50 protein-coding genes and 1 pseudogene (1 of these 51 cut by a window edge) are annotated in these 57,118 nt (G+C 69.9%); 33 read left to right on the top strand and 18 right to left on the bottom strand.

Annotation, left to right across the window (positions count from 1 at the left end):
* A protein-coding gene (locus ABZ412_RS24120) for a pyridoxamine 5'-phosphate oxidase family protein (RefSeq protein WP_357284193.1) crosses the window boundary here: on the top strand, positions 1–298 show its 3' portion. The gene continues 101 nt to the left of window position 1, outside the view; only the last 298 of its 399 coding nucleotides appear in the window; its start codon lies beyond the left edge, outside the window; it ends in the stop codon at positions 296–298.
* Between the two features lie 16 nt (positions 299–314).
* On the opposite strand, the gene ABZ412_RS24115 is transcribed toward ABZ412_RS24120, so the two are convergent.
* The 4 genes from ABZ412_RS24115 to ABZ412_RS24100 form a co-directional block, all read right to left on the bottom strand.
* Entirely contained in the window at positions 315–626 is a 312-nt protein-coding gene (locus tag ABZ412_RS24115; protein WP_357283851.1) for an amphi-Trp domain-containing protein, read from the bottom strand.
* 32 nt (positions 627–658) lie between these two features.
* Positions 659–3,343 (bottom strand): magnesium-translocating P-type ATPase, encoded by a 2,685-nt coding sequence (gene mgtA, locus ABZ412_RS24110; RefSeq protein ID WP_357283849.1) that lies wholly within the window; start codon positions 3,341–3,343, stop codon positions 659–661.
* A 415-nt stretch (positions 3,344–3,758) separates the two neighbouring features.
* Positions 3,759–4,406, bottom strand: coding sequence for a response regulator transcription factor (locus tag ABZ412_RS24105; RefSeq protein WP_357283847.1), 648 nt, complete (start codon positions 4,404–4,406; stop codon positions 3,759–3,761).
* Positions 4,407–4,479: 73 nt separating this feature from the next.
* Positions 4,480–5,478 carry an NAD(P)H nitroreductase gene (locus ABZ412_RS24100; RefSeq protein WP_357283845.1) on the bottom strand — a complete coding sequence of 333 codons (999 nt, stop codon included), beginning with the start codon at positions 5,476–5,478 and terminating at the stop codon, positions 4,480–4,482.
* Positions 5,479–5,584: 106 nt separating this feature from the next.
* On the opposite strand from ABZ412_RS24100, the gene otsB reads away from it, so the two are divergent.
* Positions 5,585–9,586 carry a trehalose-phosphatase gene (otsB, locus tag ABZ412_RS24095; protein WP_357283842.1) on the top strand — a complete coding sequence of 1,334 codons (4,002 nt, stop codon included), beginning with the start codon at positions 5,585–5,587 and terminating at the stop codon, positions 9,584–9,586.
* Here otsB and ABZ412_RS24090 read toward each other — a convergent pair.
* Positions 9,571–9,777: a hypothetical protein gene (locus ABZ412_RS24090; protein ID WP_357283839.1), complete on the bottom strand. Its 207-nt coding sequence runs from the start codon at positions 9,775–9,777 to the stop codon at positions 9,571–9,573. The two genes, otsB and ABZ412_RS24090, sit on opposite strands and share 16 nt — an antisense overlap.
* Positions 9,778–10,006: 229 nt before the next feature.
* Between ABZ412_RS24090 and ABZ412_RS24085 the strand changes: the two genes are divergently transcribed.
* From ABZ412_RS24085 to ABZ412_RS24045, 9 genes are all read left to right on the top strand, one after another.
* Positions 10,007–10,942, top strand: coding sequence for a universal stress protein (locus ABZ412_RS24085; protein ID WP_357283836.1), 936 nt, complete (start codon positions 10,007–10,009; stop codon positions 10,940–10,942).
* Complete coding sequence (locus tag ABZ412_RS24080; RefSeq protein WP_357283833.1) at positions 10,939–13,308, top strand: phosphoketolase family protein; 2,370 nt, start codon at positions 10,939–10,941, stop codon at positions 13,306–13,308. The genes ABZ412_RS24085 and ABZ412_RS24080 overlap by 4 nt, the downstream gene beginning before the upstream one ends.
* A gap of 109 nt (positions 13,309–13,417) precedes the next feature.
* Positions 13,418–13,900: a DUF2231 domain-containing protein gene (locus ABZ412_RS24075; RefSeq protein ID WP_357283830.1), complete on the top strand. Its 483-nt coding sequence runs from the start codon at positions 13,418–13,420 to the stop codon at positions 13,898–13,900.
* 96 nt (positions 13,901–13,996) lie between these two features.
* The gene (locus tag ABZ412_RS24070; protein WP_357283828.1) at positions 13,997–14,755 is read left to right on the top strand and encodes a sigma 54 modulation/S30EA ribosomal C-terminal domain-containing protein; all 759 of its coding nucleotides are present in this window, start codon (positions 13,997–13,999) and stop codon (positions 14,753–14,755) included.
* Between the two features lie 5 nt (positions 14,756–14,760).
* Complete coding sequence (locus ABZ412_RS24065; protein ID WP_357283825.1) at positions 14,761–15,195, top strand: hypothetical protein; 435 nt, start codon at positions 14,761–14,763, stop codon at positions 15,193–15,195.
* Positions 15,196–15,364: 169 nt separating this feature from the next.
* Positions 15,365–17,068: a sulfate permease gene (gene sulP, locus ABZ412_RS24060; protein WP_357283821.1), complete on the top strand. Its 1,704-nt coding sequence runs from the start codon at positions 15,365–15,367 to the stop codon at positions 17,066–17,068.
* Between the two features lie 79 nt (positions 17,069–17,147).
* Positions 17,148–17,738 carry a hypothetical protein gene (locus ABZ412_RS24055; RefSeq protein WP_357283817.1) on the top strand — a complete coding sequence of 197 codons (591 nt, stop codon included), beginning with the start codon at positions 17,148–17,150 and terminating at the stop codon, positions 17,736–17,738.
* Between the two features lie 32 nt (positions 17,739–17,770).
* The gene (locus ABZ412_RS24050) at positions 17,771–18,658 is read left to right on the top strand and encodes a universal stress protein (protein WP_357283815.1); all 888 of its coding nucleotides are present in this window, start codon (positions 17,771–17,773) and stop codon (positions 18,656–18,658) included.
* A 19-nt stretch (positions 18,659–18,677) separates the two neighbouring features.
* Positions 18,678–20,036: a wax ester/triacylglycerol synthase family O-acyltransferase gene (locus ABZ412_RS24045; RefSeq protein ID WP_357283812.1), complete on the top strand. Its 1,359-nt coding sequence runs from the start codon at positions 18,678–18,680 to the stop codon at positions 20,034–20,036.
* A gap of 301 nt (positions 20,037–20,337) precedes the next feature.
* Here ABZ412_RS24045 and ABZ412_RS24040 read toward each other — a convergent pair.
* The 3 genes and pseudogenes from ABZ412_RS24040 to ABZ412_RS24030 all read right to left on the bottom strand — a co-directional run.
* Positions 20,338–20,886: pseudogene (locus ABZ412_RS24040) on the bottom strand (zinc-binding dehydrogenase); the annotation flags it as partial.
* 98 nt (positions 20,887–20,984) lie between these two features.
* Positions 20,985–21,983 carry a hypothetical protein gene (locus ABZ412_RS24035; protein WP_357283810.1) on the bottom strand — a complete coding sequence of 333 codons (999 nt, stop codon included), beginning with the start codon at positions 21,981–21,983 and terminating at the stop codon, positions 20,985–20,987.
* The gene (locus ABZ412_RS24030; RefSeq protein ID WP_357283808.1) at positions 21,980–22,690 is read right to left on the bottom strand and encodes an SRPBCC family protein; all 711 of its coding nucleotides are present in this window, start codon (positions 22,688–22,690) and stop codon (positions 21,980–21,982) included. The genes ABZ412_RS24035 and ABZ412_RS24030 overlap by 4 nt, the downstream gene beginning before the upstream one ends.
* 180 nt (positions 22,691–22,870) lie before the next feature.
* Between ABZ412_RS24030 and ABZ412_RS24025 the strand changes: the two genes are divergently transcribed.
* The 3 genes from ABZ412_RS24025 to ABZ412_RS24015 are packed head-to-tail and all read left to right on the top strand — an operon-like array spanning position 22,871 to position 24,841.
* A complete protein-coding gene (locus ABZ412_RS24025; protein WP_357283806.1) occupies positions 22,871–23,632 on the top strand; it encodes an SDR family oxidoreductase in 762 nt (253 codons plus the stop codon).
* Between the two features lie 28 nt (positions 23,633–23,660).
* Positions 23,661–23,921 (top strand): SHOCT domain-containing protein, encoded by a 261-nt coding sequence (locus tag ABZ412_RS24020; protein WP_357284190.1) that lies wholly within the window; start codon positions 23,661–23,663, stop codon positions 23,919–23,921.
* On the top strand, positions 23,918–24,841 hold the full coding sequence (locus ABZ412_RS24015) for a universal stress protein (protein ID WP_357283805.1): 924 nt from the start codon (positions 23,918–23,920) through the stop codon (positions 24,839–24,841). The genes ABZ412_RS24020 and ABZ412_RS24015 overlap by 4 nt, the downstream gene beginning before the upstream one ends.
* A 171-nt stretch (positions 24,842–25,012) precedes the next feature.
* On the opposite strand, the gene ABZ412_RS24010 is transcribed toward ABZ412_RS24015, so the two are convergent.
* Both ABZ412_RS24010 and ABZ412_RS24005 read right to left on the bottom strand, forming a co-directional pair.
* A complete protein-coding gene (locus ABZ412_RS24010) occupies positions 25,013–26,014 on the bottom strand; it encodes a hypothetical protein (RefSeq protein WP_357283804.1) in 1,002 nt (333 codons plus the stop codon).
* 182 nt (positions 26,015–26,196) lie between these two features.
* Complete coding sequence (locus tag ABZ412_RS24005) at positions 26,197–26,526, bottom strand: hypothetical protein (protein WP_357283802.1); 330 nt, start codon at positions 26,524–26,526, stop codon at positions 26,197–26,199.
* A 273-nt stretch (positions 26,527–26,799) separates the two neighbouring features.
* On the opposite strand from ABZ412_RS24005, the gene ABZ412_RS24000 reads away from it, so the two are divergent.
* Positions 26,800–28,227 (top strand): wax ester/triacylglycerol synthase domain-containing protein, encoded by a 1,428-nt coding sequence (locus ABZ412_RS24000; protein ID WP_357283800.1) that lies wholly within the window; start codon positions 26,800–26,802, stop codon positions 28,225–28,227.
* 61 nt (positions 28,228–28,288) lie between these two features.
* On the opposite strand, the gene ABZ412_RS23995 is transcribed toward ABZ412_RS24000, so the two are convergent.
* Positions 28,289–30,307 (bottom strand): erythromycin esterase family protein, encoded by a 2,019-nt coding sequence (locus ABZ412_RS23995; protein ID WP_357283798.1) that lies wholly within the window; start codon positions 30,305–30,307, stop codon positions 28,289–28,291.
* Positions 30,308–30,555: 248 nt separating this feature from the next.
* Between ABZ412_RS23995 and ABZ412_RS23990 the strand changes: the two genes are divergently transcribed.
* The 7 genes from ABZ412_RS23990 to ABZ412_RS23960 all read left to right on the top strand — a co-directional run bounded on the left by ABZ412_RS23990 (position 30,556) and on the right by ABZ412_RS23960 (position 36,352).
* Positions 30,556–31,227, top strand: a complete 672-nt coding sequence (locus ABZ412_RS23990) for a DUF4389 domain-containing protein (protein ID WP_357283796.1) — start codon at positions 30,556–30,558, stop codon at positions 31,225–31,227.
* Positions 31,228–31,407: 180 nt separating this feature from the next.
* Positions 31,408–31,827, top strand: a complete 420-nt coding sequence (locus tag ABZ412_RS23985; protein ID WP_357283794.1) for an Hsp20/alpha crystallin family protein — start codon at positions 31,408–31,410, stop codon at positions 31,825–31,827.
* Between the two features lie 228 nt (positions 31,828–32,055).
* Entirely contained in the window at positions 32,056–33,087 is a 1,032-nt protein-coding gene (locus ABZ412_RS23980; RefSeq protein WP_357283792.1) for a hypothetical protein, read from the top strand.
* Positions 33,088–33,196: 109 nt separating this feature from the next.
* Entirely contained in the window at positions 33,197–34,045 is an 849-nt protein-coding gene (locus ABZ412_RS23975) for a slipin family protein (RefSeq protein ID WP_357283790.1), read from the top strand.
* 9 nt (positions 34,046–34,054) lie between these two features.
* The gene (locus ABZ412_RS23970) at positions 34,055–34,915 is read left to right on the top strand and encodes an alpha/beta fold hydrolase (protein ID WP_357283788.1); all 861 of its coding nucleotides are present in this window, start codon (positions 34,055–34,057) and stop codon (positions 34,913–34,915) included.
* Positions 34,916–35,004: 89 nt separating this feature from the next.
* Positions 35,005–35,274 (top strand): DUF1918 domain-containing protein, encoded by a 270-nt coding sequence (locus tag ABZ412_RS23965; RefSeq protein ID WP_357283786.1) that lies wholly within the window; start codon positions 35,005–35,007, stop codon positions 35,272–35,274.
* Between the two features lie 133 nt (positions 35,275–35,407).
* Positions 35,408–36,352 carry a ribose-phosphate pyrophosphokinase gene (locus tag ABZ412_RS23960; protein WP_357283784.1) on the top strand — a complete coding sequence of 315 codons (945 nt, stop codon included), beginning with the start codon at positions 35,408–35,410 and terminating at the stop codon, positions 36,350–36,352.
* Positions 36,353–36,505: 153 nt separating this feature from the next.
* Here ABZ412_RS23960 and ABZ412_RS23955 read toward each other — a convergent pair whose 3' ends face one another.
* Both ABZ412_RS23955 and ABZ412_RS23950 read right to left on the bottom strand, forming a co-directional pair.
* Entirely contained in the window at positions 36,506–37,657 is a 1,152-nt protein-coding gene (locus ABZ412_RS23955) for a site-2 protease family protein (protein ID WP_357283782.1), read from the bottom strand.
* A 23-nt stretch (positions 37,658–37,680) separates the two neighbouring features.
* Positions 37,681–38,328, bottom strand: coding sequence for a DUF2267 domain-containing protein (locus ABZ412_RS23950; protein WP_357283780.1), 648 nt, complete (start codon positions 38,326–38,328; stop codon positions 37,681–37,683).
* 182 nt (positions 38,329–38,510) lie between these two features.
* On the opposite strand from ABZ412_RS23950, the gene acsA reads away from it, so the two are divergent.
* Genes acsA through ABZ412_RS23925 form a run of 5 tightly spaced genes read left to right on the top strand, consistent with a single transcriptional unit; the run spans position 38,511 to position 43,971 of the window.
* The gene (gene acsA, locus ABZ412_RS23945) at positions 38,511–40,328 is read left to right on the top strand and encodes an acetate--CoA ligase (RefSeq protein ID WP_357283778.1); all 1,818 of its coding nucleotides are present in this window, start codon (positions 38,511–38,513) and stop codon (positions 40,326–40,328) included.
* Positions 40,325–41,308 (top strand): pyruvate dehydrogenase (acetyl-transferring) E1 component subunit alpha, encoded by a 984-nt coding sequence (gene pdhA, locus ABZ412_RS23940; RefSeq protein ID WP_357283776.1) that lies wholly within the window; start codon positions 40,325–40,327, stop codon positions 41,306–41,308. The genes acsA and pdhA overlap by 4 nt, the downstream gene beginning before the upstream one ends.
* A complete protein-coding gene (locus ABZ412_RS23935) occupies positions 41,305–42,273 on the top strand; it encodes an alpha-ketoacid dehydrogenase subunit beta (protein WP_357283774.1) in 969 nt (322 codons plus the stop codon). Before pdhA ends, ABZ412_RS23935 begins: the two co-directional genes overlap by 4 nt.
* 1 nt (position 42,274) lies before the next feature.
* Positions 42,275–43,714: a 2-oxo acid dehydrogenase subunit E2 gene (locus ABZ412_RS23930; RefSeq protein WP_357283772.1), complete on the top strand. Its 1,440-nt coding sequence runs from the start codon at positions 42,275–42,277 to the stop codon at positions 43,712–43,714.
* A 5-nt stretch (positions 43,715–43,719) separates the two neighbouring features.
* The gene (locus tag ABZ412_RS23925; protein ID WP_357283770.1) at positions 43,720–43,971 is read left to right on the top strand and encodes a hypothetical protein; all 252 of its coding nucleotides are present in this window, start codon (positions 43,720–43,722) and stop codon (positions 43,969–43,971) included.
* A 29-nt stretch (positions 43,972–44,000) separates the two neighbouring features.
* Here ABZ412_RS23925 and ABZ412_RS23920 read toward each other — a convergent pair whose 3' ends face one another.
* From ABZ412_RS23920 to ABZ412_RS23910, 3 genes are read right to left on the bottom strand one after another with little or no spacing between them, the layout of a single operon-like run.
* Entirely contained in the window at positions 44,001–46,787 is a 2,787-nt protein-coding gene (locus tag ABZ412_RS23920) for a cation-transporting P-type ATPase (RefSeq protein WP_357283768.1), read from the bottom strand.
* Positions 46,784–48,307: an AAA family ATPase gene (locus ABZ412_RS23915; RefSeq protein WP_357283766.1), complete on the bottom strand. Its 1,524-nt coding sequence runs from the start codon at positions 48,305–48,307 to the stop codon at positions 46,784–46,786. The genes ABZ412_RS23920 and ABZ412_RS23915 overlap by 4 nt, the downstream gene beginning before the upstream one ends.
* Positions 48,304–49,215: a universal stress protein gene (locus ABZ412_RS23910; protein WP_357283763.1), complete on the bottom strand. Its 912-nt coding sequence runs from the start codon at positions 49,213–49,215 to the stop codon at positions 48,304–48,306. The genes ABZ412_RS23915 and ABZ412_RS23910 overlap by 4 nt, the downstream gene beginning before the upstream one ends.
* A gap of 167 nt (positions 49,216–49,382) precedes the next feature.
* Between ABZ412_RS23910 and ABZ412_RS23905 the strand changes: the two genes are divergently transcribed.
* The 5 genes from ABZ412_RS23905 (at position 49,383) to ABZ412_RS23885 (ending at position 53,846) form a co-directional block, all read left to right on the top strand.
* Positions 49,383–50,345, top strand: a complete 963-nt coding sequence (locus ABZ412_RS23905; protein WP_357283761.1) for a 1-phosphofructokinase family hexose kinase — start codon at positions 49,383–49,385, stop codon at positions 50,343–50,345.
* A gap of 34 nt (positions 50,346–50,379) precedes the next feature.
* Positions 50,380–51,012 (top strand): flavodoxin domain-containing protein, encoded by a 633-nt coding sequence (locus tag ABZ412_RS23900; RefSeq protein ID WP_357283759.1) that lies wholly within the window; start codon positions 50,380–50,382, stop codon positions 51,010–51,012.
* 118 nt (positions 51,013–51,130) lie between these two features.
* A complete protein-coding gene (locus tag ABZ412_RS23895; RefSeq protein ID WP_357283757.1) occupies positions 51,131–52,045 on the top strand; it encodes a universal stress protein in 915 nt (304 codons plus the stop codon).
* Entirely contained in the window at positions 52,042–53,052 is a 1,011-nt protein-coding gene (locus ABZ412_RS23890) for an ABC transporter ATP-binding protein (RefSeq protein WP_357283755.1), read from the top strand. Before ABZ412_RS23895 ends, ABZ412_RS23890 begins: the two co-directional genes overlap by 4 nt.
* The gene (locus ABZ412_RS23885) at positions 53,052–53,846 is read left to right on the top strand and encodes an ABC transporter permease subunit (protein ID WP_357283753.1); all 795 of its coding nucleotides are present in this window, start codon (positions 53,052–53,054) and stop codon (positions 53,844–53,846) included. The genes ABZ412_RS23890 and ABZ412_RS23885 overlap by 1 nt, the downstream gene beginning before the upstream one ends.
* Positions 53,847–53,877: 31 nt before the next feature.
* On the opposite strand, the gene ABZ412_RS23880 is transcribed toward ABZ412_RS23885, so the two are convergent.
* Positions 53,878–54,879, bottom strand: a complete 1,002-nt coding sequence (locus tag ABZ412_RS23880) for a potassium channel protein (protein ID WP_357283751.1) — start codon at positions 54,877–54,879, stop codon at positions 53,878–53,880.
* 29 nt (positions 54,880–54,908) lie between these two features.
* Complete coding sequence (locus tag ABZ412_RS23875) at positions 54,909–55,910, bottom strand: zinc-binding alcohol dehydrogenase family protein (RefSeq protein WP_357284188.1); 1,002 nt, start codon at positions 55,908–55,910, stop codon at positions 54,909–54,911.
* 421 nt (positions 55,911–56,331) lie between these two features.
* On the opposite strand from ABZ412_RS23875, the gene ABZ412_RS23870 reads away from it, so the two are divergent.
* Positions 56,332–57,118, top strand: a 787-nt coding sequence (locus tag ABZ412_RS23870) for a preprotein translocase subunit SecY (RefSeq protein WP_357283749.1), incomplete at its 3' end; no start/stop codon positions are given.

The raw sequence follows: 57,118 nt of genomic DNA, 5'->3' as shown, positions 1-57,118 counted from the left end.
GGTCGACGACGGCGAGATCGTCATCGTGCGGACCCGGCTCACGTCGCGGCTCACCTCGACGGTGCGCGCGGACGAAAACGTCGTCGTGGCTTACGAAGCCGATGAGATCGATCCCGTCGAACAGCTGGGATGGTCGGTTGTGGTGACGGGTATCGCCCGACCGGTGACCGATCCCGAGCGCGTCGCCCGCTACGAGGCGATGCTGCAGCCGTGGGTGGACGGGGTGATGGATTCCCTCGTCGCCATCGAGCCGACCCTGGTGACCGGGGTGCGGCTCGTGGTGAAGAAGGCGGGATAGCCGCGTCGCCGACGGCTCAGGCATAGGGGTCGTCGATCTCCCAATCCGCGTCCTCATCGTCCTCCTGCTCGTCCTCGGTGTCCACGTCGCTCTCGGTGCCGGTGAAGCGCAACCGGGCAACGACTTTCGTTCGACCGTCGTGGTCGGAACGCGTGATCTCGACTTCGCCGCGCAGTTTGTCCGGGAGTATGAGGGTGCCGGTGGTACCCCCGCTGCCGTAGGTGATGGCGCCCCTGGCGTCGAGTTCGTCGGCGAGCTCCCGCAATTGGTCGGCGAGTTCGACGCGGTCGAGGGTGCGCTGCTCTTCGTAGATCTTGCGGTGTGTCATGCATGAAGCACACCGCACCCGGTCACGGGGCTCTAGGGGCCAAATGCCTGTACCGGTTGTGCGGAAGTCCCCGGTGCGGCGGGGGTTCCGAGGGCGAAACGCGCTGCGCGACGCCGCAATCGGTGATCGGTGCGGCGGTCGCGGGCGGCGGGTACGGGTGGGGGCGTCCGGAAGAACCACCGTTTCGCGGCCTCGGCCAGCGCGAGGTACGCCACGATCATGGCGAGGAGTGCGGCGAAGAAGCCGGCGGGCAGCGGCGTGAAGCCGAGCGCTGACGCCAGCGGGGTCACGGGCAGCAGCGCGCCGATCCCGACCGAGGCCAGAGCCGCGGTCAGCAGGACGACGCTGGGATGGCTGCGGAAGAACGGCGTTCTGCGGGTGCGGATCACGAACAGCACCAAGGTCTGGGTGGCCAGCGATTCGACGAACCACCCGGTGTGGAACAGGGTTTCGCCGGCGTGGAAGACCCACAGCATGACGCCGAAAGTGGCGAAGTCGAAGATCGAGCTGATCGGACCGAACACCAGCATGAATCGCCGGATCAACGCGATATCCCAGCGCGACGGGCGGGCCAGTTGCTCCTCGTCGACAGTGTCGGTGGGGATGGCGAGCTGCCCGGCGTCGTAGAGCAGATTGTTGAGCAGGATCTGCGAGGGCAGCATCGGCAGGAAGGGCAGGAACGCCGACGCGCCCGCCGCGCTGAACATATTGCCGAAATTGCTGGACGTACCCATCAGGACGTACTTCATGGTGTTGGCGAAGACGCGGCGTCCCTGGGTGACACCGTCGGCCAGCACCTGCAGGTCCTTCTCCAGCAGCACCACATCGGCGGCGTCCTTGGCCACATCGGTGGCCGCGTCCACGGAGATTCCGACATCGGCGGCGTGCAGGGCGAGCGCGTCGTTGACGCCGTCGCCGAGGAAGGCGACATCGACGCCGAGCGAGCGTTGCGCGCGCACGATGCGCGCCTTCTGCTCGGGATCGATGCGCGCGAAAACGGTGGTGGTGTGCAGTCTCTCGGCGAGCTCGCGATCGGTGAGCCGGTCCACCTCGGCGCCTGAGAGGGTGCCGTTCACCGGCAGACCCAATCGTTCGCACACCTGCGCGGCCACGCCCGGATGATCGCCGGTGATCACCTTGACCGTGATGCCCAGCGTCGTCAGCCGGCTGATTGCCGCTGCCGCAGAGGATTTCGGCGGATCGAGGAAGATCAGGAATCCGGCCAGGCGGAGCCCGGTCTCCTCGGAGGCCGTCAACGATGTCATACCGGAGGCGGCACGGGTGGCCACGGCGACCACCCGGTGCCCGGCCGCGAATTCCGCGTCGAGGGCTCCGATCGCCGACTCGGGCACCTGCTCGCAGCGGGCGAGGACGGCCTCGGGCGCGCCCTTGGTGACGATGACGCGTCCGCCTCCGGGCGAATCGACGAGTACCGAGATCATGCGGCGCCGATGATCGAAAGGCAGTGTCGCCGCACGCGAATACTCCCGCACCGCGGCCCGGGGCGCGACCGGCGCCGCCCACAGTGCGGTGTCGAGCGCGTCGCCACCGACCAGAGCGCCATTCTCGATGGAGCCGTCGGCGCAGACCAGGCCCAGCGCGACGACGTCGGCGCTGGCCGCCCCGTCCACGGGGACGGCGCGCATGAACTCGATCCGGCCCTCGGTCAGCGTCCCGGTCTTGTCGGTGAACAGCACTTCGGTATCGCCCAGATCCTCGATGCAGACCAGCCTCTTCACCAGCACCTTGCGCTGGGCCAGCAGCCGCGACCCGGCCGCCAGGCCGGTGGAGACCACCGCGGGGAGTAGTTGGGGTGAGATCCCGACCGCGATCGCCAGCGAGAACATCAGCGCGTCCAGCAGCGGCCGGTGCAGGACCAGGTTCACCGCGAAGATGCCGATCGTCAGGATGGCGGCCACCCGGACCAGCAGCATCGAGAACCGGCGCAGTCCGATCTGGAACTCGGTCTCGGGCTCCCGGTGCGCCAAACCGGCCGCGATACGCCCGAATTCGGTGTCACCGCCGGTCGCGATCACCATGCCGCTGCCGGTGCCGGAGGCGACCACCGTGCCCATGAGCGCGCAGGACGCGAGTTCGGCGACCGGGCTGCCCGCGGGCACCACCTCCGGCGACTTGCGCACCGGTTCCGCCTCGCCGGTCAGCACCGATTCATCGCAGTGCAGCCCGGTGGACGACAGCAGCCGCAGATCCGCGGGTACCAGTTCCCCGGCCCGCAACTCGACGATATCGCCGGGCACCAGTTCCACCAGGTCGATCGATCGGGCGACGCCGTCGCGCACCACCACCACCCGATGCCGGATGCGGTCACGCAGCGAGTCGGCGGCCTGCTCGGCGCGAAACTCGTTGACGGTGCCCAGACCCACCGACATGGCCACGATCGCGCCGATGACCACCGCGTCGGTGCGCTCGCCCAGGAAGAACGCGACGGCGGCGGTCACGGCCAGCAGAAGCAGAAGTGGAGAACGCAATTGCCTGGCCACGACCGATGCGAGCCGTACCCGATGGGTCCGAAGGGAATTGGGACCGAACACCTCTGCCCGGCGGGTGTGTTCGGCCTCGGTCAGACCGCCATCGCCGCTGTCGAGCGCGGCCATCACCTGATCGACCGGTTGCGCCGCGGCGATCGCGGCCGACAGGGCGTGAACCGGTTGGCGCGGGCCGGTATTCGCGACGGCCGGGCGCGTGCGCATCGACATGCCTTCGAGGGTTGCGCTGGAACGCCGGGCTCGGTAGAGGCCGCCCGCATGTGCCCCGGGGACCAAAGACCCTGTAGCCGAGGACTTGCCGCTGCTGCGGCGGCCGGGCTGTACCCCGCATCATTGGCAGGTCGATCCCGAGGCGTTTCCTGGAGCGAGGCGCGGGCGACCCGCACGCCGGATAACGCTGTACGCCGGTCGATTAGAACCTCCGCCGCGACGTGACACCTGCAAGTCACGGGAGGCGATCACTGGGCCGGCGATGCCGGAGACCCCCTTCAGGTCACCTTCGCCGCGGAATCGCTGCGGCCTCGGGGATCGGCTTTCGCGAGCGCGGCCACGCGCACCGGTCGCTGTGCGACGACGAACACCGCGCCCCGATCAGCGGGGCGCGGTGTTCGGTCGCGATCTCGATCTAGACCGGATGGGGGTGGTCGCCGCGCAGCTTGGAAGCGTAAACGGCGGCCTGGGTGCGGCGTTCCATACCCAGCTTGGCGAGCAGCCGGGAAACGTAGTTCTTGACGGTCTTCTCGGCGAGGAACATGCGCTCGGCGATCTGACGGTTGGTCAGGCCCTCACCGAGCAGGTCGAGGAGTTTGCGCTCCTGTTCGGTGAGCCCGGCGAGCGGGCCGTCGGTCTGCGTGCTGCGGCGCAGCCGGTCCATGAGGGCGGCGGCGGCGCGATTGTCCAGCAGCGAACGGCCGGCCCCGATCTCCTTGATGGCCTTGGCCAGTTCCATGCCCTTGATGTCCTTGACGACATAGCCGCTGGCTCCGGCCAGGATGGCGTCCATCATGGCCTGCTCGTCGGTGAACGAGGTGAGGATCAGGCAGCGCAACCCGTCCAGCCGGGAGAGCAGATCACGGCACAGCTCGATGCCGTTGCCGTCGGGCAGCCGCACGTCGAGCACCGCGACATCGGGGTTGAGCGCGGGAATCCGGGCCAGGGCCTGGGCGGCGTCGGAGGCCTCGCCGACGACGGTGATGTCGGGGTCGCTCTCGAGCAAGTCGACTAGCCCGCGGCGAACGATCTCGTGGTCGTCCACGAGAAAAACGGTGGTCATGGCCGGTTCCCATCTTCTTGGGTGGTCAGGTCAACGATAGCTCGCGGGGCCCGCGGCCGGGAAATGCCGGAACTCATTCCGATACCGCGGTGGCGGGTGCGGTGAGAGTCAGGATCTGCGTGAGCGGCAGTCGCGGCGTGCGGGGCAGCCGCCGCTCGGAGACGGGCACGCTTCCGATTCGGACGAGGACCTGCGGCTGCTCGTCGCGGCCCGTGAGTGCCCGGATCATGGCACGGCTGCGCGGCAGTTCGGTGACATGGGTCAGCGGGCAGGTGTGATAGCCGGCGACCGTGCACTCGAGCAGAAGCGTCGACAGCGCCTCGCCGCAGCGCAGGAAATCGATCGGGCTGTCGTCGCCGGAGAGGACCACGACGACCGATCGGTCCTCGTCGACCTCGGTGCGGCGCGATTCGCCCCCGGCGGCGGGCAGGACACGACTCACCTCGACGCGCTCACGCTCCTCGGTGGAGATCCGAGCTTCCGGAGGGATGCCCTCCGCAGCCAGCGAATGCCCTGCCCACCACTGCAATTCGGCCTGATAGCTGGAATCGTAGCGGCGCACCGCGGCGGTGAGCCGCGACGCCTGGGCCAGCTCGGAGCGGGCCTCGGACGGCAGCACGGTGATCACCGCGTCACGCGGGTCGACGACCACCGGCAGCACCGGTTCGAACTCGCGCCAGTCCTTCGGCGCACCGAAAGGCAGCCGGTCGGTGTAGCGGACCTCGATGGCGGCCGCGCGATCCCGGTCGGCGTCGGTGACGATGCGCGCGGGCTCGAAAGTGACCGTCGCCAGGTGTTCGTGGCGGGTGGGATTCGGGAAGTAGGCGACCCGGGTCTGCCATCCGGCCGCGGCGAGCGCGGCCCGCAGGTGGCCCAGGGCCAGCCCGCAGCTGATCAGCAGCTGTCGGCCGGAGGCGTCGGTGGCCGGCAGCATGCGCTCGCGGACCGAGTACAGGTGCAGGGCGGCGCCGTCGAAGACCCAACGCCACGGCTGGCTGTTGTGCAGCGAGGGCGCTCGACCGGACAGCCGGACGGCCTGCTCGATCGTGTCACCGCTGGGTAGTGGGCTCATGGACTCACGCTAGGACGCGAGCGGTCCTTGCCGCAGGGGCCATTGGTCCTCGGTGCGGTGCTACAGGACCCTTGGCGACACGCCGAGCGCGACGCACGCTGACATGGTGGACGAGCACACACAGGCCACGCCGCTGATCGATGCGCGGCGTCACGATGCGGTGATCTTCGATATGGACGGCGTGGTGACCGACAGCGCTTCGGTCCACGCGGCGGCCTGGACGGAGATGTTCGACGAGTTCCTGACACACCGTGCCGTGGCGCCCGGCGAGGATCGATCACCGTTCACCGCCGACGACTATCTGCGGTGGGTCGACGGCGTTCCTCGTTATCAGGGGGTCACCAATTTCCTTGCCGCGCGGGGTATCTCACTGCCTTATGGGGAACCAGGCGACGGTGAGGACGCGGAGACCGTCTGTGCGCTGGGCAATCGCAAGGACCGGCTGTTCCTGGAGCGGCTCACCCGCGCCGGGGTGCCCGCGTTCGCGAGTACGGTGGCGCTGGTACGCCGCTTGCAGACCGCGGGACTCGGCGTCGCGATCTTCTCCGCCAGCCGCAACTGCGCCGAGGTCCTGCGCGCGGCGGGCATCGGTGATCTGTTCGGCGTGCGCGTGGACGGGATCGACGCCGACGAACTGGGATTGGCGGGCAAACCCGATCCCGCGATGCTGTTCGAGGCCGCGCGCAGGCTCGGGGCCGAACCGTCGCGGACCATTGTCGTGGAGGACGCGGAGGCCGGTGTGGCCGCCGGGCGCGCGGGTGGTTTCGGCCTGGTGATCGGCGTCGATCGGGGCGGGCACGGGGACCGGCTGGCCGAACACGGCGCCGATGTCGTGGTCGCCGACCTCGGGCAGGTGGGGCTGCGCAACGGTTTCCGGCGGATGTCGGAGCTGCCCGAGGCCGCCGCGGCTCGCCTGGGCGACCTGCTCGATACCGAGAAGGCCTCGGTGCTGCTCGATTTCGACGGCACGCTCTCGGCCATCGTGCCGGATCCGGCCGCCGCGACACTGGTCGACGGCGCGGCCGCGGCCCTGGCGCGACTGGCGGCGCGGTGCCCGGTGGCCATCGTGAGCGGGCGGGAACTGGCGGATCTGCGCGATCGGGTGGGCGTGGACGGACTCTGGTACGCGGGGTGTCACGGATTCGAGCTGCTGGCCCCGGACGGAACGACACATGTGCACGACGCGGCACCGGGCGCGGAGGCGGCGCTGGCCGCGGCGGCGGCGGAGCTCGAGCGTGCGCTCGGCGATGTCCCCGGGATTCTGGTGGAGCACAAGCGGTTCGCGGTCGCCGTGCACTACCGGCGGGTGCCGCCGGAACGAGTGCCCGCGGTGACCGCCGCGGTCCATGCCCAAGCTCACGACCGGGGCCTGCGGGTGACGGGCGGGCGGAAGGTCGTGGAGCTGCGGCCGGACGTGGACTGGGACAAGGGAACCGCATTGCACTGGATCCTGAGCCATCTCACCACGTCCACCCTGCCGATCTACATCGGCGACGATCTCACCGACGAGGACGCCTTCGACTCCATCGAGGCCGAGGGGCTCTCGGTGGTGGTCCGCCACGACGAGAACGGCGACCGACGAACCGCGGCCCGATTCGCGCTGTCCGGTCCGGAGGGCGTGTGTGCGTTCCTCGACGACCTGGCGAGGCTGTTCGACGCCGAATCGACCGGGGCGGTGTCGGATTCGTGGGTGCTCGCCTTCGACGGCTACGACCCGGCGCACGAGCGGCTGCGGGAGGCGTTGTGCACGGTCGGCAACGGCTACCTCGCCACCCGCGGCGCGGCGCCCGACTGCACGGCGAGCGAGCACCACTATCCGGGGACGTATGTCGCGGGGATCTACAACCGGCTCTTCGACCAGGTGGCCGGGCGTACCGTCGACAACGAGAGCCTGGTGAACCTGCCGAACTGGCTGCCGGTGACCTTCCGCGTCGGCGACGGCGACTGGCTCGACATCGACACCGTCGAATTGCTGTCCTATCGGCAGGAATTCGATCTGCGCCGGGCCGTCCTGTCGCGGCGGTTCCGTTTCCGCGACGCCACCGGGCGAATCACGCGGGTCCGGCAGCGGCGCTTCGCGGCCATGCACGCCCCGCACCTGTGCGCGCTGGAGACCGAGGTGACCGCCGAGAACTGGTCGGGCACCGTGATCTTCCGCTCGACGGTGGACGGTGGCGTCCGCAACGAACTGGTGGCCCGATATCGCGACCTGTCGGGTAATCATCTCGCGCCGGCGTCGGCGCGTGAACTGTCGCCCGAATCGGTGCTGCTGGTCGTGCGCACCGGGCAGTCGGGGATTCCGGTGGCGACAGCCGCGCGCGGAACGCTGCACCGTGACGGGGTGAAACTGTGCCCCGCAACCGAACTCGTCGAGTCGGAGAACTCGATCGGACACGACCACGGCGTCGCGCTGGCCGAGGGGGACACCGTCGTGCTGGAGAAGATCGCGGCCGTGGTCACCGGTCGCGACCACGCCGTCTCGGCTCCGGACGACGAGGCCGCGCGGTCGTTGCGCGCGGCCGGCGGCTTCGCGGATCTGCTCGAATCTCATACGGCCGCCTGGGAACACCTGTGGGATCGGCTGCGCATCGACCTCGACGGCGGTGACCGGGCGACCCGCGTGATCCGGCTGCACCTGCTGCATCTGGTGCAGACCCTGTCACCGCACACCGCCGATCTCGATGTCGGCGTCCCCGCGCGCGGCCTGCACGGCGAGGCGTACCGCGGGCACGTCTTCTGGGACGAGCTGTTCGTCCACCCGGTCCTGAACCCGCGCTTCCCGCGCCTGGCGCGCGGGCTGCTGCGCTACCGCTACCGGCGTCTGCCCGAGGCGCGCCGGGCCGCCGCCGCGGCCGGTCAGCGCGGAGCGATGTTCCCGTGGCAGTCGGGTTCCGACGGTCGCGAGGAGAGTCAGCTGCTGCATCTGAATCCGTTGTCGGGGCACTGGAATCCGGATCCGAGCCCGCGCGCCCATCACATCGGCAGTGCGATCGCCTACACCGTGTGGCAGTACTACCAGGCCACCGGCGACCTCGAATTCCTCACCGATTACGGGGCCGAACTGCTGGTCGAGATCGCCCGGTACTGGGCGAGCCTGGCCGACTACGATCCCCGCCACGATCGCTATCACCTGCGCGGCGTCATCGGGCCCGACGAATTCCATACCGGTTCGCCCACCGCGCCCGGGACCGGTGTCGACGACAACGCCTACACGAACGTGATGGCTGTCTGGACCCTGGTGCGCGCACAGGAGGCCCTGGACCGGCTGACGCCGCGGGCGCGCGCGGAACTGCTGGAGTCACTGCGCGTCTCGCCGCGCGAACTCGCCCGGTGGGAGCACGTGAGCCGCCGCATGTTCGTGCCGTTCCACGACGGCGTCATCAGCCAGTTCGACGGCTACGAGTCGCTGTCCGAACTCGATTGGGACGGCTATCGGCAGCGCTACGGCGAGATCCAGCGACTGGATCGCATCCTCGAGGCCGAGGGCGACGACGTCAACCGGTACCGGGCCGCCAAACAGGCCGATGTGCTGATGCTGTTCTACCTGCTCTCGGCCGACGAGTTGCGAGACGTGCTCGAGCGACTCGGATACGAGCTGCCGGGGGAGATGATTCCGCGGACCATCGACTACTACCTGGCCCGGACCTCGCACGGCTCCACACTCAGCGCGCTGGTCCACGCCTGGGTGCTGGCCCGCGCGCACCGGGCGCAGGCGATGGAGTTCTTCGACCGGGTGCTCGACTCCGATGTCGCCGACATCCAGGGCGGCACCACGGAGGAGGGAATTCATCTGGGAGCCATGGCCGGAAGCATCGACCTGGTGCAGCGCTGCTTCACCGGGATGGAGATCCGATCCGATCGGCTGATCTTCAACCCCTGCTGGCCGTCGGAGCTGGGGGAGCTGCGCTATTCGATCATCTACCGGGGACATCGCCTGGCGATCCGGATCAGCGCTCACGCGCTGGAGGTCGCCGCGGATCCGGGAAGCGCCGATCCGGTGGAGGTCCACTGTGACGGCGTCACCGAGATGCTGGCGGCCGGGGCCACCGTGCGGGTACCGCTGGACGCACGGGATTTCGTGGCGGGCCGCGATCAGGAACGCAGCTGACCGGCACCCCAGCGGACCAGCCCGACCGCGACCGCCAGATATTCGGTGAACGCGAGGTAGACCAGCGCCGTGCCGTACATCCGCGCCCAGACGGACAGATCGTCGGTGGCCGCGGGGATCGCGACGACCATGACCGAACCGAGAACCAGCGCCGCTATCGCTACGGCATGCGGAGGTGCGGGAGAATCCATGATGATCAGCCTCGCGCCGGCGTGCGGCAGGCAGCAGGGCCATTGTTCCCGACCCGAGGATGACCAACGGCGGCCGAAGTCCCGAGGCGGTGGTCGGGAGCGCCGCGCAGAGGCCTTTGGTCCCCGCTTCGAGGACGATCGCCCGCAGCAGCGGGAGCGGGGGCGTTCCTACCGTGAGAGGACCAGCCCGGTTCGGGCGCCGATGATTTCACCTCACCCGGAGGTCACGATGACAGAGCAGCAGTACGACGATCCGCATCGGCTGGCCTCCGCGCCCGTCGTAGTCGGCGTGGACGGCTCGGACGGTTCGGCGCGAGCGCTGCGGTGGGCGGTGCGGTACGCCGCGCAGCATCGGCGGCGGCTGCACATCGTGCACGGGCTGGACCTGGTCGGTGTGAGCCGTGGTGTCGGAACCTACGCGGTCGCCACGCTACCGCTGATCGACAGCGTCAAAGCGGCGGGCAAGGCGCTGGTGGCGCGCGCGGTGACCGCCGCGGGCGAGTACGACCCGGAGGTCCCGCTCACGGCGTCCATGTCCGGCGACACCGCCGCCCAATTGCTGATCGAGGACAGCGTGACCGCCTTCGCGGTGGTGATCGGCGCGTCCGGCACCGCCGGAACCCTCGCGCACCTGGGCTCGACCCTGTTGGCGGTCACCAGCCACGCGTCCGGCGCGGTCATCGTGGTGCGGCCGGACCCCGCCACCGGCGACGCGGTCCGGACCTCCGGACCCGTGGTGGTGGGTGTGGACGGCAGCCGGACCAGCGAGGCCGCCATCGCCGCGGCGTTCGCCGAGGCCGCCGAGCGGCGCACCGGCCTGGTCGCGATGCACGCCTGGAGCGATTGGGACACCGGGCAGTTCGCCGGCGAGGTGACCTCGATGACCGGGAATCTCGACGACGTCGAGGCGGCCGTGCTGGCCGAACGGCTGGCGGGCTGGCAGGAGAAGTACCCGGACGTCGAGGTGACCCGGGAGGTCTGCACCGCCGGGCCCGGGGCCCAGCTCACCGAGCTGTCGAAGACCGCGCAATTGGTCGTGGTCGGCAACCGCGGCCGCGGCGGATTCACGGGCCTGCTCCTCGGATCCACCGCCCATCACCTGGTCCAGCACGCGCACTGCCCGGTGATGGTGGTGCACGCCGATACCGAGGAGACGAAGCGATGACGAGAACCATGCCCGGATCCGAGACCAAAATCCGGGACGACCTGGTCGATCTGGACGCATGGTGGCGGGCGGCGAACTATCTGGCCGCCGGCCAGATCTACCTCATGGACAACCCGTTGTTGACCGAAAAGCTGCGGCCCGAACACATCAAGCCGCGGCTGATCGGGCACTGGGGCACCGTGCCCGGGGTGACACTCACGTACGCCCACCTCAATCGCGCCATCATGCGCACCGGGCAGGAGATGCTGTTCGTGCTCGGCCCCGGCCACGGCGCGGCGGCGCTCACCGCCGCGACCTGGCTCGAGGGCACCTACTCGCTGCGGCATCCGGAGGTGGGGCAGAACCTGGCCGGGATGCGGGAGTTGTTCCGGCAGTTCTCGTTCCCCGGCGGCGTGCCCAGTCACGCCTCGCCGCATCTGCCGGGCTCCATCCACGAGGGCGGTGAGCTGGGCTACTCGCTCGCGCACGCCACCGGTGCGGCCCTGGACAATCCGAATCTGGTGGTGGCCTGCATGATCGGCGACGGCGAGGCCGAGACCGCCGCGCTGGCCACCAGTTGGCACGGGTCGCTGTTCCTGGACCGCGTGTCCGACGGGACCGTGCTGCCGATCCTGCATCTCAACGGCTACAAGATCGCGAATCCGACACTGCTGGCCCGCATGTCGCGCGATGACCTCGACGCCATGCTCACCGCGCAGGGTTGGGAGCCCATGTACGTGGAGGGCTCCGATGTCGCCGAGGTGCACGAACGCTACGCGACCGTGCTCGACGAGGCGATGGAGCGCATCCGCGAGATCCGCGACGACGCCGAGCGCGGGCTGGGGCCGCGCGACCCGTGCCGTCCGATGATCGTGCTGGCGACCCCCAAGGGGTGGACCGGTCCGGCCATGGTCGACGGCGTCCGCGTGGAAGGCACCTTCCGGGCCCACCAGGTACCGCTGGCGGGCGTCCGGGAGAACCCGGAACACCTGGCGCAACTGGAGGACTGGCTGCGGTCCTACCGGCCCGAGGAGCTCTTCGACGCCGACGGCCGTCCGGTCGACCGGATCGCGGACCTGCACCCGCGGCAGCTGCGCATGAGCGCGAACCGCGCGGCGCACGGGCACGACAGCGTCGATCTGCGGCTTCCGTGCCCGACCGACTACCGGGTCGAATTCGCGACGCCCGGAACGGAATCGGCCGAGGCCACCCGTGTACTCGGCGGCTACCTGCGCGACGCCCTGGTCGAGAATCCCCGCAATCTGCTGTTCTTCTCCCCGGACGAGCACACCTCCAACCGGCTGGACGCGATCCTCGAGGTCACCGGCCGTCGCTGGCGCGAAAGGCGCATCGTGGGCGACGACCGGCTGTCTCCCGACGGCCGCGTCTTCGAGGTGCTCTCGGAGCATCTGTGCCAGGGCTGGCTCGAGGGTTACCTGCTCACCGGACGCCACGGCGTCTTCTCCACCTACGAGGCGTTCGCGCACGTCATCGACTCGATGGTGGTGCAGCACGCGAAATGGCTGCACATGGCGGCCGACTTCGCCTGGCGCGAGCCCATTCCCAGCCTCAACTACCTGATCACCTCGCATGTGTGGCGGCAGGATCACAACGGGGCCTCGCATCAGGACCCCGGCTTCATCGACCATGTGCTCAGCAAGCGGCCCGAGGTGAGCCGGGTGTATCTGCCGCCGGACGCCAACTGCCTGCTGCACGTCTTCGACCACTGCCTGCGGAGCCGGGGCCGGGTCAATGTCGTCGTCGCCGGCAAACAGCCCGCGCTGCAATACCTCGACGACGACGCGGCGCGCGTGCACTGCGAACGTGGACTCGGTGTCTGGCAGTGGGCGAGCACGGACGCTGATCGCCCCGCCGAGGTCGTGCTGGCCTGCGCGGGCGATGTCCCCACCCAGGAGACCCTCGCCGCGGCCGCGCTGCTGCGGAACATGGTGCCGGACTTGGCGGTTCGTGTGGTCAATGTGGTGGACCTGGCCCGGCTGTTCCCGCCGGACCGTCACCCGCACGGCATCGCCGACGAGGACTACCGCGCCGTCTTCACCGACGCCCCGGTGATCTTCGCCTTCCACGGCTATCCCTGGCTCGTCCACCGCATCGCCTACCGCCGCCCGGGCCACGACCGCATGCACGTCCACGGCTTCACCGACAACGGCACCACCACCACACCGTTCAGCATGTGCGCGATGAACGGCATCGACCGCTTCACCCTCGCCGCCGCCGCCCTCGCCGAGGTGCCGCGCCTCGCCGACCGGCTTTCGTCGCTGACCGAGCGGTTGACCACGCAGCGCGAAGCCGCCGACGCCTACGCCCGCCGCCACGGCATCGACCCGCCCGAGATCGCCGACTGGCGCCGGCCCGCCGCGGGCTGAGTCTCGCTCGCAGGCGGCTCCCAGCCTGCTCGCGGGGCGGTCCCAGCGTTCTCCCAGGGACGCCGGGAAGGCTGGTCCGCACTGCAGCCGAACCGAACGGAAGTCGCTGATGTCCACGATCAACGGGCTCCCGGCCCACATCCTGCTGGTCCACGCGATCGTGGTGCTGGCGCCGCTCACCGCGCTGCTTGCGATCTCCTCGGCGCTGTGGCCCGCCGCGCGGCGGCGGCTGGTGTGGTTGACGGTCGCGCTCGCGACGGTGGTCGCCGTGCTGACCCCGATCACCACGGAGGCGGGCGAGTGGCTGGAGCGGCGGGTCGGGCGAAATCCCGACCTGCGCAACCACACTCATCTCGGCGACACGTTCGTCTACTTCGCCGTCGCCCTGTTGGCGGTCGCGATCCTGGTGGCTGTCGTCCACGTCCGGGAGACACGCGGCCGCGCGTTGTCACGGATGCTCGTCGGCGCGGTCGCCGTCCTCACGATCGCGGCGGGCGTGGCCGCGACGGTGCAGGTGTACCGGATCGGGGAATCGGGCGCTCGCGCCGGCTGGAGCGGAGTGTCGGCACAGCCGGTGCGCGCCGGGAAGTGACCCGGGAGGACCTTGGACCCTGTTCCGCGCCGCTCGCCGGATGATGGCATGGGCGTTGTCATTCGGCGGAATCGGCAAGGAGCGAGGGCATCTTCGATGAATACGACGCGAGTGGCGGCGGCGACGCCCGGGGTCGCGGTGGAGTCGCGTGGTCCGGTCACCGCTGCCGAGAGGAGCCGGGCCGACCGCGTGGTCCGGAAGGTGCTGCGTCGCCACCACCTCGAGTCGCCCGCGAGTGTCCGGCTCAGCAGGAATGGCAGTTTCGGGGCCACGACGGTGGCGCAGGTGAACGCGCGGTTCGCGGGCGCCCCGATTCGTGTCCAGGCCGACGGGCCGGGTGGTTTCGCGCTCACCTTCGCCGCCGAGCGCCTCGACCGCCAACTCGACCGGCTCACCGGGAAAGCCGAGCCGCGGTGGGCGCCCGATCCCGGCCGCGCGCCGCTGGCGGCGGTGAGCGACGCGCGTCCCATCGTGCGGCGCAAGCACTGCTGCCTGCAGGTCCTCGATCCGGTCGGCGCGGCCGCCGCCATGGATGCCATGGACTACGACGTCCTCCTGTTCACCGACGTCGAGACCGGCGAGGACGCGATCGTGTATTGGGCGGGGCCGCTGGGCATCCGGATGGCCCGGCAACATCGAATGTGTCCGCCGTCCGCTGCCACCTGGCGACCACTCACCATGAACACACGCCCGACAAGGGAATTCACCGAAGCCCAGGCGGCGGCCCGGCTGTGCGCCTACGGTCTGCCGTTCCTGTTCTTCACCGACCCGTCCGACCGCCGCGGCCGCCTCCTGTACCGCCGCTACGACGGTGATCTGGGACTCGTTGCGGGACCGGATGTCTCGAGAGGGTGATATCGATGACCACCGCCGGTGCCTTCCTCACCGCCGCCGATTTCCTATGGCTCGGCATGGTGCTGGCCATCTCGTTCATCGAGGCGCCCTTGAAGTTCCGCGCCCCGAACGTCACCCTGGCCATCGGGCTGGGCATCGGCCGCCTGGTCTTCCGCGCCCTCAACGGCGTCGAATCCCTCTTCGCCATCCTGATTCTCGCGGCGGTCTGGGCTGATCCACCCGGATCCGCCACGACGGCCGCCGTGGCCGTGGCGATCGGCGCGCTGGCCATCCAACTGCTCGCCGTGCGTCCCCGGCTGACCCGGCGCAGCGATGCCGTGCTCGCCGGCGCGGAGGGGCCGCGGTCGCGCAGCCACTATGCCTACGTCGGCCTGGAAGTGGTGAAGGCGGCCGCCCTGCTCACCGTGGGGGTGCTGGTCCTGAACGGCGCGGTACCGTGAGCCGGGAACATTTTTCGATCGCCATCGCGGTCGCATTCCTGTCGACCACAGGGCTCCCGGCCACACCGGCGAGCCACGATCGCGTCCGGCCGTCCCAGTGGCGGCGGTGACAGCGCGGCGCTGGTTCCGAACCCCACGCCGGGGTGACCGCGCGCGGTACCGTGCAGGGATGGGCGAGGCCGCGGCGCGGTGGCTGCCCGGAACACGACAGTTCCGGGGCTACCGGCGGGCCTGGCTGCGGTCGGACGCGCTGGCCGGAGTCACCGTGGCGGCCTATCTGATTCCTCAGGTCATGGCCTACGCGACCGTGGCGGGTCTGGCGCCGATCGTGGGGTTGTGGGCGACGCTCGGGCCGCTGGCGGTGTACGTCGTGCTGGGGACGTCCAAGCGGCTGTCGGTCGGGCCCGAGTCGACGACCGCGCTCATGACGGCGGTGGCGCTGGCGCCGCTGGCGGCGGGGGATCCGGGCCGGTACGCCGCGCTGGCGGCGATGCTGGCGCTGGTGGTCGGAGCCTGCTGTGTGGCCGGTGCGGTGGCCCGGCTCGGAGTGCTCGCCGATCTGCTGTCGAAACCGGTGTTGGTGGGGTATCTGGCCGGCACCGCGGGAATCATGATCGTGAGTCAGCTCGGGAGGCTCAGCCGGGTGAGCGTGGCGGGGGAGTCCATCGCGGATCAGTTGCGGTCCTTCGCGTCGAACATCGATGAATTGCATTGGCCGACAGTGCTTCTGTCCACCCTCACCCTGATGATGCTGCTGCTGTCGACGAAACACGCCGCGCGTGTTCCCGGCCCGCTGATCGCTGTCCTGGGAGCGACGGCGGTGGTGGCCGTCTTCTCCCTGCGGGAGCACGGAATTCGCGTCGTGGGCGCGATCCCGTCCGGGCTGCCGGTGCCGAGCGTGCCGCAGGTCGCGGCCGCCGATGTGGGCAAACTGCTGCTGCCCGCTGTCGGCATCGCCCTGGTCGGATTCTCCGACATGGTCCTGACCTCGCGGGCCTTCGCGGCACGGCACGGCGACACCGTGGACGCGAACCAGGAATTGCTCGCCATGGGCGCGACCAACCTGACCGCCGGTGTATCGCAAGGATTTCCGGTCAGTTGCAGCGGCAGCCGTACGACCATCGCCGATGCCGCCGGGGCGCGCACCCAGCTGTATGCGGTGGTCGCGCTGGCCACCGCGCTGGCCGTCGTGCTCTGGGGGCGGACGGTGTTGGCCGCGGTCCCGTCCGCGGCATTGGGCGCATTGGTCATCTACGCCGCGCTGCGGTTGATCGACCTGCCCGAGTTCGGCCGGTTGGCCCGGTTTCGGCGCAGTGAGCTGCTACTCGCGCTGAGCACGGCGGTCGCGGTGCTGGCCGCAGGAGTGCTGTACGGCATCCTGATCGCGGTCGGGCTGTCGATTCTGGACCTGCTGCGTCGGGTGGCCCGCGCGCACGACGCCATCCAGGGGTTCGTCCCCGGCCTGGCGGGCATGCACGATATCGACGACTATCCGGAGGCGAGGACCGTTCCCGGACTGGTGGTCTACCGCTACGACGCGCCCCTGTGCTTCGCCAACGCCGAGGACTTCCGCCGCCGTGCGCTGGCCGCCGTCGACAACGCGGTGAACCCGGTTCGCTGGTTCGTCCTCAATACCGAGGCCAATGTCGAGGTCGACCTGACAGCTCTCGATGCCGTCGAGCAGCTCAGGTCCGAATTGGATTCCCGGGGAATCGTTTTCGTGATGGCACGGGTCAAGAAGGATCTACGGGCGGCCCTCGACGCCGCTGGGCTGACCGACCGCATCGGCGCCGACCGATTATTCCCGACACTCCCGACTGCCCTGGCCGCCTACCGGCGCGAGACCGACGACCTCGGACCGGCGGATCGGTGACTTAAGGCCCGTCTCCGGTGGGCTCGGTCACGCGATGCTGGATGGACGGATCGGTTCTCCAGAAGTGAGGTGAAAGACCATGTCGCACCATTCCTCACTGGCGTGGCGGGTGTGGCGGCTGCGACCGTGGAACTCGAACCCGCTCATGCGGGCCTCGGACCGCTGGGAGGCGTTGGGCCGCCTGCTGGTCGTGGCCCTGTTCCTGCTGGCGATCCCGGTGGCGGCCGCCGTCGGGACCGCGACCTACAGCGGGTCCGCCGAGCGGATCAGCGCCGAGAACGCCGCGAAGACCGAGGTGCTCGCGACGGTGCTGACCGAGCCGAAGCAGACCGCGGCGGCGGCCGGGCCCGCGCTGGCGGCCCACTACGAGGCTCAGATCCAGTGGAAACACGACGGGAGCCTCGGGAAGGGAACCGTCGAGGTGCGTCGTGACACCAAGATCGGATCCACCGTGCAGACCTGGCTCGGGGCAGACGGCTTGCCCGGCGCCCCGCCCCGGCAACCCGGATCGGCGGTGCTCGACGGCATCGGCACCGGCGTCGCGTTGCTGATCGGCGTGGGCTTCGCGCTGCTGGCACTGCTCTGGTGCCTGACTCGGTTGCTGGAACGCCTGCACGGCATGCGGTGGGAGGCCGAGCTGCGCGGGCTCGACCGTCCCATCGGCAGGTAAGACCCCCGGATCCCTCGGAAGGACACCCGATCATGACCACTGATCTCGACGCCCCGGGCACGCGTATCGTCGCTGCCGTCGACGGGTCGGCCACCTCGTACCAGGCCGCCGTGTGGGCCGCGGTGGACGCCGGACTGCACGGCTGCGCGCTGCACATCGTCACCTCGATCTCGCTGCCCGTCGGCGAGGTCCCGGTCGACCTGCTCGGGCCCGACGATCGGGAGCGGCTGGCCAGGGACGGGCAGCGAATCGTGGACGAGGCGAGTCGTGTGGCGCGCGCCGGCGCGACGGGGGCGGCCGTCACGATCACGACCGAAGTGATCTGCGCACCCATCGTCGGACACCTCATCGAGCAGTCCCGGACCGCGCGGACGGTGGTCGTGGGCAGCCGCGGTCTCGGCGCGATCCGGGGTGGGCTGCTCGGCTCGGTGGCCGACGCGGTCGTTCGGCACGCGGAATGCCCGGTGGCGGTCATCCATGCGACCGCGGCGACCGATCCGCTCTCCGCCGAGAAGCCGGTGCTGGTCGGGGTCGACGGCACACCCCACAGCGTGCCCGCGCTGGAACTCGCCTTCGCCGAGGCCGCCGCGCGTAAGGTCGGGGTGACCGCGCTGCACGCCTGGACCGATATTCTCGGTTCGTACGTGCCGCTCATCGGCTGGGAGCCGCTGCGCGCGCGGGAGAACGAACTGCTGTCCGAGCGGCTCGCCGGATTCGGAGAACGCTATCCCGACGTGGCGGTTCGCCGCCTGATGGTGATGGAACGCCCGCACCAGGCACTGCTGCGGGAATCGGAGTACGCGCAATTGGTCGTGGTCGGCAGCCGCGGCCGGGGCGGATTCGAGGGCTTGCTACTCGGATCCACCAGTTCCACCGTGCTGCACAACGTCGAAACCCCGGCGATCGTTGTCCGCGCATAACGAAGATCAGGTGTCGGTCATGACCGAATTACAGCCGCTGGATGCGGGATTCATCGAACTCGAGGACGCGGACCGTCGCATCAGCCTCGGCATCGCGGCGGTGGCGATCCTGGCCGGGCAGCCACCGGCGCGAGCGGAATTCTCGGCCATGCTGGCCGAGCGCGTCGCGGCGAACCAGCGCCTGCGACAACGAATCCGGCGCGCGCCACTGGATCTGACCGCCCCGGTGTGGGAGGAGGACCCGAACTTCGATCTGGCCCACCATATTCGATGGGCCGCCCTGCCCGAACCCGCCGACGAGAAGACCCTGCGTGAGTTCGTGGCCGGCGAACTCGTCGAACGTTTGGACCGAGATCATCCGATGTGGGAATGTGTCGTCGTCGAGCGCTTGACGGATGCGCGCTGGGTGCTGATCGTGAAGGCGCACCACAGCCTCGTCGACGGCGTCTCCGGCGTGAGCCTGTTCGAAAGACTGTGTGATGCACAGGAATCCGATCCGCGGCTGCGTGAGGTACCGCCGGCGGACGCGACCGCTGGACCGGACTGGCTCGACCGCGTCGTCACCGGGTTGCGACTGCCGCTGGACGTGCCGCGCTACGCGGTCGGGATGATGCGCAGTCTGATCCCGGTGGTGGCCGCGTTCGTCTCGGTGCCCGAGGCATCCTCGCTCAATGGCCCGATCGGCCGCCAGCGGCGCTACACGATCGCCCGCGCCTCCCTGGCGGAGATCCGCGAGATCGGCCGCGGCCTGGACGCGACGGTCAACGATGTCGTGCTCGCCGCGGTGACCTCGGCCTATCGCGGCGTGCTGCTGGGCCGCGGGGAACAGCCCACGGGCAAGACGGTGCGCATCCTGGTGCCGGTGTCGATGCGGGCGGCCGACGCGAAATCCCTGCTGGACAACCGGGTTTCCGCGGTCCTGTCCCTGCTGCCGTTGCATCTGGACGACCCGGTGGAACGCCTGATCACCATTCATCAGCGCATGGCCCGGCACAAGTCCGGCGGCGCCGCGCAGGCGGAGAAGTCGCTGCTCGCCCTGGCCGGGCGGCTGCCGTTCGCGCCGGTCGCCTGGGGCATGCGGCTGTGGTCGCACCTGCCCCAGCGCGGGGTGACCGCGGTCGCGACGAACATCCCCGGCCCGCGCCGCACCCTGTCGATGCTGGGACGCGAAGTGCTGGAGCTGATTCCGGCCATCCCCATCGCCATGCGCCTGCGCACCGGCATCGCCATCCTCAGCTACGGCGACCAGCTGACCTTCGGCATCACCGGCGACTACGACTCGACCCCGGATCTGGACCGGATCGCCGACGGCATCCACACCGCGATCGCCGACCTGCTTGCCGCGGCGCGGGCCCGCCCGCAGGACCCGGCCGGATGAGCGGGCCGATGTCCGCGCGGACCGATGGGCGATCAGCGCCGAAAGGCCACGGAGCCAGGGACTTCGGCTTCTTCACCGGGTGCCCGTCATGGCGGACGATCAGATCCGACGGGCCGATCCGCCCGAACCCCGCAGCGAGGAATTCAGCCATGACAACCAAACTCCCCCGTACGCAGGAAGACTGGGCCCTGATCGCCTTCGTGACAGCCCTCGCGGTGGTGCTGGTCGGCGCGACGCTGCTCGCGATCCTCGCCACCTGACCCGATTCGCCGCCTGATCCTCTCGTACCCGGTCGGCGAGCCTATTCGGCGGTGATGACGACTTTGAGCGCACCGGTCTCGCCCGCGCGGGCGAAAGTGTCGTAGGCGGCGGCGAATTCGCTCATCGTGAAATGGTGGGTGATCATCGCGGCGGGGTCGAGGCGGCCGCCGGCGACGAGGTCGATCAGGCGCGGCGTGGAGTAGGTGTCGACCAGTCCGGTGGTGATCGTGAGGTCGCGGATCCAGATCCGCTCGAGATGCAGGGTCGCGGGGGCGCCGTGGACGCCGATATTGGCGACATGGCCACCGGGGCGGGCGAGTTCGACCGCGGTCTCGAAGGTTTCGGGGACGCCGACGGCTTCGATGGTGACATCCGCGCCGAGGCCGCCGGTGAGTTCGCCGATCACGGTGGCGGGATCATCGCGGCCGCTGTTGACGATGACGTCCGCGCCGAGTTTCGCGGCGGCGGCCAGTCGGCTGTCTGCCAGGTCGATCACGACGATATGGCGGGGGCTGTAGAGCTGTGCGGTGAGGATCGCGGCCAGGCCGATCGGGCCCGCGCCGATGATCGCGACGGTGTCGCCCGGTCGTCGGTGGGTTGTGCGATGGCGGGATCGGGTACGTCGTCCCAGGAATTCCGGCCGGGACCGTGAAAAACCATCGCTCGCATGGGACGACCTCCTCCGGGTCAGTGCCGGTCGATGGTGAGGGTGTCGGCGAGCGGCCGGCGTGGCGTCGGCGGGTGCTCGGGTTCGTCGGCGGGGGCGGCGCCGATGCGCACGACCAGCTGCGGATGGCCGGGCCTGGGCAGGAATCCGGTGAGAATGTTTCGGCCCGTGGGCAATTCGGTGATGTGGGTGAGGGCGCAGGTGGCGAGACCGGCTACGGTGCATTCGAGCAGGATCGCCGAGAGCGCCTCGCCGGTGGCCAGCCATTCGGCGGCCGAATCGCCGGGTGTGCTGAGGACGACGAGCCGCGACCGGTCCTCGATATCGGGACGGCGCGCGGAGTGCGGCGCGGACGGGAACGCCCGTCCCACCCGGACCCGGGCGCGCTCGGAGTCGGAGATCAGCGCGTCGGTGGGGATTCCCTCGGGGAATCCGGAATGACCGGCCCACCAGCCGATTTCGGCCTGGTACATCTGATCGTGCCGGCGCAGCGCGGCCGCCTGCTCGGACACCGCCGACAGCCTCGGCCGCACGGAGTCGTCGAGGACTTCCAGGTCCACGTAATGCGGGGACACCAGCATGCGCAGCGTGCGTGCCACGTCATCCCAGTGCGCGGGCGGGTCCATCGGCAGGCGGTCGGTGCGGCGGTGGTCGATCGCGCCCGCCCGCGCCACCAGCCCGGCCGGGGGGCCGGGCCAGGGCCGGAAACTGATCTCGGCGAGACGGCCCGGATCGAGCGGATCCGGCATCCGAGTCGTGTCGGTGTGCCAGCCGTGCGCGCCGAACGCGGTGCGCACGTGGTGCAGCATCGCCCCGCAGCTGATCACCTGCTGACGGCCCTGCGGGTCGGCCGTGACCAGCACCCGGTCGGGGTCGCTGTGCAGGTGCAGGCGCTCGCCGTCGAAGCGCCAATGCCAGGGCTGGGTGTTGTGCACCGAGGGCGCGCGCGACGCCAGGCGCATCGCGGACATCAGGGTGCGATGGTCGGGGACGAGCGGGGTGGCGTTCATGGTGGTCATCCTCCGAGTGTTCTCGTCGGCCACTGCGGAACATACGGGCTTTCCGCCCGCTGGTCAGGGGCGTTGGTCACCGGGGCGAGTGGCGCGCCGGTGCGTTCGGCGCGCTCCTTGATCCCGCGCAGCATCTTCGCCTCCATGACGAGGCTGCCGGGCTCCATGATCAGCATATAGAACACGCGTTGCGGCAGACCGGCGTCCGGGAGCGCGATGCGGTTGCGACTGATCAGCCGGGTGCCCTCGGCGGTCGGGTACAGCCCGAACGACCACACCCAGTGGTGGTCGGTCGAGGCGAGGACGAAGGCGTGCGGGCCGTCCAGCACGGCGACCCGCATGGCGGGACCGGACGTGCCCATCGGCAGCACGTCGTCGACCGCGAGCCGCTGGTATTGCGGCAGAATTTCGTCGGCGCTGTGCATGTTCAGGCCGAGCAGGTTCTCGATCCAGTCATAGGTGTACGCCCCGCCGCGGCCGGGACCCATCTGCACCAGCCAGGGCCAGATCTGTTCCGGCGCGGCCGCGATCGTGATCGCGCGGGTGGTGACGGTTCCGGCATCGGGTAGCAGTTCGTCACCGGGCATGACGCGACCGACCTCCTCGGCGGTCGATCCCCAGGTCACGCACTTGTTCCGGGCGAAGAGGCGATAGCCGATCGCCAGTCCGGCCAGGGCCGAGGCCACGCCGATGCCGGTCGCGGTCGCTGTTCTCATGGGGTCGATTCCTCTCGATGGGCGTCGATGTCGATCCTGGGCCGCCCGACGCGATTTCCGCAGGGACCGATGGCCCGGCAATCGCCCTCACAACCGGTGACTTTCGGCCGTCTCGGGCCGGTGGGTGCGCGCGGGATGCTGTGACCGAACAGCGGATTCGCACGGATCGGAGGACCAGCCATGACCGAGTTCGCGGACCGGAGCGCCATCGTCACGGGCGGGGCGCGGGGAATCGGCGCGGCGGTGGTCGCGGAACTGGTGAAGGCGGGCTTCGGTGTGGTCATCGCCGACCTGCTGACCGAGGACGGGCTCGAGCTCGCCGAAACCCTCGCGCCGCAGGCGCGGTTCCATCACCTCGACGTCACCGACGAGACCCGCTGGCAGCGGGTGATCGAGGAGACCGAACGCGAGTTCGGCCCGCTGGCCGCCCTGGTGAACAACGCCGGAATCCTCGACTTCGGGACCGTGGAGACGGAATCGCCCGACCTGTTCCGCCACGTCCTGGACGTCAACGTCGTCGGGGCCTGGCTGGGCATGCGGCTCGCCGCGCCCCGCCTGCGCGCCGCGGGCGGCGGCGCCATCGTCAATGTGTCCTCGACCGCCGGGCTCATGGGCTACGCCGGGATCAGCGGATACGTCGCCAGCAAGTGGGCGCTGCGCGGGCTGACCAAAGCCGCTGCGCTGGAACTGGGTTCGTCCGGAATCCGGGTGTGCTCTGTGCACCCCGGCCCGATCCACACCGCGATGACCGCCGGGATGGACGAGTCCATCGCCGCCACCCAGCCGCTGCCGCGGTTCGGCGAGCCGGGGGAGGTGGCCGCCATGGTGCGTTTCCTGGTCACCGAGGCGACCTTCTCGACCGGTTCGGAATTCGTGATCGACGGCGGCGCGACCACCGGCCAGGCCGGGGTCCTCGAGGCATCCGGTGCTGACCACCGGTGATGGCGGAACGACAGAAGGAGGCGTCGCCATGATGTATTGGAACGACCACGATCTGAGTGGCTGGGGTTATGCCGGGATGGGCGTCGGAATGCTGATCTTCTGGGCTCTCGTCATCGGCGGGATCGTCCTGGCGATCCGGTTCGCGGTCCCCGACCGGGGCGGCGCGCCGCGTTACGAATCCCCGTCGCCGCAAGAACTTCTGGCGCAGCGCTTCGCGCGCGGCGAGATCGACGAGGCCGAGTACACGTCGCGGCTCACCGCGCTCCGGGCGTCGGGCGCGCGGCAATGAGCGAGCGTTCCGATCCGGCGAGCGGCGCCGCCGATTCCCCCGGCGGACAACTGAATCCTCCGGTCGTCGTCGCGACCGACGGATCAGCGGTCTCCTACCTGGCAGTCGCGTGGGCGGCCGTCGACGCGGGCCTGCACGGCGCGCCGCTGGAGATCGTCACCTCGGTGGCGGTCTCCGGCGGGTGGGGCCGGGGCGCGGTGCTCACCGAGACCGACACCGAATGGCTGCGTCTCGACGGCCGGCGAGTACTGGACGAGGCGACTCGGGTGGCGCGCGCGGCCGCGGTCGGCGACGCGCTGACCATCAACTCCGACATCATCTTCGACACGGCGATACCGACCCTGATCGAACGGTCACGGCACGCGCGCCTGCTGGTGGTGGGCAGCCATGGTCGCGGTGCGATCCGGCGCGGTCTGCTCGGTTCGGTCGGTACCGCGGTGACCCGCCACGCGCAGTGCCCGGTCGCCGTCGTGCGCACGACCGCGGCCATCGACCCGGTTGCGGCCGAGAAGCCCGTCCTCGTGGGAATCGACGGCTCACCCCAGAGCATGCCTGCGCTGGAACTCGCCTTCGAGGAGGCGTCCCGCCGCAAGGTCGGCCTGGACGCGCTGCACGCCTGGAGCGACATCAACCGCGTGGGACTGCCGCTGCCGGACTGGGACGCCGTGCGCGAACACGAGACCGAACTGCTCGCCGAGCGGCTAGCCGGCTTCGGCGAACGCTACCCGGATGTCCAGGTGCGTCGGATCCTGGTGCGGGACCGGCCGATCCAGTCCTTGCTGGACGCCTCGGAGGACGCGCAGCTGCTCGTGGTCGGCCGTGCGGGCCGCGGCGGCTTCACCGGCATGCTGCTCGGCTCGACCAGCGACGCGCTGCTGCACACCGTGGAGTGCCCGATCATCGTGGTGCCATCCGAATAGAGCACTTCCCCCACCCGACCGCGAGGAGTTGAGATCGATGGGCATGAACACCATGGATATGTCATCGCCGCTGATGCAGATGTGCCATGCGGTCATGATGTGGCTGCACCAGCAGGGCATCCTGCCCCCGATGACGATGTGATTCCGGCTCTCCCCGGCCCGGCCGTGGCCTCACCCGAAGGTAAGGATGTCCGTGACCGGGCGACGGGGAGTGAGCGGGGGCGCGGCGGCCTCATCGGGTGGGGCGGAGCCGATTCGGATGACCGCTTGCGGAATGCCGGGACCACCGATCAAGCTCGCGAGAAGGTCTCGGCCGGGCGGCAATTCGGTGATGTTGGTCAGGGTGCAGGTGGCGAGGCCGGCGGCGGCGCACTCGAGCAGCACCGCGGAGAGGGCCTCGCCGATGCGCAGCCATTGCGGGACCGAGTCCGGCAGCGCGCTGAGGACCACGAGCCGGGCATGGTCGGTGCGGGGACCGCGGCGGGTGGAACGCGGACCCGCCGGGAAGACGCGGCCGACGCCGACCCGGGCGAACTCCGCGTCCGAGACCAGGGCTGCCGGCGGAACACCGTCGCGAGTATCGGAATTCCCTGCCCACGTATGCAGTTCGAGGTCGTAGAACTGGTCGTGACCGCGCAGGGTCGCGTACTCGCGGGACAGGGCGGCGAGCCGTGGGCGAGCGGATTCGGCGAGCACGTCGAGCCGGACGTCCCGTGCCGCGGCCAGTTCGCGCAGCCGGGGAACGAGGTCCTCCCAGCCGCTGGGCTCCAGCAGCGCCAGCCGATCGGTACGGCGCCGGGTGATGGCGCGCACGTGCGCGCGGACCTCGGGCGGCGGCTCCACCCACGGCCGGAATCCGATGGCCGCCAGGTGATCCGGGCGCTTCGCCTGCGGCACCCGGATGACGTCGGTGTGCCAGCCGCGGTCGGCGAAGGCCGCCTGGACATGATGCAGCATCGCTCCGCAGCTGATCACCAGCTGGCGTCCGAGCGGGTCCGCGGCCGAGAGCAGCCGCTCGGCGTCGGCGAACAGATTCAGGTGGACACCGTCGAACCGCCACCGCCAGGGCTGGGAGTTGTGCACCGACGGCGCCCGCGCCGCCAGCTCGATCACCGCGGAGACTGTACCTGGATCGGGCACCGGACGGCCGCGCACATCATCGTTGACGCTCATACCATCAGTGTCGGGGTGGTCCGAATCCGGCGGATACGGTCGTTCTTCCTGTGTGGCAGGGTATTTCGACACTCGGCGACCTGCGGCGGCTGACACCGGACCGGCGAAGGCGCCCGGCTGCTGCCGGCTGTGCCGACACGGCCACCGGGCGTCTCCTCACGGGCGAGTACTCGCGGTGTGGCTCACTGCTGGTCGCTGTCGGGCTGGTTCGGCTTGTTCAGCGCCCCGCTCGCGTCGCGCACGACGCTGCGCAGGAACTCGTACTGCGCCGTGATGAGCTTGTCCGACAGTTCCAGCCCGGCGTCGACGAGGGTCGTGCGTAGCGCGTGCAGCGCCGAGTCCTCGCGAATCGCCTCCCGCCGCTCGCGGATCGCCTCGTCGACGGTGCTGATGAACGTGTGCACAGCGGCGCTGGCGGCGCGCTGTCCGGCCTTGGCCGATTCGAGAACCTCGTCGGACAGACGCTCGGTCTGCGAGGGCTGCGCGGACTGCTGCCGAGTGGATGTGGTCATGGTTTGCTCCTAGCGCGAGAACGGTGGGACGGCCGCCGACGACTTCGACGCCGTGTATCAGCATGGGCGCGTGGGCATCCCGCGCCGTAGGGCCGATGGTCCCCATACGACCGTCGCTGTGGCCCCTCCCCGGGCCGCGGCCGCAGTGCCCGAATGCTCGCCACCGGGGTGACCTTCGCCCCTGCCGATCACGGGTCGGGCCGGTCACAGTGGAGACAGTGAAATCGCCCGGCGAGTAATACAGGATTCGCGCATTCCGGGATGGTAGGGACAATGACCGCACACGACTCGCACATGACCCAGTCGGACCTGTTCACGTGGAGCATGGAGCAGGATCCGAATCTGCGTTCGACGATCGTCACGGTGCTGATCCTGGACGCCGAACCGGACTGGGATCGGTTGCTGCGTGTGCTCGATCGGGGGACGCGGGCGGTGCCGCGGATCCGGCATCGGTTGGTCGCGGCGCCGTGGGGGCTCACGCCGCCGCGGTGGACCCCCGATCCCGATTTCGACCTGCGCTGGCATGTCCGGCATCTTGCCCTGCCGGCTCCGGCGGACCTGGCGGCGGTGATCGAGTTCGCCCGCACCGAGGTCATGTCCGCGTTCGATCCGGCCCGGCCGTTGTGGCGGCTCACCGTGCTCGGCGGTCTGGACGGGGGGAGGAGCGCACTCGTGCTGAAGGTTCACCACAGCCTCACCGACGGTATCGGTGGCATCCAGATCGCCGGTGAGATTCTGGATTTCAGCCGTGCGGGCACCGTGCACGCATCGGTCCCCGCCCCCGCGCCATCGGAAGGCGGGGTGTTCGGCGACATCGTCGCGTGGAACTGGTCGGCGGGCGTGGACCTGGTGCGCGCGGGCGTGGCGGCGTTACCGCCGATCGCCCGGCGTGCCGTCACCAACCCTGTCGGTGCGGTCCGCGACGGTGTCGCGATGGCCGAATCGCTGCTCCGGCTCGCCCGGCCGATCACCAGAACGCTGTCACCCCAGATGACCGGGCGGAGTCTGGGGCGGCGGCTGGCGGTGCTGGAGGTGCCTTTGGAGCCGTTGCACGGCGCTGCGCGCCGGGCGGGCTGCACGGTCAACGACGCCTTTCTGGCTTCGGTTCTGATCGGCTTGCGCGTCTACCACAGCCGGCACGGGCATCAGGTCGAGCAGCTGCGGGTGGCCATGCCGATCAGCCTGCGGCACACCGGCGATCCGATCGGCGGCAACCGCATCACCATCGCCCGGTTCGCTGTCCCCGTCGCCGTGGACGGTGTGGTCGATCTCATGCGCGCCCTCGGCGACACGGTCGAGCGGTGGCGACGCGAACCTGCGATCCCGCTGTCGAACGCCGTCGCGGCCGCCTTCAACAGGGTGCCGGTCGGCCTGGTCACGAGCATGTTCAAACACGTCGATTTCGTCGCCTCCAACGTCCCGGGGTCCCCGGTCGCGCTCTACGTGGCCGGCGCGAAGGTCGAGCGCGTCTACGCCTTCGGGCCCACCACCGGCACCGCGTTCAACATCACTCTGATCTCGCACACCGGAACCTGCTGTATCGGAATCAATTCCGACACCGCCGCGGTGCCCGATCCGGCAGTGCTGGCCGAGTGTCTGGCCGACGGATTCCGTACGGTCGCCGCGCTCGACGCCGGTGAGCACGACAGCCCGGCACCGGTGGATCATCCTGGGCCGCCGGAAACGGCGCCGGGGGCCTAGACCGATCCGGATCATGCGAGCTCGGGATGGTGAAAGGGCCTGACGCCCGGCGATTTCGGGCTCAGAGTCCACTCGGGTAGGTCTCCGGGACCGTGCCCGCGGCGTCGGTGCTGTCCGGCACGAGCGGTTGGAGCGCGGTGGTCCGGTCGATGTGGATGACGGCGTCGAATCGATCAGCCATGCGGGTGTGGAAGTAGTGGCTCTGGCGTTCGGTGCCCGGCTGGTAGATGACGCCGATGGCGCGTTCCAAGCGGGGCGTGCGCAGAATGTCGGCGACGTTGTCGGGCCGGTCGGTGCGCAGATACAACGCGGGAATCCCGGTGTCGTGCAGGAGTTCCTCGATACTGCTGGGCAGCGGTGGACGCACGGTCTTGCGTTCGGCCGCGCCGTCCCAGCGGCTCGCCGCGGTGACGGTACCGGAGGCGGTGGTGAATCCGATGGTGCGGCACTGCCCGGGGTGGCGCTCACGCACCAGTTGTCCCAGCGAGAGCTGCCCGTCGGCGGCCATCTCGGTGGCGCGAGCATCGCCTACGTGAGAATTGTGCGCCCACACCACGATCCGTGTCGGTGTGTCCGGCCGGGACAGCTGGGCGGCCAGGGCGTCGAGGGTGTCGGCCATGTGCACATCGCGCAGATTCCACGAACTCACCCGGGGGCCGAACATGGCCCGGTAGTAGGCCTCGGCGTCACGCACCGTCGAGGCATTCTGCAGCGCGTCGAAATGCGCGTCGCCATCGCCGGCCTCGACGAGATCCGCTGCGGCGCGCCGCAACTCGACCAGCTGCCGGACCACCTCGGACTGGCAGGATTCCCCGCCTCCGAACGCGGCGGCGAAACCGTAGGCCTGACCGTCCTCCTCGGAGACACGGTCGAAACAGGCGTAGCGGCGCGCGGCGCGGCGCGCGGCGGCCGGATCCACCTGTTCGAGGTAGTCGACGACCCGGCGCATCGAGCGGTGCATGGAGTACAGGTCCAGGCCGTAGAATCCGGCGCAGTCGCGCCCCTCGCGGCGGCGCTGGTCGTTGTGCAGCCGCAGCCATTCGACGAATTCGCGCACCACCGTATTGCGCCACATCCAGCCCGGGAACCGCTCGAATCCACTGAGCGCGTGCGTGGGTGAATCGTCAGCTCCCAGGCCGCGGACATAGCGGTCGATCCGGTAGGCGTCGGGCCAGTCGGCCTCACAGGCGACTCCGGCGAAACCGCGCTCACTGATCAGCCAGCCGGTGATGGCCGCCCGCGCGGCGTAGAACTCCTCGGTACCGTGCGAGCTCTCGCCGATGAGCACGAACCGTGCATCGCCGATGAGATCGTCCAGCGCGTGTTCGGGCGGGACGCCTGCGGGCGCCTCGAGCGCGGCGGCCCGCAGCACGACGACCGGATCGGCGACCGGGGCCGCCGCGCCGACTGTCGGCGTAGTGAGCAGGGTGCGCACCTCGGCATCGGTGACCTGGCTGAAATTCCAGAACGAGTCGCCGACCGCCCGGAACGGGGAGGGCATGGTGGCGCAGACCATTTCGTCCACGAGCGCGCCGAACTCGCGGCAACTGGACTCCGGCGCGGCGGGGACCGCGACCACGATGCGCTTGGGCTCCTCCACACGCAGCGCCTCGACCGCGGCCAGCATGCTCGCGCCGGTGGCCAAGCCGTCGTCGACCAGAATGACCGTCCGCCCGGCCACCTCGATCGGTGCGCGGCCATCGCGGTAGACGATCTGGCGGCGGGTCAGCTCGTGCGCCTCGGACCGTGCGATGGATCGCAGCTGCTCGGGGCTCACGCGCAGCGCGCGGACCATATCGTCGTTCACCACGACGCGTCCGTCCGAGGCCAGCGCCCCGAGCGCAAATTCGGGATTCCCGGGCGCGCCCAGCTTGCGCACGATGAACGTGTCCAGAGGTGCGTCCAGGGCCGCGGCTACCTCCCAGGCGACGGGCACGCCGCCGCGCGCCAGGCCGAGCACGAGCAGATCGGGCTCGCCGCGATAGTGCTCGAGCAGCCGGGCCAGCACGCGCCCGGCTTCACGGCGATCGCGGAAGATCTGCTGCGGTTCCCGCGGCGGGACGGGCGTCTCCGGTGCCATGACGACTCCTGATGAGAGATGAGCTCGATGGATTCAGCCTGCTCGGCACCGCGTGGCGTGCGACAGAGCATTGGGGCCCGGTGCGCGGGGGACCAACGTCCCAGTCGGCGCGGGACGCGCACCGGGCCCCTTGACGTCGAAATGCCACCGGGCGTGGGACTTCGGCCGCTGCCCAGAGCCATCGGTCGCAGCGCACGATCGAGAGCAGCCGGCCCCGATTCCGCCGGCGATCCCGCAAGGAGCCCGACATGACCCCCGAATACAACGCCGTCCGACTGCGCGGCGATCTGGACGAACCACTCTCACGCTGGCTGTGGCTGGTGAAATGGATCCTCGCGATACCCCACTACGTCGTGCTGTTCTTCCTGTGGATCGCCTTCTGGGTGGCCACGGTGGCGGCGTGGTTCGCCATCCTGTTCACCGAGCGCTACCCCCGCTCCCTGTTCGACTTCAGCGTGGGCGTGATGCGCTGGTCCTGGCGCGTGCAGTTCTACACCTACGCAGCGCTGGGCACCGACAAGTATCCGCCGTTCACGTTGCGCCGGACCGACTACCCGGCGGACCTGGAAATCGACTACCCGCAACGGCTTTCGCGCGGTCTCGTGCTCGTGAAGTGGTGGCTGCTGGCCATCCCGCACTACCTGATTCTGGCCGCGCTGCTCAGCGGGGGAGTGGCGCTCGGGGGCGGCGACGACGAGGGCGGCCGCACCACAATTCCGCTGATCGGCGTACTGGTCCTGATCGCCGCCGTGGCGCTGCTGTTCACCGGCCGCTACCCCCGCGGACTGTTCGGCTTCGTCATCGGCGTCAACCGATGGTTCTACCGAGTCCTGGCCTATTCCGCGTTAATGACCGACGCATACCCGCCCCTGCGGCTCGATCAGGGCCCGCGGGATCCCGGCGAGGCTTCCGCGGCGTGAGCCACGCGGCGACGATCCGAGTGCGGTGCGCTGCCGATCGCGACCACACAGCAGGACCGGGTCCGGGAAGACGAGGACCAAAGGCCCTCGAACGGGAGTCGTGAAGCTCTGGGAACTTCGTCCTACCCGGAGTGAAATCTGTTGTGTCAGAACACATCGACTTCCAGGAGGAGGATTGCGATGAGCCTGCTACACCGTCAGTCCGGAGCGATGCTGCCGGATCTCGCCGAACTGTGGAACGCCGTGGTATCGCCCACCGTGCCGATGTTCGGCACGCACCCGCTGCGCGTCGAGGACACCATGGACGACAAGCTCTACACCGTGCGCGCCGAGATCCCGGGCATCGATCCGGCCAAGGACGTGCAGGTCTCGGTGCACCAGGGCCGACTCACCATCAAGGCCGAGCGCACCGCGGAGCACGAGGACAAGGGTCGCTCGGAGTTCAGCTACGGCTCCTTCGTCCGCACGGTGGCTCTCCCCCCGGGCGCCCAGGAGGACGGCGTCCACGCCAGCTACGCGAAAGGCATTCTCACCGTGAGCGTTCCTCTCGGTGAGCCGGAGGAGCCGGTGCGCAATATCCAGGTCGAGTCGGCGGAATAGCGATTCATCCCCCGACCGTGGCGAGAGCGGACATCATGACGGAACGTATCGCCGCGCACGCGGTCCGAATCCACCCGTCATCGTCGCTGCCGCCGCGCATCGCGGGTTCCAGCCGCGACGGCAGCGTCGAAAGGCCGTCGCGGGTAGGGACTTTGGCTTCTGTCCTCACCGAGCGCCGGGCGCGACCATCGGGATAGCGCCTCGACCGGGGTACAGACGGAGGACACGGTGGCAACCAAATACGAAACACCCGGAATGGGAGCTGCGGCGGTGCTGATGGCGCTGCGGCTGCCCACCGCATTGCGGCACTCGGTGGGGGAATTGCGGTATCAGGCACGATCTTCCGGCCGGCACATCGCGCTGCCGGTGGGATACGTGCTCGATGGCGACAGCGCGGTGATCCGGGTCGGCCACGCGGGCGCCAAGAACTGGTGGCGAAACTTCCGGACACCGCGCGCGGCCTCGATCCGGATCGAGGGCCGATGGCGGCGCGGCATCGCCGTGGTCGCGATGCCGGACACCGTCGCTCACGAGCGCCTCGACATGATCTATCGGCGCGCGCACCCGCGGACGACGACGGAGCCGGATCCCTATGTGGTGATCGATCTCTCGACGCCGAACGAGGACACGATGGCGGAGCATGATCTGCGCCGGAGCTGGTTCACCAGGGTGACCGTGGGCGAGATGCTCGGGTTCCTCGCACCCGCGCTCGCCGGCGCCCTCACCGCGCACGCGAGTGCGGCGGTGCTGGTGATGTCCATGCTCGGCGCCGGAGCCGTCGAAGGCACGGTACTCGGGTATTTCCAAGCCGGGGTCCTGCGGACGCGGCTGTCCCGGTTGCGAAGCCGGGACTGGATGGTCGCCACGTCGGCGGCCGCGGTGGTGGCCTGGACCGTCGGAGTCCTGCCCATGCTCTACGGCGAGCAATTCGGTGAGTGGCCCGTCTGGGCGCAGCTTCCGGCGGCCGTCGGGGGTTCGCTGATCATGGTGTTCTCCATCGGCATCGCGCAGTGGATGGTGTTGCGTCGCTTCACCGATCGGGCCGCCCTGTGGATCCTGGCGAACGCGGTGGGCTGGGTCGCCGGTCTGCTGGCCTTCCTCATGGTGACCTCGCCGCTGTGGCAGCCAGGACAGCCGCCGATCCTCGTCACGGTCATCGGCATACTGGGCGGCGCGGTCATGGCCGCGGTCATGGCGTGGGTGACCGGGGCTTTCCTGGCCCTCGTCCTGGCCGACGAGCACCTGCTCCCGACACCGTGATCGACGAACGGCGCCGGAGCCGGACCTCGCACCGAACGGGCCAGATGAGGACGAATGCCCGCGCCGGAAGGACATTCGCCCCTGCTGGCTGAGAGGTCCCGGTCTCACGATGGAGGACGAGGAGTATCTGGAGGAAACTATGAACGTCCTGTTTTCCGTCGCCGCCCTGATCGGAGTGGTGCTGCTCGTCCTGGCGGCATTGGCGATTCGAGTGGTTTTCCAGTTCGAGAAGGGAGTGCTGTTCCGCCTCGGACGGGTCGTTGCGGTACGTGAACCGGGACTGAACCTGATCATTCCGGTGATCGACCGGATGCGGAAGGTGTCGATGCGCATCGTGACGATGCCGATCCAGTCGCAGGGCATCATCACCCGCGACAATGTCAGCGTCGATATCTCCGCGGTGGCGTACTTCCGAGTCGTGGACGCCCCCAAGTCGGTGGTGGCGATCGAGAATGTGTACTCGGCCATTGATCAGATCGCGCAGACCACCCTGCGCAAGGTGGTGGGCCAGCACACCCTCGACCAAACGCTGGCCGAGACCGACGCCATCAACGCCGACATCCGTCAGATCCTCGATACCACCACCCTCGAGTGGGGCGTGGAGGTCACGCTGGTCGAGCTGAAGGATATCCAGCTGCCCGAGAGCATGAAGCGGGCGATGGCCCGGCAGGCCGAGGCCGAACGCGAGAAGCGTGCGAAAATCATTGCCGCCGAAGGCGAATCGCTCGCCGCCTCGGCACTCGGCGCGGCTTCCGACACCATGATGGCGCATCCGCTCGCCCTACAGCTGCGCAACCTTCAAACGTTGGTCGAGCTCGGCGTGGACAAGAATACGACCGTGGTGTTCCCGGCGCCGTTGATGAGCGCGATCAGCGATATCGGCGGGTTCTTCGCCCGCGAAACCGCCGCCGCCGCCGACAAGGCAGCCAAGTCGGAACTCTCGATGCTGGGCGGATAGGTGCGGCACATGGAGTTCCCAGGGCAGCACGGCAATCGGACCGACGGCAGCGAGCTGGAGTGGCGGACCGTGACGATCGACGGCGAGGGCAGCCGTTACCTGGTCGGCGGCACCGGTCCCAGCGTGGTGCTGCTGCACGGATTCGGGCTGTCGAACCGTACCTATCGAACGGCGCTCGAGGAATTGGCGCGTCGCGGGATGCGGGTGTACGCGCCGACGATGCCCGGCTTCGGCGGGACCGGCGAACTGCCCGCCGACCGCACCAGTATCCAGGGCTACGCGGCCTGGGTCGCCGCGTTCATCCGGGCCGTCGGCATCGCCGAACCGGTCACCCTGATCGGCCACTCGTTCGGCGGCGCCGTCGCCATCCTGACCGCCCACGACGCGCCGGACCTGGTGGAGCGGCTGATCCTGGTCAACTCGGTCGGCGGCTCGGCCTGGGTCGACGGCCGAGGCGCGCTGGTGGCGATGACCCGGCGGCCGCTGTGGGATTGGGGCCTGCACCTGCAAGCCGATCTCCTGCCGGTGCCCGAGCTGACCCGCGTGCTGCCGGTCGTCCTCCGCGACGGCGTCCCGGCCGCACTCGCTCATCCACGCGTCTTCTGGCGCGCGGTCACCCTCGTCAGAACCGCGAACCTGACCGCCGAACTGGCCGCACTCGGCAGCCAGGGCCTGCCGATACTGATCGTCTGGAGCAACGAGGACAATGTGATCCCCGCTGCCGCGACCCAGACGCTGCGGGCCGCGCACGAGGAGATCCGGACGGTCACCGTCGAAGGCCGGCACTGCTGGCTGCTCGCCGACCCGACCCGCTTCGGTGAAGTGGTCAGTGAGGCACTCACTTTCATGTCCGGCACCGGTGCCGCCTGACCTCCCCGCCGGGACCTCCGGCCCTTCCCCCGAATCGGAAGCCGGACGAGGATGACATCGAGTGCCGAGGAGACAGGAAGGTTCGCATCATGTTTGCTACACAGGGCGACTGGCTGATCGCAGAGCATCGCACCACCGGCGGCACCCCTCGCCGCGGTCTCATCGAGGAAGTCCACGGGAAGGACGGGGAACCGCCATACCTGGTGCACTGGACCGACACCGGGCACCGATCCCTGATCTTCCCCGGACCCGACGCCTACGTGCTGAGCGCCGAGGACCTGCGAACCCGGGAAGATCTCGAGTCCGCGCGCCTGTCCTCTATGCAGCACCGCCCGAATCCGCACCTGCACCCGGCGTGAGCTGACCGGCACGGCATCGCGGAGTCCAACGACCCTCGAGCGTGCGGCATCCGGCCCTCCCGCCCACCCGCACCGCGGTGGAAACGTTCGGATACGAGGAACAACCTATGCCGATCAGGGAAGGAAGACGATCATGACTCCGCTTCGCGTCGTATCCGGCAGCGCCAATCCGGCGCTGGCCGCGGCGGTCGCCGAACGGCTCGACGCCGACGCGCTCGGCGTTGTGCTGGAACGGTTCCCCGATGGCGAGATCCGCCCGATCGTCGGCCACGTCAGCGGCCAGGACGTGTATGTCGTGCAGCCCACCGCGCCGCCGGTCAACGACAACTTCGTCGAACTGCTGCTCCTGCTCGACGCCTGCCGCCGATCGCGGGCGGCCCGGGTGACCGCGGTGGTGCCCTACCTCGGCTATTCCCGGCAGGATCGGCGGACCGTGTCCGGGCAGGCGCTCGGGCTGCGGGTGGTCGTCGAAGCCATCGCGGGTGCGGGCGCCGAACGGCTCGTCGTCATCGATCCGCACACCCCCGCGCTGGAATCGGTGAGCCCGATACCCGTCGAGACGCTGACGGCCGTCCCGCTCCTGGCCGAGCGGGTCAGCCCGGTGCGTGGCGGCGACACCGTGATCGTCGCGCCCGATGCCGGCGCCGCGACACTCGCCGAGCGGTACGCGGCAATCACCGGGCACTCGGTCGCCCTGGTTCGCAAGTACCGCGAAAACGAGTCGAGTGTCAGCGCGATCGCTCTGCTCGGCGATGTGCGACACCGCCCGGCGGTGATCGTCGACGACATGATCTGCACCGGCGCCACCATCGAAGCGGCCGTGGGGATGCTGCTGCACCATGCGGCCGACATCGTCGTGGCCGCGAGCCACGGCCCGCTCGCCGGCGCCGCTCACCTCCATCGGCTCGATGTGCGTCGCGTACTGGTCACCGACACCGTGGCGCACGCCGCCGTGGCGCCTCCGTTCGAAGTGTGCTCGGTGGCGCCGCTGCTCGCCGAGGCCATCGCACGCATGCACGAGGACCTGCCACTGCACGATCTGTTCGCCCCGGCGCGAATGGGTCCACGATCGGCGTGACGCGATCCCAACGTGACGCGATCCCAATGTGTGGACACCGGGTGCTTCGTCGCCCGCGGCGGGTCGGCGTGCCACCGCAGGCGCGGACGGTGTACTGTCCGGCCGATTTCGCCGAATCGGGGATACCCTGATCGGCGCGGTTGGAAGCGCCGGTCAGGGGGAGGTCTGCGTGGGGTGGGCGGGCAGACCGAGGGCCGAGCGGTCACAGGCGAGGGCGAGGTCGGTGGCGGTGACCACGCCCGCGAGCCGGCCGGAGGGGTCCACCACGGCGATGGCGTCCAGATCGGGACGCAGGACTATTCGGGCGATCACGTCCCCGAGGGGAGCGTCGCGCCCGGCGATCGCGGCCGGTTGAAGGGGGCGGGCCAGTTCGGACACGCGCAGCCCGGGGTGGACCGCGGTGCGGGGGCGCAGCAGATCGGCCCAGGCCAGGACGGCGCGGGGTCGACCGTCGGCGTCGACGACGGGGAAGACGCGGTGATGGGTGTAGACGACGTCCGAGCCGAGCAGTTGTTCCACGGTGCGATCGGCGGGGATCGAGATCGGGTGGGGAGTCATGATCTCGCCGATCGTGGTGTCGCCCAGTCGGTGTCGCAGACCCGCGAGCATCAGTTCGCTATTGGCGGCGGTGTAGAGGAACCAGCCCAGCAGCATCAGCCACAGGCCGCCGAAGTCGCCGACGGCGAAGATCTCGGCGACGCCGAGACCGGCCAGCGTCATACCGACGAATCGGCCGATGCGGGCGGCGGTGGTCTCGGCGCGCAGACGGTCACCGCTGCGGCGCCACAACAGCGCGCGCACCACCCGGCCGCCGTCGAGGGGCGCTCCGGGCAGCATATTGAACACGGCGAGAACGACATTGACCGTGGCCAGCCAGATCAGGGTGGCGGTCACCGGTCCGCCGGGGGAGAAGACGGCGGCCAACGCCGCCGCGCCGTAGGCCACGACGCCCAGCAGCAGGCTGGTGGCCGGCCCGGCCAGCGCGACCCGTAGATCGGTACGGGCGTCGCGGGGTTCGTCGGCGAGCTCGGACGCGCCGCCCAGCAGCCACAGCACGATGCGTTCGACCCGGACTCCGTGCCGTGTGGCCACGATCGAATGCGCCAGTTCGTGGGCGAGCAGGCACGCGATCAGCGTGAGCGCCCCGAGTAACGCCGCCACCCAGATGATTCCGGGGCTCGCGGTGCCCCGCAGGTAGGAGGCCAGTACCCAGGTGAACAGTCCCACCGTCACCCCGGCCGACCAATGCGCGCCGAGGCGGACGCCGGCGACGCGGCCGAGCGGGAGGGTGGATCGGATCGGCATGATGTTCCTCGTCCTCGTCCTCGTCAGTGGTCGGGGCCGGCGAGGCCCTCGGCGAGCAGGATCCGGTGGGCGCGCTGCGCCGCCGACAACCCCGCGCCGGTATCGAATTCGCCCTCGGTGGGGAACTCGAGTCCGTGCACCAGGGCCGTCACCGCCTCGGTCAGCGCGTGCACACGGCGTTCGAGCGCCTCGATCTGCGGCACGTCGGGTTCCGGGAATACCGCCGCACCCGCGTAGCTGGCCGACAGATCGGTCCCGAGCAGGATGAAGCGCAGCTTCACGGGCAGCTGCGCCAGCACGTGATCGAGCTGGCCGGGCGAGAACAGGTCGGCGAGGGTGTCGGTGACGATGCCCGCGAGCGGGACCGCTTCCTCGGTGCTGACACCCGCGCCACGGGCGAACTGGGTCAGGAAGGACGGCACGTCGTGCGGCACCGGGACCTGGCTGGGCATCCAGCCCTCGTAGAAGATCCCGCGCAGCAGTTCCGGCAGCTGGGCGCTGACGTGCGCGGCGGCATTGACGTTCAACCGGTCGCGCACGGTGTGCAGCCAGGCTCGCAGGGCGCGATGGGCGACGGATCGGTCCTCGGTGTCGATGCCGCGGGCCACTGCCGCCAGCCATTCGTGAGCGGTGTGCACGCTGGGCGCGAACGGATCGGTGTGATGGCTCATCGGATACGGCCTTTCGGACGGTGATCGCGCACTCGGGTATTGGCTCGAGCCTGCGCTCCGAGCGGACGTGCGGGGCAGAGGACTCGTGCCACAGCACCGGCGACGGAGGTCCTCGCGGCGATGGTCTTTACGCCCTGCCCTCTGCCGGGGTCGCGGTCGTTGACTGGATACGGGAGGTACCGATGAAGACCGCGAACCACCAGGGCACGCCGGTGCGAGAGACGATGCGCTGGGAACCGATCGACAAGACCGCGCGCGAGCGGGCCGAAGCCAATCTCACGGCGTACGAGATGGCATGCCGGGAATTCACCTGGGAGTCCGCGCGCCGCTGTCTGGACGGGTTGCCCGGCGGGGGCGTGAACATCGCCCACGAGGCCGTCGACCGGCACCTGGGCACGCCGCTGGCCGACGCACCGGCGTTGCGCTGGCTGTCGGCTGCGGGCGATGCCACCACCCTCACCTACACCGAACTCGCCGCTCTCAGTAACAGATTCGCGCACGTGCTGCGTGACCTGGGCGTGCGCCGGGGCGACCGGGTATGCCTGCTGCTGGGCCGCACCCCGGAGCTGTACATCGCCTGCCTCGGGGCCTGGAAGGCCGGCTGCGTGGTGGTGCCGCTGTTCTCGGCCTTCGGACCCGAACCGGTACGGCAGCGGCTCGAGATCTCCGGTGCCACCACGCTGATCACCACCGCGGACCAGTACCGCCGCAAGATCGCGCCGAACCGCCTGGCGGTGCCCGCGCTGCGGCACGTGCTGCTCACCGACGCCGGTGTCGACGACCCGCAGATCGACGACACCGTGGGTCTCGCCCTGGCGATGGCACTGGTTCCCGAGGAGTTCCCGATCGTGCGAACGGCCCCCGAGGATCCCGCCCTGCTGCACTTCACCAGCGGCACCACCGGAATGCCCAAGGGCGCGGTGCACGTGCACGGGGCCGTGCTCGCGCACCGGATCAGCGCACACTACGCCCTGGACCTGCGCCCCGGTGACATCTTCTGGTGCACAGCCGATCCCGGCTGGGTCACCGGCATGACCTACGGCGTCATCGCTCCACTCGCTCTGGGCGTCACGCTGATCAGCGACGAGGCCGAGTTCGATGCCAGGCGCTGGTACGACATCCTCACCACCGAACGGGTATCGGTGTGGTACACCGCCCCGACCGCGTTACGCATGCTCATGCGGCGCGGCGACGAGCTGCCGGCGGGCACCGACCTGTCGAGCCTGCGGTTCGTCGCGAGCGTGGGCGAACCGCTCAACCCCGAGGCCGTCGTCTGGGGCAAGCGGGTGCTCGGCCATGCGGTGCACGACAACTGGTGGCAGACCGAGACGGGCGCGATCATGATCGCCAACTTGGCCGCCGAGCAGATCCGGCCCGGTTCGATGGGCCGCCCGCTGCCGGGGATCGAGGCCACGGTCCTGCGCCGCGGCCCCGACGGCCGCGCCGCGATCACCGACGGCGCGGTCGAGTACGCGGCCGACGACGAGGTCGGCGAGCTCGCCCTGCGGGCCGGCTGGCCCTCGATGTTCCGCGGCTACCGCAACGAACCCGTCAAGTACGCACGGGCTTTCGCGGCCGGCTGGTATCTGAGCGGGGACCTGGCGCGGCGCGACGGCGACGGGTACTTCTGGTTCGTCGGCCGGGCCGACGACGTGATCAAATCCGCGGGGCACCTGATCGGACCGTTCGAGGTCGAGAGCGTGCTGATGGCGCATCCGGCCATCGCCGAAGCCGGGGTGATCGGCACCCCCGACCCGGTGGCGGGCGAGCTGGTCAAAGCCTTCGTGCAACTGCGGCCCGGCCACGAACCCTCGCCGGAGCTGCACGACGACATCATCGCCTTCGGCAGAAGACAATTGGGGGCGGTCGCGCCCAAGCAGATCGTGTTCACCGAGTCGCTGCCGCACACCCGCAGCGGAAAGGTGATGCGGCGCCTGTTGAAGGCCCGCGACCGCGGACTTCCCGAGGGCGACGTCTCGACGCTGGAGAGCGCCCGATGACCGCGGCGATCGACCAGGCCGCGATCGACGAGCGAATCGCGTTGCTGCGTCAGATGATCCGCATCCGCCGCTTCGAAGAACGCTGTGTCCAGCTCTACAGCACCGAGGCCATTCGCGGATTCCTGCACCTGTCGATCGGGGAGGAAGCGGTGGCCGCCGGACTGCTGACCGTCCTGGAGCCCGGTGACGCCGTCGTGTCGACCTACCGTGAGCACGGGCACGCGCTGGCCCGCGGCGTCCCGATGGACGCCGTCATGGCCGAGATGTACGGCCGGGCCACCGGATGCAGCCACGGGCGCGGCGGGTCCATGCACCTGTTCGACGGGCAGCGCCGCTTCTACGGCGGCAACGCCATCGTCGGCGGCGGGCTGCCGCTGGCGGTGGGGCTGGCGCTCGCGGACTCGTTGCGTGGTGAGAACGCCGTGACCGTGTGCCTGTTCGGCGACGGCGCGGTCGCGGAGGGGGAATTCCATGAATGCCTGAACCTGGCCGCGCTGTGGCGGCTGCCGGTCCTGTTCGCCTGTGAGAACAACCAGTACGCGATGGGAACGGCATTGCGCCGCGAACACGCAGTCACCGATCTCTCGCTGCGAGCCGCCGGGTACGGGCTGGCGTCGTGGCCGGTCGACGGCATGGACGCGGTCGAGGTCGCGGCGGCGGCGCGCCGGGCCCTGGAGTCCATTCACGGCGGGCGCGGCCCGTGCTTCCTGGAGTTGCGCACCTACCGCTTCCGCGCACATTCGATGTACGACGCCGACCGCTACCGTGACAAGGCCGAGATCGAGCGATGGAAAGCCCGCGACCCGATTCCACGGCTGTTCGCCGAGCTGTCCGCCGCCGGAGCCGTCGCATCGGATGCGCAGGTGAAGCTGGAGGCGGAGGTCGACGCGGAGATCGACGCCGCGGTCGCCGCGGCCGAGGCCGCGCCGCTGGAACCGATCACCGACCTGACCCGCCACGTGTACGCGGAGACGAGATGACCACCTATCGCGAAGCCGTCCGGGAAGCGTTGCGCGAAGCCCTGATCCGCGATGAGCGGGTGTTCCTGATGGGGGAGGACGTGGGCGCGTACGGTGGCTGCTTCGGCGTGAGCCGGGGACTGCTCGACGAGTTCGGCCCCGAGCGCGTCCGTGACACCCCATTGAGCGAGTCCGCCTTCGTCGGCGCGGGCATCGGTGCGGCGCTGGGCGGCCTGCGACCGATCGTGGAGATCATGACCGTCAACTTCAGCCTGCTGGCGCTGGACCAGATCCTCAACAACGCGGCCACCTTGCGGCACATGTCCGGCGGTCAGCTCGGGGTGCCGCTGGTGATCCGGATGGCCACCGGTGCGGGACGCCAACTGGGAGCCCAGCATTCGCACAGCCTCGAGGCGTTCTACGCGCACATCCCGGGGCTGCGCGTGTTGTCGCCGGCCACCGTCGCGGACGCGCGCGGCATGCTCTGGACCGCGCTGCAGGATCCGGATCCGGTGCTGATCTTCGAGCCGATCGCGCTCTACAACAGCGAAGGCGAGCTGCCCTCGGATGCCGGTGCGGTCGATATCGATGCGGCTGTCATCCGGCGCTCCGGAACCGACGCCACCCTGGTGTCCTACGGTGGCGCGTTGCGCGTGGCGGAGGCCGCGGCCGAACAGCTGGCCGGTGAGGGCATTTCCGCCGAGGTCATCGACCTGCGCACGCTGCGCCCCCTCGACGAGGCGACCGTCCTCGCGTCGATCGCCCGCACGCACCGCCTGATCGTCGTGGACGAAGGCTGGCGCAGCGTCGGCATCGCCGCCGAAATCGCCGCTCGCGCAGCGGAGAACGGCTACTACCTGCTCGACGCCCCGATCGCACGGGTGTGCACCGCCGAGGTGCCGATCCCCTATGCCCGTCAGCTCGAGGAGGCGGCGCTGCCGCGACCCGACATCGTCGCCGAGGCCGTCCGCAAGGCGGTGAACTGAGGTGGCCGAGTTCCGGATGCCGTCGCTCGGCGCGGACATGACCGAGGGCGTGCTGCTCGAATGGCGGGTGCGACCGGGCGACACCGTGCACAAGGGCGATGTGGTGGCCGAGGTCGACACCACCAAGGCGGCGATCGAGGTCGAATGCTTCGACGACGGCGTCATCGGCGAACTGCTCGTTCCCGAAGGAGCCACGGTGCCTGTCGGAACACCACTGGCGACCATCGAGACCTCCCCGTCCGCGGCCACCGCCGCGCCGGCGGTCACGACCGCACCGGTCGGCGCGAAAGCCGGTGGCGCGCAGCCCGAGACGGGGGCGCCGGAGCAACCCACTCGGCCGGTCGGCCCAGCCCCCGCACTGCCGCACGGTCACGACGGACACGAGTCCACGCTTCGAGCGACACCGCTCATCCGGCGCCTCGCCGCCGAAGCGGGGATCGATCTGGCGACCGTGCACGGCTCCGCGCCCGGCGGTCGCATCGTCCGGGCGGATATCGACCGCGCGGTGACCGAACGCCTTGGCGCGTTCGACATCTGGGTGCGCGCCACCGGCTACGCGCGGGCGCTGGCGAACGAAACCGGTGTGGATCTCACCGGGCTGGCCGGCAGCGGACCCGATGGCGCGGTCCGGGCGGCCGACGTGCGGGCGGCAGCGTCCCCGCCCGCGGCCGAAACGACGTCCACCCCGAGCCGATCCGCCGTGCAATCGGAGCGGTCGAGAAGCGAGGGAGCGGCAACGGCCCGTCCCGAGCGGGGACACCCTGCGCCGCAACACGATCCGGCGGAGGTCCGCAAACTGATCGCGGCCGCGATGACGAGATCCAAACGCACCGTCCCGCACTACTACCTGTCGAGCACCATCGATATGACCCGCGCGCGCGATTGGCTCGCCGAACACAACCGCCAGGTCCCCGTCGCGGACCGAATCCTGCCCGCCGCCCTGCTGTTGGCGGCCGTCGCCCGTGCGGCCACCGTGGTGCCGGAGCTCAACGGTCACTGGATCGACGACGAATTCCACGCCGCCGCGGCCGTTCACCTGGGTGTCGTGGTCTCCATGCGCGCGGGCGGCATCATCGTCCCCACCATCCCCGACGCCGACCGCCTCGCCCTGCCGGCCGTGATGGCCGCCCTGCGCGGCGTCGCCGAACGCGCCCGCGCCGTCCGCCTGCGCTCGACCGACGCGACCCCCGCCACCATCACCGTCACCAATCTCGGTGACCTGGGCGTGGATTCGGTCTTCGGCGTCATCGCCGCCCCCCAGGTCGCGATCGTCGGTTTCGGCGCGGTGACCGAGCGTCCCTGCGCGGTCGGCGGCCTGCTCGGCGTGCGCCCCCAGCTCACCGCGACCCTCTCCGCCGACCACCGCGCCTCCGACGGCGCGATCGGCGCCCGCTTCCTCCACACCGTCGACGCTCTGCTGCAAACCCCCGAGGAGCTCTGAAAGCCATGGCCACCACCCTGTCCGGCGAGGTCGCCGACGGTCTCGTCCGCGATGCCCTGCACGGCTTCGACACTCCCGACCGCCTGGCGTCGCTGCCCGGCGACGCTCCACTGCGTGCGACCCTGGCGCTCGATTCCCTGGATTTCCTCACTTTCGTCGAACGCCTCTCCGCCGCCGCGGATCGCCGCATCGAGGAATCGGACTATCCCCGTCTGGCCACCATCGCCGCCTGCGTCGAGTTTCTGACCGGGGGGTGAGCCGGGCCCGGTCCGCGCCGAGGAAGCCATCACACCGAGAGGCGGACCCGTTCGGCGCCCGCCTCCCGGGCGCCGGTGCGACGCCGGATCAGCCAGCGACGGAATTCGTCCGCGCCCCACACGATCAGGGGGAAGGGCGCGGTGAAGGCGAGCATGGCGGGGGTGAGGGCGGCGGTGCCCAGGAGAGCGTGCAAGGGCGGGAGGTAGATGATGGCGGCGGTGAAGGCGAGCTCGAAGGCTATGCCCCACAACAGCAGTGGATTGGAGAAGACGCCGATCGAGCGCAGGGAGGCGTGTTCGGTGCGGGCGGCGAACGCGGTGCCGATCTGGCCGGTGACCATGCCCAGCAGGGTCATGGTGGTGGCCTGCTGGTAGGCGTGGTGCAGGGGAGCGCCGGGGCCAGTGGGCGCGCCCGGATGCCAGCCTGCGCGCAACAGCACGAAGAAGAATCCCGCCATCGCCAACGCCGCGCACAACACGCCGAGGAACAGCCAGGCGCGCAACAGCATCCGGGCGCGGATCACCGGTTCGCCGCGCGGGCGGGGCGGCTGATGCATGAGGCCGGGTTCGGCGGGCTCGCGGCCCAGCGCCAGCGCCGGCAGGGTTTCGGTGCCGACGTCGAAGGACAGCAGTTGCAGGACGGTGAGCGGGAGCGGTACCGCCCCACCGGAGAGCGCGAACACCAGGAACGGCACGATTTCGGGGGTGGCGTGGGCGAAGATGTAGAAGATGAACTTGCGGATGTTGACGTAGACGCGGCGGCCCGCGCGGATGGCCGCGGTGATGGTGGCGAAGTTGTCGTCGGTCAGCACCATGATGGCCGCCTCGCGTGCCACGTCGGTTCCCGAGCGGCCCATGGCGATACCGATATCGGCGCGCCGCAGGGCGGGGGCGTCGTTGACGCCGTCGCCGGTCATGGCCACCACATGGCCCGCGGCCCGCAGTGCGTCGGCGATGCGGAGCTTCGCCTCGGGGGAGGAACGGGCGAAGATCAGGTCGGCGCCGCCCGCGAGCAGCCGGTCGAGGTCGTCCTCGCTCATGCGGTCGAGTTCTTCACCGGTCACAATGACCGGTTCGGCGCGGGTGATGCCCACCTGGGCGGCCACCGCGGCGGCGGTGAGGCCGTGATCGCCGGTGATGACGATGACCCGGATACCGGCGGTGTGACAGGCGGCCACGGCGTCGGCGACCTCGGCGCGCGGCGGATCCTCCATCGCCACCACACCCAGCAGTGTCAGTCCCCGCTCGGCGTCGTCCGGGCGGGCGGGATCGGCCTCATCGTCGTCCAGGACGCGTTCGGCCACGGCCAGCACTCGAAGCCCCTGCCGGGCCAGCTTGTCGACCAGGTCGCGTAGTTGCCGTCGCCGCGCGGGGGTGAGGGGGACGGGCCGCCCCTGGCCGTCCAGTTCCATGACGCACAGCGGCAGTACCGCTTCGGGCGCTCCCTTGGCATGGATCACACGCGCACCGGATGGTCCGGCATCGAGGGTGGACATCCGCTTGCGCGCCGAATCGAAGTGGAACTGGCGGATCCGCCGCTGTCGGCGCAGGTCTTCGTCCACCGGAAAGCCGAGTGCCACAGCGGTTTCGAGTAATGCGACCTCGGTCGGATCGCCGGAGGGAAGGTGATCACCGGAGCCGGTGACCCGCGCGTTGTTGCAGGCGGTCATGGCCGCGGCCATCCGGTCCAGGGTGACGTGGCGGGCAGGCGCGCGATCCGGCGCGAAGTCGAACCGCCCGCCCGCGGTGTGCGCCACCACGACGCGCATCCGGTTCTCGGTGAGCGTGCCGGTCTTGTCGGTACAGATGACATCGGTGGATCCGAGGGTCTCGACCGCGCTGAGCCGCTTCATCACCGCCCCGCGCCGGGCGAGCTCGCGCACGCCGATTCCCAGCGCCAGGGTGATCACCGGAAGCAGACCCTCGGGAACATTGCCGACCAGCAGCCCGACCGCGAACACCACCGCGTTCACGAACGAGAGTCCGGCTCCGAGGGTGGCCAGCGGAATGAACGCCGCCCCGAGCGCCACCGACACCAGAGCGATCAGCCAGGCGACCCGGCGCACCTGGTGTTCGAGTGGACTCTCGTCGCGGCGCACCCGTTCCGAGAGCGCGGCGATGCGGCCCAGTTCCGAGCGCATGCCGGTTGCGTACACCACCGCCCGGGCCTCGCCCTCGGTGCACGTCGTACCGCTGAACACGAGATCGCGGGCGTGCAGCAGCGGCACTCCGGCGTCGGCGAGATCAGCGGATCGGTAGACCGGCATGGACTCACCCGTCAACGCCGACATGTCGACTTCGATGCCGCCGTCGAGGACGCGGGCGTCCGCGGAGATCCGTTCGCCCTCGGAGATGATCAGCACATCGCCCGGAACCAGGTCGGTGGCCTCGATGTCGGCGACCGACCGGTCCCGCAGGACCCGTGCGCGCCGTGGCAGGTACGCGGCCAGCGCCTCCACCGCCCGCTCGGCATGACGTTCCTGAGCGAACGCGAATCCGGCGTTGATGAGAATGACGATGAGGATGGCGATGGCGACCGGCGCGATACCCACCGCCCACGCCAATCCCGCCGCGGCCCAGAGCAACAGCGCGAGCGGATGCGTGAACTGCCGGGCCAGCTCGCGCGGCCAGGTCCGCCCGCCGCGGCGCTCGAGCTGATTCGGCCCGACCTGGACCAGCCGTCGGCGGGCCTCGCGATCGGTCAGTCCCGTCCGGCTGCTGCGCAGGTCGCGCAGCAGGGCGTCGATGCGTTCGGTGGGAACGGGCCCGGTCGAGACGAGGGCCACCGTCGTCGGCGCGGCATCGAATCGGGTCATGGGCGTTCGCCGCCGGACGCACACGGGGATTCATCGGTGACGTTCCACGCGCGCAACGCCCGTGCGACGGTGGCGTCGATCGGTGCGGTGGTGTCCAGCGGTGTGGCCGTCGGCCAGGGCGCGGCGACGGCGGCCATGGCCTCGGCGATGTGCGGGGTGGCGTCCGAGTCGCCGCGGGGGCGGCTCCCGATGCGGGCGGCGGCGATCGGCGGCGGGCATTCGCAGCGCAGTTCGATCGCATCGGCCCGCGTCCGGGTGGCGAGGGACAGGGCACGGGCGCGTTCCTTCGCATCGATCCACGCGGCATCGAGAATGACCGAGACACCGTGGGAGAGTCGCTGGTGTGCGAGTTCGAGCATGCGTGAGTAGACGAGCGCCTTCGCCTCGGGAACGTATGCCCCCTCATCGAGGATGCCGCTGGTTCCGGTGATCGCTCCATGGGCGCGAAGCTCGGCGCGCACTGTATCGCTGGAGATGAGCTCCGCGCCGGTCTCGTTCGCCAGAGCCGCTGCGACGGTGGACTTTCCGGTTCCCGGCAGTCCGCCGACGAGCGCCAGTCGCACCGCCCCCGCTTCCAGATGCCGCAGCGCCAGATCCACGTGGCGGCGGGCGTGGGCTGCGTATTCCGGTTCGCCCTGTGCGGACCGGATGCGATCGGTCTTCGCGCGCACGGTGGCCCGGTAGGCGAGGTAGTGGTGCCGCAGCGAAGCGGGCGGGGCATCGCCCGCGGCACGCAGATACTCGTCGAGGAAGGCCTCCGACAGCTCTGTCCGTCCTCGGAATTCGAGATCCATGGCCAGGAACGCGGCGTCGTCGAGACCGTCGACGTAGCGCAGGGAGTCGTCGAAGTCGAGACAGTCCAGGATCCGGAATCCGTCGCGCAGCGCGAAGATGTCCTCGGTCAGCAGATCGCCGTGACCGTCGAGGATCCGGCCCGCGGCCGTGCGCTCGGTCAGCAGCGGCGCGCGGCCGTCGATGAACCGCAGCGCCAGCCGCTCGATCCGGGCCACGACTGCGGGCTCGAGCTCATCAGGCGGCCGGGATCGCAAGCCGTTCAGCAGGATTTCCCATCGCCGGCGCAGCGCGTCGGGCGTTCCGGCGCGATCGATCGCGGGGCCGCGGGCGGCGTTGCGGTGGAATTGGGCCAGCATCACGGCCAGTTCGGCGAGGTGATCGCGTTCGATCGCCCCGGTGGCCACCAGCGTGCTCAGGCGGCGTGATTCGGGCATGCGCCGCATGATCAGTACCGGTTCGGCCGGGCCGCCCAGCGGATCGGTGAGATGGGCCAGTCCCAGATAGACGTCCGCGGCCCAGCGCCGGTTCAGTTCGAGTTCCCGCCGCAGCGCGCGGTCCCGGGCCGCGGTGGTGGAGAAGTCCAGGAAATCGGTGGATACCGGCTTCTTCACCTTGTACGCGCGGTCGCCGAACAGCACCACGAGCCCGGTGTGGGTTTCTCGCATCTCCGGCGAAAGTCGGGTCTGTGCGGCCTTGTCGAGTGGCGGCTCGGTCGTGGTGGTCATCGGTTAACCGCCTCGGAGTTCACGTCCGGGGCGGGCCCGTCGGGGAGCACCAGCACCGGGCAGGACGCATGGCAGACCAGATCCTGGGTCGTCCGACCGAGCCGAGTGGGCGCGACGGACTCGCCATCGCGGGTGACCACGACGAGCTGGGCGGTGGAGCTGAACCGCTCGACCGCGCTCAGCACATCGCCGACCACGGTCACCGGCCGGAATCCGACGTCGGGAAAGTCGCGCTGGCAGTGCCTGATCTGCGCATCGGTGACGAGTGCGGGGGCGCGCCCCCATTCCTCGATGCCCGTCCACGGCCGCCCCGGCCAGATCCGCGCCACGACCAGATCGGCGCCGCGTTCGTGTGCCGCCTGGAAGGCCGCCGACAGAGCGGGTTTCGCGGAGTGCCGGTCGGTGACGACCACCAGCACGTCTCCGCGTGCGGCGGCGGCCGGGCGCACCAAGGCGACCGGGCACCGCGCGTCGCGGGTGACCGACAATGCGGTCGAGCCCAGCACCAGGTGCGCGAAGAACCCGATATCGGTGGCGCCGAGCGCGATCAGCGCCGCCGAGTGAGACAGATCGACCAGGATCCGCTCGGGCCGGCCACGGCGGACCTCCACCGCGATCTCGACGGGATTGTCGTCGGGGTATCGGGCCAGCACCGCCCGCCGCGCGGTATCGAGTGCTTCCTGGGCGTATCGGTAGCGATTGCCGCCGGGCCGGAACGCGGGCTTGTCGATGGCGGGCACGGTCGCGATCAGCCGGAGCGGCGCCTGCCGGGACATCGCCTCCGTGGCGGCCCACTCGGCGGCGCGGATCGCCGCGCGGGATCCGTCGATTCCGGCGATGACCGGCCGTCGCCGCGTGTCCTCCGCCGGACTAACCGCAGCCCGCGAGATGGAGACATCGGTATCCATATCTCCAGCGTCACGCTCGTGTCCTCGTGGAAACAGAGGACTTCGGTCCCTGCCGAGACGACGACGGTCCCTGCCCCGGACTACCCCGTGCCCTACCGTCTCGCAACGATCGAGCGTGAAATCAGCTGCGTCAGAACATTTCCCGCCGGTACCCGAGAAGGTGGCCAATGTCGATCGTGACGTTGACGATGAACCCGGCGATCGATATCGCCACCACCGCCGGGCACGTCGCGCCCACCGACAAGACCCGCTGCACCACACCGAGATTCGATCCCGGCGGAGGTGGAATCAATGTCGCCCGCACGATCGCCGCGCTGGAGGAGCCGGTGACCGCGATATTCCCGGCGGGCGGGCCTCCGGGCAGACTCCTCGAACAGCTGGTGCGCGACGCCGCGATCCCGATGCGGCCGATACCGGTCTCCGGTCACACCCGGGAGAGCTTCGCGGTGACCGCGGCGGACACCGGCTCGCAATACCGCTTCGTGCTGCCGGGCCCACGGCTGACGGCGCCGGAGGTGCACCGCTGCCTGGCCGAAGTCGAGCGTGCCGCACAGGAGTGCCGGTACGTCGTCGCCAGCGGCAGTCTGCCGCCCGGAGTTCCGGTGACCTTCTATCAGAGCCTGGCCGACCTGTTGAAAGACCTCGGCGTTCCCCTGGTGCTCGACACGTCGGGGGCCGCGTTGCGCGCGGTCCGCCGCGGCGTGCACCTGATCAAGCCCAGCGTGCGCGAACTGGCCGACTACGCCGGGCATCCGCTGCCGGACGACGAGTCCAGGATCGCCGCCGCGCGCGAACTCGTGGAACAGGGGGTCAGCGAGATCGTCGTGGTGTCCATGGGACCCGATGGCACCCTCGCGGTGACTCGCGACGACGCGCACTGGATCGCCTCGATCGAGGTCCCGGTGCGCAGTGGAATCGGCGCCGGTGACGCCCAGGTGAGCGGCATCGTGGTGGGCCTCGCGCGTGGCTACCCGCTCGATGCCGCCGTGCGCCTGGGAATCGCGGCCGCGACCGCCGCACTCGTGACCCCGGGGACAGGGCCGGGTCGCCCGGACCGGATCGCCGAACTGTTCCACCAGCTGACCGCCCGGCCGGACGGTGGTCGAGGGCAGCTGGCAGTCCCGCTCTGAAGCACCATCTCGTACCGGAACAGGGGAATACACCATGAAAGCCCGGATTCTGGTGGCGTACGCGACCCGCTACGGCGCGACCGAGGAGATCGCCGAATTCGTCGCGGTCAAACTGCGCGAATCGGGATTCGATGTCGATTGCCGCGCCATGCGCGAGGTGTCCTCGATCGACGACTACCGCGCCGTCATCGTGGGCGCGCCCTTCTACTACGGCCGCTGGCCGCGCCCGGCCCGCCGCTTCCTGAGCCGATTCGGCCCGGTGCTGGCGCATCGCGACGTCGCGGTCTTCGCGACCGGCCGGATCGAGCCGACCCGCCCAGAATCCGACGTCCGTCCCCAGCTGGACGCACTGCTCGACCGCTACACCTGGCTCACGCCTTTCTCCGTGGCGCTGTTCGGCGGCCGGTGGGATCCCGCGGCGCTGCGCGGACTCGACCGCTGGATGCGGAAACTACCCGGCTCTCCATTGCACGTGCTGCCGGCCACCGATCTGCGGGACTGGGAGGCGATCGGCGCCTGGGCCACCCATGTGGCCGCCGCATTGCATGCCGGTGCGGCGCAGCCGAATCCGCCGGTCGCCGCGCCGCCGCGTACCTCTCGCGCCGGGGCGACGCTGGCCACCATCCGCAACTACCTCGCCGAGCAGCAGCTGCCACGGCGCCCCTGAGCGGCCGGGCTGCCCCGGAATCAGAGCACGAGGGCCCGGACAGGCCGTGACCTTGGTCTCTGGGACCCGATCCGTGGCGGCGAGATGCTCGATACATCCATCGTGACCAGGAGGAATCATGCCGGACACCGCGACCCGCCGATCGGATTCGGACCCGTGGCCCATCGTGGTCGGGGTCGATGGCTCCCAAACCTCCTACCAGGCGGTCGCCTGGGCCGCCGTCGAGGCCGAATCGCGTGGATGGCCACTGCATATCGTCGTCGCGTACGGCGTCCAGTCGAGTCGTGAGCCCTGGACCGCCCACGGGATGGTCGAGCACGCGGCGGTGCGGGACGAGACGCGGCGCGTGCTGGCCGAGGCCGTCCGGACCGCTCATCACGCCGCGCCGGAGGACACCATCGCCCTCACCACCGAAACAGTCGAAGAGCCGGCATTGGCGACGCTGATCGAACGATCCGAGCGGGCCCGAATGATCGTGGTGGGCAATCGCGGGCGCGGTGCGATCCGGCGGGCCGTACTCGGCTCGGTGAGCACCGGGCTGGCGCGCCGAGCGCACTGCCCGGTGGTCATCGTGCACGGAGAACCGGATTTCGGCCGCAGCACCCTGGACCGGTCGGTCGTCGTCGGCGTGGACGGCAGCGAGAACAGCCTGCCCGCCGTGCGGATGGCGTTCGAGGAGGCGTCGCTGCGCAAAGCCCCGCTGATCGCGGTGCATGCGTGGAGCGAAGTCAGCGGCTTCGATCTGGAAGTGGCCGGGTGGAACGCGATCCGGCAGCACGAGGACGTGCTACTGGCCGAGGCCCTCGCGGGATTCGCCGAGGAATTCCCGGACGTGCGGGTCGAACGGCACATCCGCTGCGACACCCCGGTCCGCACCCTGCTCGACTTCGCCGACGGCGCACAGCTTCTCGTGGTCGGCTCGCACGGCCGCGGCGGCTTCGATGCGATGGTGCTCGGTTCGGTGAGCACCGCCGTGCTGTACGCGGCCACCTGCCCGGTGCTCGTGGTCCGGTCCCAGTCGGCGACCCGATGACCAGCACAGACGCCTCGAGGTTCACCCGGCGCGAATTCCCGGAGGACCATCCCCACGGTTCGGCGCCGAGTGGCGTGCCGGTTCCGGCCCCCGTGGGGTGGCCCGGGCGGACCCCGGCGATGATCGTGATGCGGGACCTGACCAAGTCCTACGGCCGCTCGCCCGCGCTGGCGGAGGTGAGCCTCGAGGTACCCGCCGGTGTGATCTTCGGCTACCTGGGACCCAACGGCGCGGGCAAGACGACGACCATTCGCATGCTGGTCGGATTGATGCGCCCCACCGGTGGCTCGATCACTGTGGCCGGAGCCGACGTCGTGCGCGAGCGGTCGAGGGCGCAGCGCCACATCGGTTATCTCCCAGGACAGTTCGTCGCCTACCCGGACCTGACCGCCCAGCAGTACCTGAACTACCTGGCCCGCTTGCGCGGCGGCGTCGAATCCTCGGTGCTCGAGCGCCTCGTCGAGCGCATGGACCTCGACACCTCGGTGCGGATCGGAGCCATGTCGCACGGCAACCGGCAGAAGGTCGGCATCGTGCAGGCCTTCATGACCGAGCCGGACCTGCTGGTGCTCGACGAGCCGACACAGGGCCTGGATCCGCTCATCCAGCGGGAGTTCCTGACGATGCTGCGTGAGGTCCGGGATTCCGGGCGCACGGTGTTCCTGTCCTCGCACGTGCTCTCGGAGGTGCAGGCGGTCGCGGACACGGTCGCGATCCTGCGTCACGGCCGGCTGGTGGAGGTGCGGTCGGTCGCCGAGCTGACCGCGCAGTCGCTGCGCCGGATCGATCTCACCTTCGATGCGGCGCCACCGGATCCGGAGCCGCTGCGGGCGGTGGACGGCGTCCGATCGGTCGAGCGCGGCGCCGGCCACGTGCTGCACATCGAGGTCGACGGGTCCACGGCGGAGCTGCTGAAGGTCGTCGCCCCATACGGCGTGTCCGACATCGTCAGCCACGAACCCGACCTCGAGGACGTCTTCCTCACCTACTACGGACAGGATCGCTGATGTTCGCCACGGTGTATCAGAAGTGCCTGCGCGATCAACGTCGCGGGCTGATCGGCTGGAGTATCGGCATCGTGGCGCTGGTGCTGCTGGAATCGGCGCTGTGGCCGTCGATCTCACGCATCTCGGGCCTGAAGGAGATGCTGGACAGCTATCCGGAATCCCTGCGCAAGCTGTTCGCGATCGACGAATTCACCAGCGGCACCGGATTTCTCAATACCGAGCTGTACAGCATGATGCTGCCCATCCTGTTCCTGGTGTTCGCGATCTCGCGCGGCGCTCGCGCCATCGCGGGCGAGGAGGAATCCGGCACGCTGGAGGTGCTGCTGATCACCCGCGTGACGCCGATGCGCCTGCTGCTGGAGCAGAGTGCGGTGCTGCTGACCGGGCTCACCCTGCTCGGGGCCGTCCTGTTCGCCGCCGTGATGGGCTGTTCCGCGGTATTCGGGATGCAGGTCGGCATCGGCGCGGCCGCGGCCGGCTCGGTCGCGATGATCGCGTTGGCCGCGCCGTTCGGAGGACTGGCCCTGGCGATCGGGGCGGCCACCGGGCGGCGGCGGCTGGCCCTCACGGGCGCGGGTGTCGCCGCCGTCGGCGCCTACGTACTGTTCGCGGCCTCGAGGATCGTGGAGGCGGTGCGGCCGTGGGGACCGTGGTCGCCGTTTCACCAGGCGCTCGCCGACGGCCCGATGGGCGGTGGGGTGCGCCTGGGTCATCTCTCCCTGATCGCGTCCGCGGTCGTGTTCCTGGCGGCGGCTGTGCCGGTGTTCACCCGCCGGGACATCTCGGCGGTGTGAGTGAGCCTGGACGGCCGGTTCGGTCGGGAGGTCACCTCGCCCCGTCTATGGCCCGGGTGCTGGTGCGGATCGAGTCGAGTTGCGGCTGGGTACCGAGCGCGATGAGAACGGTTCCGAGTCGAAGCCGGGTGTCGCCGTCGGGGTTCGCGACGAATCGGCCGTCGTCGGCTCGGAGGGCGAGGACGAGCGCGCCGCCACCATGCCGGGGCACGGCGTCGGCGACAGTGCGGTCCAGCAGCGGCGAGTCGGGGCCGATCTCGATCTCCTCGATACGGAATTCGAGATTCTCGTCGTGCATGACCACGTCGAGGAATTCGGCGACATTGGGTTGCAGGGCGAAGGCGGCCATGCGGCGGCCGCCGATGAGCTGCGGGTTGACCGCGCGGTTGGCGCCCGCGCGCAGCAGTTTGGATTTGGAGCTCTCGGTGCGGGCGCGGGCGATGATGATGAGATCGGCGCGCAGGGCCCGGCTCGACAGGGTGACGTAGACATTGTCGGCGTCGCTGTCCAGGGCCGCGATGAGGGCCTGAGCGTGCCGGATGCCCGCGGCCTCGAGGACGGCGTCGTCGGTGACATCGCCCAGGATGTAGGGGAATTCGAGGTTCTCCAGGCGTTGCGGGTCGCGATCCACCACCACGATCTCCTTGCCGAGACCGCTGAGGTATTGCGCTGTCGAATGCCCGACACGGCCCCAGCCGCACACGATGACGTGTCCGCGCAGTCGTTCGATCCGGTTGTTCATGCGCCGCCGTTCCAGATGTTGGTGTACATGGCCTTCGATGAGTGCCTCGAGCAGGACACCGAACATATAGAACACGGTGCCCGCGCCGAACAGGATGAGCGCCATGGTGAATACCTGGCCGACGGGACCGAGCGGATGGACTTCGCGGAAGCCGACCGTCGTGATCGTGGTGACGGTTTGGTACAGCGCGTCGAGGTATCCGAAACCCAGTAAGCGGTAGCCGACCGTACCGACGGCTGTCACCAGCAGGAAGGCCGACAGAACGCGAATGACGCGGCGTAACAGGGTCACCCGTGCAGTGTGGCAGCACACGCGCCGGTTCAGGGAACCAGGACGGCCGCGCCCGCGAATCGCCCGTGCGCCAGATCCCGCAGTGCGCGATCGGCTTCCGCGAGCGGGTACGGGTGCGCGGTGACCTCCAGGCGATGCGCGCCCGCGAAGGCGAGGAACTCGCGCGAATCAGCGCGGGTGTTCGCGGTCACCGAGCGGATCTCGCGTTCCTGGAACAGATGTCGCTGATAGTTCAGCGACGGGATGTCGGAGAGGTGGATACCCGCGATGGAGAGGACGCCGCCACGATCGAGGGCCTCGAGCGCGGGCAACACCAGCTCGCCGACCGGCGCGAACAGTATTGCCGAATCCAGTTGTTCCGGAGGCGGTTCCACCGCTCCCTGCGCGGAGGTCGCTCCGAGCTCCAGCGCGAGCCGCTGCGCGGCGAAGTCACGGGTCATGACGTGCACCTGCGCGCCTTGGGCGAGGGCCACCTGCACCGCGAGGTGCGCGCTGCCGCCGAACCCGTAGATCCCCAGCCGCCCGCCCGGCGGGAGCGCGGCGCGCCGCAGCGCCCGGTAGCCGATGATCCCGGCGCACAGCAGGGGAGCGAGCTCGATATCGGCGTAGCCCGTCGGCAATGGCAGCGCGAAGTCGGCGGGAACCACCGCGTACTCGGCGTAGCCGCCGTCGGCATCCCAGCCGGTGTATCGCGAACGCGGGCACAGGTTCTCGTCGCCGCGGCGGCAGAACCGGCACCGCCCGCAGGTGTGCCGCAACCAGGCGATCCCCACCCGGTCACCGACGTGGAACTCGGTCCCGGCGTCGGGCCCGAGCGCGGTCACCACACCGACCACCTCGTGGCCCGGCACCACATCGGGTCGGTGCACGGCCAGGTCGCCCTCGGTCACGTGCAGATCGGTCCGGCACACCCCGCACGCGAGCACCCGCGCCTGCAATTCGCCCGGACCGGGCTCCGGCACCGGGATGCGCTCCGCCTTCAACGGCTCGCCGTCGATCCGGCCCGGTTTCCGCACCCGCCACGCTCGCATCGAGTTCATCGGATACCCCCTTCGGCGTCGACGGAGTCCCTTCATTGTGAACGTCGAAACCCGTTTGAAAAAGTTCGGTTCTCTTGAATCTTCAATCATGTCGAGGTCACAGCCTCGAGCCTTGGATTTCGAAATGGATCCGAAATGCGCATGACCCCGCAAACTATTCCTTCGCGACGACTCGCTTTCGTGCGGGCAATGGGGCCCGTATGGCCACGGCAACGCTCGAGCCACGGAGGCGATAGAGGAGCGACGCCGCCCACCCGGACCCACCGTGCGCCGGGTGTTGCGGATCCCTCCATCGGGGGAGGCCGAATTCCTTCTCGCGGCCGAGGTGGGCGGGGGCGAATCTCCGTAGCGTCGAATATCTCCGGTGCCGGTCGATCATGCTGTCCCGCACCCCTATTCGTCAGGAGTGTGCGTGCTTTCCGCCTTCGTACCGGCTGTGCGGACCCCGGAATTGCGGCGGAAGATCGGGTTCACGCTGGGTCTGCTCGCGCTGTATCGCCTCGGTGCGGCACTGCCGTCACCCGGTGTCGACTACGCGTCGGTCCGCAGCTGTATCGGACTCGTCTCCGGGGGTGAATCGGCCGGTATCTACCAGCTGATCGACCTGTTCTCCGGCGGCGCGATGCTGCAACTGTCGGTGTTCGCGATCGGCATCATGCCGTTCATCACCGCCGGTATCATCACCCAGCTGTTGACCGTCGTGATCCCGCGATTCGAGGATCTGCGCAAGGAGGGCCAATCCGGCCAAGCCCGGATCACGCAGTACACCCGGTATCTCGCGATGGCCCTGGCCGTCCTGCAGGCGACCACCTTGGTGGCACTGGCCGCGCGCGGGCAGCTGCTGCGCGGCTGCCCGCACGACATCCTGGCCGACACCTCCCTGTTCGGCATGATCATCATCGTGCTGGTCATGACCGCGGGCGCGGCCCTGGTCATGTGGTTCGGCGAACTGATCACCGAGCGCGGCATCGGGAACGGCATGTCGCTGTTGATCTTCACCGGTATCGCCGCCCGAATCCCGAGCCAGGGCACGTCGATTCTGCACAGCAAGGGTGCTCTGGTTCTCACTCTCGTCGGCGCCGCGATCCTGCTGCTGATCGTCGCCGTCATCTTCGTCGAGCAGGGCCAGCGCCGGATTCCGGTGCAGTACGCCAAGCGCGTGGTCGGCCGGAAGATGTACGGCGGTTCCTCGACCTATC

It is taken from the genome of Nocardia sp. NPDC005746, assembly GCF_040630785.1.
In the GTDB taxonomy this organism is placed as follows: Bacteria; Actinomycetota; Actinomycetes; order Mycobacteriales; family Mycobacteriaceae; genus Nocardia.
This window is presented reverse-complemented; position numbering and strand designations above follow the sequence as displayed.

Bases quoted from the DNA above. Each gene is read 5' to 3' on its own strand.
- ABZ412_RS24100 (WP_357283845.1), bottom strand. From the start codon at position 5,478: ATGAGCCCACTACCCAGCGGTGACACGATCGAGCAGGCCGTCCGGCTG.
- mgtA (WP_357283849.1), bottom strand. From the start codon at position 3,343: ATGTCGATGCGCACGCGCCCGGCCGTCGCGAATACCGGCCCGCGCCAA.
- ABZ412_RS24115 (WP_357283851.1), bottom strand. From the start codon at position 626: ATGACACACCGCAAGATCTACGAAGAGCAGCGCACCCTCGACCGCGTC.
- ABZ412_RS24010 (WP_357283804.1), bottom strand. From the start codon at position 26,014: ATGAGCGTCAACGATGATGTGCGCGGCCGTCCGGTGCCCGATCCAGGT.
- ABZ412_RS23885 (WP_357283753.1), top strand. From the start codon at position 53,052: ATGTTCGCCACGGTGTATCAGAAGTGCCTGCGCGATCAACGTCGCGGG.
- ABZ412_RS24105 (WP_357283847.1), bottom strand. From the start codon at position 4,406: ATGACCACCGTTTTTCTCGTGGACGACCACGAGATCGTTCGCCGCGGG.
- ABZ412_RS24015 (WP_357283805.1), top strand. From the start codon at position 23,918: ATGAGCGAGCGTTCCGATCCGGCGAGCGGCGCCGCCGATTCCCCCGGC.
- pdhA (WP_357283776.1), top strand. From the start codon at position 40,325: ATGACCGCGGCGATCGACCAGGCCGCGATCGACGAGCGAATCGCGTTG.
- ABZ412_RS24065 (WP_357283825.1), top strand. From the start codon at position 14,761: ATGACCACCGCCGGTGCCTTCCTCACCGCCGCCGATTTCCTATGGCTC.
- ABZ412_RS23955 (WP_357283782.1), bottom strand. From the start codon at position 37,657: ATGCCGATCCGATCCACCCTCCCGCTCGGCCGCGTCGCCGGCGTCCGC.
- ABZ412_RS24070 (WP_357283828.1), top strand. From the start codon at position 13,997: ATGAATACGACGCGAGTGGCGGCGGCGACGCCCGGGGTCGCGGTGGAG.
- ABZ412_RS23895 (WP_357283757.1), top strand. From the start codon at position 51,131: ATGCCGGACACCGCGACCCGCCGATCGGATTCGGACCCGTGGCCCATC.
- ABZ412_RS23890 (WP_357283755.1), top strand. From the start codon at position 52,042: ATGACCAGCACAGACGCCTCGAGGTTCACCCGGCGCGAATTCCCGGAG.
- ABZ412_RS24080 (WP_357283833.1), top strand. From the start codon at position 10,939: ATGACGAGAACCATGCCCGGATCCGAGACCAAAATCCGGGACGACCTG.
- ABZ412_RS23920 (WP_357283768.1), bottom strand. From the start codon at position 46,787: ATGACCCGATTCGATGCCGCGCCGACGACGGTGGCCCTCGTCTCGACC.
- ABZ412_RS24005 (WP_357283802.1), bottom strand. From the start codon at position 26,526: ATGACCACATCCACTCGGCAGCAGTCCGCGCAGCCCTCGCAGACCGAG.
- ABZ412_RS24085 (WP_357283836.1), top strand. From the start codon at position 10,007: ATGACAGAGCAGCAGTACGACGATCCGCATCGGCTGGCCTCCGCGCCC.
- ABZ412_RS23900 (WP_357283759.1), top strand. From the start codon at position 50,380: ATGAAAGCCCGGATTCTGGTGGCGTACGCGACCCGCTACGGCGCGACC.
- ABZ412_RS24025 (WP_357283806.1), top strand. From the start codon at position 22,871: ATGACCGAGTTCGCGGACCGGAGCGCCATCGTCACGGGCGGGGCGCGG.
- ABZ412_RS23935 (WP_357283774.1), top strand. From the start codon at position 41,305: ATGACCACCTATCGCGAAGCCGTCCGGGAAGCGTTGCGCGAAGCCCTG.
- ABZ412_RS24035 (WP_357283810.1), bottom strand. From the start codon at position 21,983: ATGACCACCATGAACGCCACCCCGCTCGTCCCCGACCATCGCACCCTG.
- ABZ412_RS24075 (WP_357283830.1), top strand. From the start codon at position 13,418: ATGTCCACGATCAACGGGCTCCCGGCCCACATCCTGCTGGTCCACGCG.
- ABZ412_RS23990 (WP_357283796.1), top strand. From the start codon at position 30,556: ATGACCCCCGAATACAACGCCGTCCGACTGCGCGGCGATCTGGACGAA.
- ABZ412_RS23995 (WP_357283798.1), bottom strand. From the start codon at position 30,307: ATGGCACCGGAGACGCCCGTCCCGCCGCGGGAACCGCAGCAGATCTTC.
- ABZ412_RS24090 (WP_357283839.1), bottom strand. From the start codon at position 9,777: ATGGATTCTCCCGCACCTCCGCATGCCGTAGCGATAGCGGCGCTGGTT.
- ABZ412_RS24030 (WP_357283808.1), bottom strand. From the start codon at position 22,690: ATGAGAACAGCGACCGCGACCGGCATCGGCGTGGCCTCGGCCCTGGCC.
- ABZ412_RS23910 (WP_357283763.1), bottom strand. From the start codon at position 49,215: ATGGATACCGATGTCTCCATCTCGCGGGCTGCGGTTAGTCCGGCGGAG.
- ABZ412_RS23975 (WP_357283790.1), top strand. From the start codon at position 33,197: ATGGAGGACGAGGAGTATCTGGAGGAAACTATGAACGTCCTGTTTTCC.
- ABZ412_RS24045 (WP_357283812.1), top strand. From the start codon at position 18,678: ATGACCGAATTACAGCCGCTGGATGCGGGATTCATCGAACTCGAGGAC.
- ABZ412_RS24050 (WP_357283815.1), top strand. From the start codon at position 17,771: ATGACCACTGATCTCGACGCCCCGGGCACGCGTATCGTCGCTGCCGTC.
- acsA (WP_357283778.1), top strand. From the start codon at position 38,511: ATGAAGACCGCGAACCACCAGGGCACGCCGGTGCGAGAGACGATGCGC.
- ABZ412_RS24055 (WP_357283817.1), top strand. From the start codon at position 17,148: ATGTCGCACCATTCCTCACTGGCGTGGCGGGTGTGGCGGCTGCGACCG.
- ABZ412_RS23965 (WP_357283786.1), top strand. From the start codon at position 35,005: ATGTTTGCTACACAGGGCGACTGGCTGATCGCAGAGCATCGCACCACC.
- ABZ412_RS23960 (WP_357283784.1), top strand. From the start codon at position 35,408: ATGACTCCGCTTCGCGTCGTATCCGGCAGCGCCAATCCGGCGCTGGCC.
- ABZ412_RS24020 (WP_357284190.1), top strand. From the start codon at position 23,661: ATGATGTATTGGAACGACCACGATCTGAGTGGCTGGGGTTATGCCGGG.
- ABZ412_RS23905 (WP_357283761.1), top strand. From the start codon at position 49,383: ATGTCGATCGTGACGTTGACGATGAACCCGGCGATCGATATCGCCACC.
- ABZ412_RS23925 (WP_357283770.1), top strand. From the start codon at position 43,720: ATGGCCACCACCCTGTCCGGCGAGGTCGCCGACGGTCTCGTCCGCGAT.
- ABZ412_RS23970 (WP_357283788.1), top strand. From the start codon at position 34,055: ATGGAGTTCCCAGGGCAGCACGGCAATCGGACCGACGGCAGCGAGCTG.
- ABZ412_RS23875 (WP_357284188.1), bottom strand. From the start codon at position 55,910: ATGCGAGCGTGGCGGGTGCGGAAACCGGGCCGGATCGACGGCGAGCCG.
- ABZ412_RS24000 (WP_357283800.1), top strand. From the start codon at position 26,800: ATGACCGCACACGACTCGCACATGACCCAGTCGGACCTGTTCACGTGG.
- ABZ412_RS23915 (WP_357283766.1), bottom strand. From the start codon at position 48,307: ATGACCACCACGACCGAGCCGCCACTCGACAAGGCCGCACAGACCCGA.
- ABZ412_RS23950 (WP_357283780.1), bottom strand. From the start codon at position 38,328: ATGAGCCATCACACCGATCCGTTCGCGCCCAGCGTGCACACCGCTCAC.
- sulP (WP_357283821.1), top strand. From the start codon at position 15,365: ATGGGCGAGGCCGCGGCGCGGTGGCTGCCCGGAACACGACAGTTCCGG.
- ABZ412_RS23985 (WP_357283794.1), top strand. From the start codon at position 31,408: ATGAGCCTGCTACACCGTCAGTCCGGAGCGATGCTGCCGGATCTCGCC.